60 protein-coding genes (2 of these 60 cut by a window edge) are annotated in these 53,933 nt (G+C 61.5%); 32 read left to right on the forward strand and 28 right to left on the reverse strand.

Annotated features, from left to right (window positions below; all coding sequences use genetic code 11):
* The 15 genes from urtC to ureG all read left to right on the forward strand — a co-directional run.
* Positions 1 to 931: the 3' portion of an urea ABC transporter permease subunit UrtC gene (urtC, locus tag ACM5SV_RS21710; protein WP_128406857.1), read on the forward strand. The gene continues 233 nt to the left of window position 1, outside the view; 931 of the gene's 1,164 nt are visible here — the last part of the coding sequence; its start codon lies off the left edge, out of view; it ends in the stop codon at positions 929 to 931.
* Between the two features lie 5 nt (positions 932 to 936).
* Positions 937 to 1,692 carry an urea ABC transporter ATP-binding protein UrtD gene (gene urtD / locus ACM5SV_RS21715; protein ID WP_003561960.1) on the forward strand — a complete coding sequence of 252 codons (756 nt, stop codon included), beginning with the start codon at positions 937 to 939 and terminating at the stop codon, positions 1,690 to 1,692.
* 198 nt (positions 1,693 to 1,890) lie between these two features.
* Positions 1,891 to 2,586, forward strand: coding sequence for an urea ABC transporter ATP-binding subunit UrtE (gene urtE, locus ACM5SV_RS21720; RefSeq protein WP_128406856.1), 696 nt, complete (start codon positions 1,891 to 1,893; stop codon positions 2,584 to 2,586).
* 151 nt (positions 2,587 to 2,737) lie between these two features.
* Entirely contained in the window at positions 2,738 to 3,559 is an 822-nt protein-coding gene (locus tag ACM5SV_RS21725) for an urease accessory protein UreD (RefSeq protein WP_128406864.1), read from the forward strand.
* Between the two features lie 33 nt (positions 3,560 to 3,592).
* Positions 3,593 to 3,895, forward strand: a complete 303-nt coding sequence (locus tag ACM5SV_RS21730) for an urease subunit gamma (RefSeq protein WP_003561955.1) — start codon at positions 3,593 to 3,595, stop codon at positions 3,893 to 3,895.
* Positions 3,896 to 3,905: 10 nt separating this feature from the next.
* Entirely contained in the window at positions 3,906 to 4,157 is a 252-nt protein-coding gene (locus tag ACM5SV_RS21735; protein WP_033179987.1) for a DUF1272 domain-containing protein, read from the forward strand.
* A gap of 10 nt (positions 4,158 to 4,167) precedes the next feature.
* A complete protein-coding gene (locus tag ACM5SV_RS21740) occupies positions 4,168 to 4,473 on the forward strand; it encodes an urease subunit beta (protein WP_003561953.1) in 306 nt (101 codons plus the stop codon).
* A 22-nt stretch (positions 4,474 to 4,495) separates the two neighbouring features.
* On the forward strand, positions 4,496 to 4,903 hold the full coding sequence (locus ACM5SV_RS21745; protein WP_128406855.1) for a lysozyme inhibitor LprI family protein: 408 nt from the start codon (positions 4,496 to 4,498) through the stop codon (positions 4,901 to 4,903).
* 16 nt (positions 4,904 to 4,919) lie between these two features.
* Positions 4,920 to 5,543, forward strand: a complete 624-nt coding sequence (locus tag ACM5SV_RS21750) for a Urease operon accessory protein (RefSeq protein WP_222015912.1) — start codon at positions 4,920 to 4,922, stop codon at positions 5,541 to 5,543.
* A 3-nt stretch (positions 5,544 to 5,546) separates the two neighbouring features.
* On the forward strand, positions 5,547 to 7,259 hold the full coding sequence (ureC, locus tag ACM5SV_RS21755; RefSeq protein WP_012758683.1) for an urease subunit alpha: 1,713 nt from the start codon (positions 5,547 to 5,549) through the stop codon (positions 7,257 to 7,259).
* A 31-nt stretch (positions 7,260 to 7,290) separates the two neighbouring features.
* Positions 7,291 to 7,962 (forward strand): TIGR02117 family protein, encoded by a 672-nt coding sequence (locus ACM5SV_RS21760; RefSeq protein ID WP_012758682.1) that lies wholly within the window; start codon positions 7,291 to 7,293, stop codon positions 7,960 to 7,962.
* A gap of 331 nt (positions 7,963 to 8,293) precedes the next feature.
* Complete coding sequence (locus tag ACM5SV_RS21765) at positions 8,294 to 9,154, forward strand: GGDEF domain-containing protein (RefSeq protein ID WP_012758681.1); 861 nt, start codon at positions 8,294 to 8,296, stop codon at positions 9,152 to 9,154.
* An 86-nt stretch (positions 9,155 to 9,240) separates the two neighbouring features.
* Complete coding sequence (gene ureE, locus ACM5SV_RS21770) at positions 9,241 to 9,837, forward strand: urease accessory protein UreE (protein WP_113546108.1); 597 nt, start codon at positions 9,241 to 9,243, stop codon at positions 9,835 to 9,837.
* A 6-nt stretch (positions 9,838 to 9,843) separates the two neighbouring features.
* Positions 9,844 to 10,515, forward strand: a complete 672-nt coding sequence (locus ACM5SV_RS21775; RefSeq protein ID WP_128438259.1) for an urease accessory protein UreF — start codon at positions 9,844 to 9,846, stop codon at positions 10,513 to 10,515.
* A 190-nt stretch (positions 10,516 to 10,705) separates the two neighbouring features.
* Positions 10,706 to 11,317, forward strand: coding sequence for an urease accessory protein UreG (ureG, locus tag ACM5SV_RS21780; protein ID WP_003542294.1), 612 nt, complete (start codon positions 10,706 to 10,708; stop codon positions 11,315 to 11,317).
* A 120-nt stretch (positions 11,318 to 11,437) separates the two neighbouring features.
* Here the strand turns inward: ureG and ACM5SV_RS21785 are convergent, their stop codons facing one another.
* From ACM5SV_RS21785 to ACM5SV_RS21815, 7 genes are all read right to left on the reverse strand, one after another.
* The gene (locus tag ACM5SV_RS21785; RefSeq protein ID WP_012758678.1) at positions 11,438 to 12,121 is read right to left on the reverse strand and encodes a Crp/Fnr family transcriptional regulator; all 684 of its coding nucleotides are present in this window, start codon (positions 12,119 to 12,121) and stop codon (positions 11,438 to 11,440) included.
* 165 nt (positions 12,122 to 12,286) lie between these two features.
* Complete coding sequence (locus ACM5SV_RS21790) at positions 12,287 to 15,613, reverse strand: efflux RND transporter permease subunit (RefSeq protein WP_222015850.1); 3,327 nt, start codon at positions 15,611 to 15,613, stop codon at positions 12,287 to 12,289.
* A 12-nt stretch (positions 15,614 to 15,625) separates the two neighbouring features.
* Complete coding sequence (locus ACM5SV_RS21795; protein WP_113546107.1) at positions 15,626 to 16,816, reverse strand: efflux RND transporter periplasmic adaptor subunit; 1,191 nt, start codon at positions 16,814 to 16,816, stop codon at positions 15,626 to 15,628.
* A 505-nt stretch (positions 16,817 to 17,321) separates the two neighbouring features.
* Positions 17,322 to 18,293, reverse strand: a complete 972-nt coding sequence (locus ACM5SV_RS21800) for an ABC transporter substrate-binding protein (RefSeq protein ID WP_222015851.1) — start codon at positions 18,291 to 18,293, stop codon at positions 17,322 to 17,324.
* A gap of 58 nt (positions 18,294 to 18,351) precedes the next feature.
* On the reverse strand, positions 18,352 to 19,479 hold the full coding sequence (locus tag ACM5SV_RS21805) for an ABC transporter permease (RefSeq protein WP_012758675.1): 1,128 nt from the start codon (positions 19,477 to 19,479) through the stop codon (positions 18,352 to 18,354).
* Positions 19,476 to 20,405, reverse strand: a complete 930-nt coding sequence (locus ACM5SV_RS21810; protein WP_222015852.1) for an ABC transporter permease — start codon at positions 20,403 to 20,405, stop codon at positions 19,476 to 19,478. Before ACM5SV_RS21810 ends, ACM5SV_RS21805 begins: the two co-directional genes overlap by 4 nt.
* Positions 20,406 to 20,646: 241 nt before the next feature.
* Positions 20,647 to 21,423 (reverse strand): ABC transporter ATP-binding protein, encoded by a 777-nt coding sequence (locus ACM5SV_RS21815; protein ID WP_020397631.1) that lies wholly within the window; start codon positions 21,421 to 21,423, stop codon positions 20,647 to 20,649.
* Between the two features lie 94 nt (positions 21,424 to 21,517).
* Between ACM5SV_RS21815 and ACM5SV_RS21820 the strand changes: the two genes are divergently transcribed.
* Positions 21,518 to 21,931: a cupin domain-containing protein gene (locus ACM5SV_RS21820; RefSeq protein WP_222015854.1), complete on the forward strand. Its 414-nt coding sequence runs from the start codon at positions 21,518 to 21,520 to the stop codon at positions 21,929 to 21,931.
* A gap of 58 nt (positions 21,932 to 21,989) precedes the next feature.
* On the opposite strand, the gene hydA is transcribed toward ACM5SV_RS21820, so the two are convergent.
* Genes hydA through ACM5SV_RS21835 form a run of 3 tightly spaced genes read right to left on the reverse strand, consistent with a single transcriptional unit; the run spans position 21,990 to position 25,049 of the window.
* Complete coding sequence (hydA, locus tag ACM5SV_RS21825) at positions 21,990 to 23,444, reverse strand: dihydropyrimidinase (RefSeq protein WP_222015856.1); 1,455 nt, start codon at positions 23,442 to 23,444, stop codon at positions 21,990 to 21,992.
* Between the two features lie 10 nt (positions 23,445 to 23,454).
* A complete protein-coding gene (locus tag ACM5SV_RS21830; RefSeq protein WP_222015857.1) occupies positions 23,455 to 23,799 on the reverse strand; it encodes a barstar family protein in 345 nt (114 codons plus the stop codon).
* Positions 23,796 to 25,049, reverse strand: coding sequence for a Zn-dependent hydrolase (locus tag ACM5SV_RS21835; protein WP_222015858.1), 1,254 nt, complete (start codon positions 25,047 to 25,049; stop codon positions 23,796 to 23,798). The genes ACM5SV_RS21830 and ACM5SV_RS21835 overlap by 4 nt, the downstream gene beginning before the upstream one ends.
* 301 nt (positions 25,050 to 25,350) lie before the next feature.
* Between ACM5SV_RS21835 and ACM5SV_RS21840 the strand changes: the two genes are divergently transcribed.
* Entirely contained in the window at positions 25,351 to 26,001 is a 651-nt protein-coding gene (locus ACM5SV_RS21840) for a TetR family transcriptional regulator C-terminal domain-containing protein (protein WP_222015859.1), read from the forward strand.
* A gap of 4 nt (positions 26,002 to 26,005) precedes the next feature.
* On the opposite strand, the gene ACM5SV_RS21845 is transcribed toward ACM5SV_RS21840, so the two are convergent.
* From ACM5SV_RS21845 to ACM5SV_RS21855, 3 genes are all read right to left on the reverse strand, one after another.
* On the reverse strand, positions 26,006 to 28,573 hold the full coding sequence (locus ACM5SV_RS21845; protein WP_222015860.1) for an HWE histidine kinase domain-containing protein: 2,568 nt from the start codon (positions 28,571 to 28,573) through the stop codon (positions 26,006 to 26,008).
* Complete coding sequence (locus ACM5SV_RS21850) at positions 28,570 to 29,106, reverse strand: biliverdin-producing heme oxygenase (protein WP_222015861.1); 537 nt, start codon at positions 29,104 to 29,106, stop codon at positions 28,570 to 28,572. The genes ACM5SV_RS21845 and ACM5SV_RS21850 overlap by 4 nt, the downstream gene beginning before the upstream one ends.
* A gap of 140 nt (positions 29,107 to 29,246) precedes the next feature.
* Entirely contained in the window at positions 29,247 to 30,146 is a 900-nt protein-coding gene (locus ACM5SV_RS21855) for a LysR family transcriptional regulator (protein ID WP_222015862.1), read from the reverse strand.
* A gap of 101 nt (positions 30,147 to 30,247) precedes the next feature.
* Here ACM5SV_RS21855 and ACM5SV_RS21860 point away from each other — a divergent pair, with 101 nt between their 5' ends.
* Positions 30,248 to 31,270 (forward strand): zinc-dependent alcohol dehydrogenase family protein, encoded by a 1,023-nt coding sequence (locus ACM5SV_RS21860; protein ID WP_222015863.1) that lies wholly within the window; start codon positions 30,248 to 30,250, stop codon positions 31,268 to 31,270.
* A 58-nt stretch (positions 31,271 to 31,328) separates the two neighbouring features.
* Here ACM5SV_RS21860 and ACM5SV_RS21865 read toward each other — a convergent pair whose 3' ends face one another.
* A complete protein-coding gene (locus ACM5SV_RS21865; protein ID WP_183636815.1) occupies positions 31,329 to 31,739 on the reverse strand; it encodes a rhodanese-like domain-containing protein in 411 nt (136 codons plus the stop codon).
* Between the two features lie 68 nt (positions 31,740 to 31,807).
* Between ACM5SV_RS21865 and ftrA the strand changes: the two genes are divergently transcribed.
* The 3 genes from ftrA (at position 31,808) to prfH (ending at position 34,831) form a co-directional block, all read left to right on the forward strand.
* The gene (ftrA, locus tag ACM5SV_RS21870; RefSeq protein ID WP_164053743.1) at positions 31,808 to 32,809 is read left to right on the forward strand and encodes a transcriptional regulator FtrA; all 1,002 of its coding nucleotides are present in this window, start codon (positions 31,808 to 31,810) and stop codon (positions 32,807 to 32,809) included.
* Between the two features lie 197 nt (positions 32,810 to 33,006).
* Entirely contained in the window at positions 33,007 to 34,230 is a 1,224-nt protein-coding gene (locus ACM5SV_RS21875; protein ID WP_222015864.1) for an RNA ligase RtcB family protein, read from the forward strand.
* Positions 34,217 to 34,831 carry a peptide chain release factor H gene (gene prfH / locus ACM5SV_RS21880; RefSeq protein ID WP_222015866.1) on the forward strand — a complete coding sequence of 205 codons (615 nt, stop codon included), beginning with the start codon at positions 34,217 to 34,219 and terminating at the stop codon, positions 34,829 to 34,831. Before ACM5SV_RS21875 ends, prfH begins: the two co-directional genes overlap by 14 nt.
* A gap of 105 nt (positions 34,832 to 34,936) precedes the next feature.
* Here prfH and preA read toward each other — a convergent pair whose 3' ends face one another.
* The 4 genes from preA to ACM5SV_RS21900 form a co-directional block, all read right to left on the reverse strand.
* A complete protein-coding gene (gene preA, locus ACM5SV_RS21885; RefSeq protein WP_222015868.1) occupies positions 34,937 to 36,250 on the reverse strand; it encodes an NAD-dependent dihydropyrimidine dehydrogenase subunit PreA in 1,314 nt (437 codons plus the stop codon).
* A gap of 15 nt (positions 36,251 to 36,265) precedes the next feature.
* The gene (locus tag ACM5SV_RS21890) at positions 36,266 to 37,627 is read right to left on the reverse strand and encodes an NAD(P)-dependent oxidoreductase (protein WP_222015870.1); all 1,362 of its coding nucleotides are present in this window, start codon (positions 37,625 to 37,627) and stop codon (positions 36,266 to 36,268) included.
* Between the two features lie 408 nt (positions 37,628 to 38,035).
* The gene (locus ACM5SV_RS21895; RefSeq protein WP_222015913.1) at positions 38,036 to 39,031 is read right to left on the reverse strand and encodes a sensor histidine kinase; all 996 of its coding nucleotides are present in this window, start codon (positions 39,029 to 39,031) and stop codon (positions 38,036 to 38,038) included.
* Between the two features lie 192 nt (positions 39,032 to 39,223).
* Complete coding sequence (locus tag ACM5SV_RS21900; protein ID WP_003542253.1) at positions 39,224 to 40,018, reverse strand: response regulator; 795 nt, start codon at positions 40,016 to 40,018, stop codon at positions 39,224 to 39,226.
* 257 nt (positions 40,019 to 40,275) lie between these two features.
* Between ACM5SV_RS21900 and ACM5SV_RS21905 the strand changes: the two genes are divergently transcribed.
* Both ACM5SV_RS21905 and ACM5SV_RS21910 read left to right on the forward strand, forming a co-directional pair.
* A complete protein-coding gene (locus tag ACM5SV_RS21905; protein ID WP_003542250.1) occupies positions 40,276 to 40,482 on the forward strand; it encodes a NepR family anti-sigma factor in 207 nt (68 codons plus the stop codon).
* Positions 40,483 to 40,491: 9 nt separating this feature from the next.
* Positions 40,492 to 41,049, forward strand: a complete 558-nt coding sequence (locus ACM5SV_RS21910) for an RNA polymerase sigma factor (protein WP_003542247.1) — start codon at positions 40,492 to 40,494, stop codon at positions 41,047 to 41,049.
* 271 nt (positions 41,050 to 41,320) lie between these two features.
* Here the strand turns inward: ACM5SV_RS21910 and ACM5SV_RS21915 are convergent, their stop codons facing one another.
* From ACM5SV_RS21915 to hemP, 7 genes are all read right to left on the reverse strand, one after another.
* Positions 41,321 to 41,722, reverse strand: coding sequence for a hypothetical protein (locus ACM5SV_RS21915; protein ID WP_011653160.1), 402 nt, complete (start codon positions 41,720 to 41,722; stop codon positions 41,321 to 41,323).
* Positions 41,723 to 41,731: 9 nt separating this feature from the next.
* Complete coding sequence (locus ACM5SV_RS21920) at positions 41,732 to 42,076, reverse strand: DUF883 family protein (RefSeq protein ID WP_012758654.1); 345 nt, start codon at positions 42,074 to 42,076, stop codon at positions 41,732 to 41,734.
* 148 nt (positions 42,077 to 42,224) lie between these two features.
* Positions 42,225 to 43,019: a heme ABC transporter ATP-binding protein gene (locus ACM5SV_RS21925; RefSeq protein ID WP_222015914.1), complete on the reverse strand. Its 795-nt coding sequence runs from the start codon at positions 43,017 to 43,019 to the stop codon at positions 42,225 to 42,227.
* A gap of 36 nt (positions 43,020 to 43,055) precedes the next feature.
* Positions 43,056 to 44,168 (reverse strand): FecCD family ABC transporter permease, encoded by a 1,113-nt coding sequence (locus tag ACM5SV_RS21930; RefSeq protein ID WP_222015872.1) that lies wholly within the window; start codon positions 44,166 to 44,168, stop codon positions 43,056 to 43,058.
* 2 nt (positions 44,169 to 44,170) lie between these two features.
* On the reverse strand, positions 44,171 to 45,100 hold the full coding sequence (locus ACM5SV_RS21935) for a heme/hemin ABC transporter substrate-binding protein (RefSeq protein WP_222015875.1): 930 nt from the start codon (positions 45,098 to 45,100) through the stop codon (positions 44,171 to 44,173).
* 11 nt (positions 45,101 to 45,111) lie between these two features.
* Positions 45,112 to 46,161, reverse strand: coding sequence for a hemin-degrading factor (locus tag ACM5SV_RS21940; RefSeq protein ID WP_419425395.1), 1,050 nt, complete (start codon positions 46,159 to 46,161; stop codon positions 45,112 to 45,114).
* Between the two features lie 8 nt (positions 46,162 to 46,169).
* Complete coding sequence (hemP, locus tag ACM5SV_RS21945) at positions 46,170 to 46,352, reverse strand: hemin uptake protein HemP (protein ID WP_012758649.1); 183 nt, start codon at positions 46,350 to 46,352, stop codon at positions 46,170 to 46,172.
* Positions 46,353 to 46,528: 176 nt separating this feature from the next.
* Between hemP and ACM5SV_RS21950 the strand changes: the two genes are divergently transcribed.
* The 5 genes from ACM5SV_RS21950 to ACM5SV_RS21970 all read left to right on the forward strand — a co-directional run bounded on the left by ACM5SV_RS21950 (position 46,529) and on the right by ACM5SV_RS21970 (position 49,549).
* Positions 46,529 to 46,951: a hypothetical protein gene (locus ACM5SV_RS21950; protein ID WP_113546093.1), complete on the forward strand. Its 423-nt coding sequence runs from the start codon at positions 46,529 to 46,531 to the stop codon at positions 46,949 to 46,951.
* A 157-nt stretch (positions 46,952 to 47,108) separates the two neighbouring features.
* A complete protein-coding gene (locus ACM5SV_RS21955) occupies positions 47,109 to 48,440 on the forward strand; it encodes a TonB family protein (RefSeq protein WP_222015878.1) in 1,332 nt (443 codons plus the stop codon).
* A 108-nt stretch (positions 48,441 to 48,548) separates the two neighbouring features.
* Entirely contained in the window at positions 48,549 to 48,956 is a 408-nt protein-coding gene (locus ACM5SV_RS21960) for a DUF2325 domain-containing protein (RefSeq protein WP_113546092.1), read from the forward strand.
* On the forward strand, positions 48,953 to 49,225 hold the full coding sequence (locus ACM5SV_RS21965) for a hypothetical protein (protein ID WP_222015880.1): 273 nt from the start codon (positions 48,953 to 48,955) through the stop codon (positions 49,223 to 49,225). The genes ACM5SV_RS21960 and ACM5SV_RS21965 overlap by 4 nt, the downstream gene beginning before the upstream one ends.
* 9 nt (positions 49,226 to 49,234) lie before the next feature.
* Complete coding sequence (locus ACM5SV_RS21970; protein WP_017994942.1) at positions 49,235 to 49,549, forward strand: antibiotic biosynthesis monooxygenase family protein; 315 nt, start codon at positions 49,235 to 49,237, stop codon at positions 49,547 to 49,549.
* A 338-nt stretch (positions 49,550 to 49,887) separates the two neighbouring features.
* Here the strand turns inward: ACM5SV_RS21970 and ACM5SV_RS21975 are convergent, their stop codons facing one another.
* Positions 49,888 to 50,259 carry a DUF423 domain-containing protein gene (locus ACM5SV_RS21975; RefSeq protein ID WP_012758644.1) on the reverse strand — a complete coding sequence of 124 codons (372 nt, stop codon included), beginning with the start codon at positions 50,257 to 50,259 and terminating at the stop codon, positions 49,888 to 49,890.
* Positions 50,256 to 50,666 carry a group II truncated hemoglobin gene (locus ACM5SV_RS21980; RefSeq protein ID WP_011653148.1) on the reverse strand — a complete coding sequence of 137 codons (411 nt, stop codon included), beginning with the start codon at positions 50,664 to 50,666 and terminating at the stop codon, positions 50,256 to 50,258. Before ACM5SV_RS21980 ends, ACM5SV_RS21975 begins: the two co-directional genes overlap by 4 nt.
* Before the next feature lie 168 nt (positions 50,667 to 50,834).
* Here ACM5SV_RS21980 and ACM5SV_RS21985 point away from each other — a divergent pair, with 168 nt between their 5' ends.
* The 4 genes from ACM5SV_RS21985 (at position 50,835) to ACM5SV_RS22000 (ending at position 53,788) form a co-directional block, all read left to right on the forward strand.
* A complete protein-coding gene (locus tag ACM5SV_RS21985) occupies positions 50,835 to 51,398 on the forward strand; it encodes a TetR/AcrR family transcriptional regulator (protein ID WP_012758642.1) in 564 nt (187 codons plus the stop codon).
* Between the two features lie 18 nt (positions 51,399 to 51,416).
* On the forward strand, positions 51,417 to 51,758 hold the full coding sequence (locus ACM5SV_RS21990; RefSeq protein ID WP_003542195.1) for an SMR family transporter: 342 nt from the start codon (positions 51,417 to 51,419) through the stop codon (positions 51,756 to 51,758).
* A 191-nt stretch (positions 51,759 to 51,949) separates the two neighbouring features.
* Positions 51,950 to 52,735 carry a ThuA domain-containing protein gene (locus tag ACM5SV_RS21995; RefSeq protein ID WP_222015882.1) on the forward strand — a complete coding sequence of 262 codons (786 nt, stop codon included), beginning with the start codon at positions 51,950 to 51,952 and terminating at the stop codon, positions 52,733 to 52,735.
* Positions 52,736 to 52,744: 9 nt separating this feature from the next.
* On the forward strand, positions 52,745 to 53,788 hold the full coding sequence (locus ACM5SV_RS22000) for a Gfo/Idh/MocA family protein (protein WP_222015884.1): 1,044 nt from the start codon (positions 52,745 to 52,747) through the stop codon (positions 53,786 to 53,788).
* A 93-nt stretch (positions 53,789 to 53,881) separates the two neighbouring features.
* On the opposite strand, the gene ACM5SV_RS22005 is transcribed toward ACM5SV_RS22000, so the two are convergent.
* On the reverse strand, positions 53,882 to 53,933 hold the 3' end of the coding sequence (locus ACM5SV_RS22005) for a DUF1236 domain-containing protein (RefSeq protein ID WP_113546088.1). The gene runs 344 nt beyond the window's last position; only the last 52 of its 396 coding nucleotides appear in the window; its start codon lies beyond the right edge, outside the window; it ends in the stop codon at positions 53,882 to 53,884.

Genomic DNA, 53,933 nt, shown 5'->3' on the forward strand with positions numbered 1-53,933 from the left:
CGGTGCCTTCTTTGCGCTCGGCGGTTATGCGATGGGCATGTATCTGATGCGCCAGATCGGCACGCGCGGCAGCTACGGAGATCCTGTTCTGCCCGACTTCATGGTGTTCCTGAACTGGAAGGATCTGCCCTGGTTCTGGTACGGCTTCAACCACTTCTGGTTTGCGGCGCTGATGGTGCTCGTCGTACCCGGCCTGCTCGCCTTCGTCTTCGGCTGGTTTGCCTTCCGCTCACGCGTCAACGGCGTCTATCTCTCGATCATCACCCAGGCGATGACCTATGCGCTGCTGCTGGCCTTCTTCCGCAACGACATGGGCTTCGGAGGCAATAACGGCCTTACCGATTTCAAGGACATTATCGGTTTCAACGTCCAGGCCGACGGCACGCGTGCAGCCCTCTTTGCAGCAACCGCGATCTTCCTGGCTCTATCGCTGCTGATCGCCTCGGCGATCGTGCGCTCGAAGTTCGGCAAGGTGCTGGTCGGCGTGCGCGATGCCGAAAGCCGCACGCGCTTCCTCGGCTACCGCGTCGAGCATTTCAAGCTCTTCACCTTCGTCGTTTCGGCGATGATGGCGGGCATTGCGGGCGCGCTTTACGTGCCGCAGGTGGGCATCATCAACCCGGGCGAGTTCGCCCCTGCCAATTCGATCGAAGTCGTCATCTGGACGGCGGTCGGCGGGCGGGCGACGCTGATCGGGCCGATCATCGGCGCGATCCTCGTCAACGGCGGCAAGACGATCTTCACCGGCCTCTTCCCGGAGTTCTGGCTGTTCGCGCTCGGTGGCCTCTTCGTTGCCGTCACGCTGTTCCTGCCGAAGGGCGTCGTCGGTACGATTTCGCAATATCTCGGCAAGCGGAAGCCTGTCTCCAAGGCGGGAACACCGGCGGCTGAGGAAGACGGTATCGAGCCGAAAATCCAGGCAGCGGAGTGAGCGCCATGATCCCCGACGTCAAACCCACCAGCGTGCTTTATCTCAATGGCGTGTCGGTTTCCTTCGACGGCTTCAAGGCGCTGAACTCGCTGTCGATCGTCATCGAGCCCGGTGAACTCCGCGCCATCATCGGCCCGAACGGCGCCGGCAAGACGACGATGATGGATATCATCACCGGCAAGACCCGGCCCGATGAGGGTGAGGTGTTCTTCAACGGCACGATCGATCTCACCAAGAAGGACGAAGCCGATATCGCTCAGCTCGGCATCGGCCGCAAGTTTCAGAAGCCGACCGTCTTCGAAAGCCATACGGTGTGGGACAATCTGGAGCTGGCGCTGAACCGACGTCGTGGTGTGTTCTCGACGCTGCTCTACCGGCTTTCCGGCGAGGACAAGGCGCGCATCGAGGAGATCCTCGGAACGGTGCGGCTGACGCATCGCCGCGACGAATTCGCCGCCAATCTCTCGCACGGGCAGAAGCAGTGGCTGGAGATCGGCATGCTGCTGGCGCAGGAGCCGAAGCTTCTGCTCGTCGATGAACCGGTGGCCGGCATGACCGATGCGGAGACGGCGGAAACCGCGATCCTGCTCAAGGATATCGCCAAAACCCGGTCGGTCGTCGTCGTCGAGCACGACATGGGCTTCATCCGTGACCTCGGCGTCAAGGTGACCTGCCTTGCTGAAGGATCGGTGCTGGCGGAGGGATCGATCGATTTTGTGAGTTCGGATCCGAAGGTCATCGAGAACTATTTGGGGCGGTGAGCGTCGTGTTTGCCGGATGCCCCTCACCCTAACCCTCTCCCCGTAGACGGGGCGAGGGGACGTGCCATGCGAGAGGTGGACGAGGGACGGACAGGTCGCGGTATATTCCCTTTTCCCCGCAAGCGGGGAGAAGGTGGCGGCAGCCGGATGAGGGGCAGCGGCCTGCTCCGACAGCAGTTTGAATGTAAAGGGAAACCGATGCTGACAGTCGAAAACGCAAACCTCCACTACGGCGCCGCTCAGGCGCTGCGCGGCATCTCGATCAAAGCGGAGATGGGCAAGATCACCTGCGTGCTGGGGCGTAACGGCGTGGGGAAGAGTTCTCTTCTGCGCGCCGTTACCGGCCAGCATCCGCTGTCGGCCGGCACCGTCACCTTCAATGAAACCAAGCTCAACGGCATGCCGCCCTTTGCCCGCGCCAAGCAGGGCATCGGCTATGTGCCGCAGGGGCGTGAAATCTTCCCGCTGCTGACAGTCAAGGAAAATCTCGAAACCGGCTTTGCTCCGCTTGGCCGCCGCGACCGCAACATCCCCGATGACATCTTCAGTCTTTTCCCGGTGCTGAAGTCGATGTTGTCACGTCGCGGCGGCGATCTTTCCGGCGGGCAGCAGCAGCAGCTGGCGATCGGGCGCGCCATGGTGACGCGGCCTCGGATTCTCGTGCTCGACGAGCCGACCGAGGGCATTCAGCCATCGATCATCAAGGATATCGGCCGGGCGATCCGCTACCTGCGCGACTCCACAGGCATGGCGATCCTGCTCGTCGAGCAGTATCTCGATTTCTGCCGCGAGCTTGCCGACTATGTCTACATCATGGACCGCGGCGAAATCGTGCATGAAGGGCTTGCCGAGACGCTGGATACGCCGGAGGCCCGCCGCCATCTGACTGTCTGACTGGCAGGTGCCGCATTTTGCAGCAGAGGGTGCGGTGCGTGGAAAACCTTCCGCCGCCGCCAAGGGTCTGCTCGGGACGGCATAGGAATTGCTTGCTTTCCGCTATCCGCGCGCTTGAATGAAAACCAGGGGCGCGACCGAAAGGGACGATATGACGATTGCGGCGGCAGGCACGAGACCGCAAAGAGCGGAAGGGCGCGGACATCTGGCGGCAAAGCTGTTCGATGGCCGCACGCGCATCCGTGAACTCTATCAGGAGGGGGCAGCGAAGATCCGCCTGCCCGATACCTTCGACGCCTCGATGGAAGCCGTCATCATCAATACCGCTGGCGGTTTGACAGGCGGCGATCGAATGGATTGGAGCGTGGATGCCGGCGCCGGCACGCGCATCGATGTCACCACTCAAGCTTGCGAGAAGATCTACAAGGCATCGGCCGGCATCGCCGAGGTGGCGACCAGCATCAAGGTCGGAGCCCAAGCCCGCGTCGACTGGCTGCCGCAGGAAACGATCCTCTTCGACCGGGCCGCACTTTTCCGCCGGTTGGATGTCGATCTTGACGAGAGCGCCGAATTTCTGGCTGTGGAGGCCGTGCTGCTCGGCCGCAAGGCGATGGGTGAGGCGGTGGTATCAGGGCTGTTCCGCGACCGCTGGCGCATCCGGCGTTCGAGCCAACTGATCCACGCCGAAGAACTCAGACTTTCCGAAGGTGTGGCGGCGCTGACGGCGCGACAGGCGGTCCTCGGCGGACAGGTGGCCTTTGCGACCCTGCTTTATGCCGGGCAGCTTTCAGAAGCCTATCTTGGGAAAGTCCGGCCGCTCGTCGAAGGATCGATGGGCGGTGCCAGCGCTTGGAATGGCAAGCTCGTCGTTCGCCTTGCCGCAGCCGACGGCTTCTCACTCAGAAAAATCCTGATCCCGGTCATTTCCGCCTTGCGCAATGGTGCGCCTGTGCCGAAAGTCTGGAATCTATGAACTTCAGCATTCGATCAAGCAGATGGACAAGCGATGAACCTCACTCCGAGAGAAAAAGACAAGCTGTTGATTTCGATGGCGGCGATGGTGGCGCGGAGGCGGCTGGAGCGCGGCGTCAAACTGAACTATCCCGAAGCGATCGCGCTGATCAGCGACTTCGTCGTCGAAGGCGCCCGCGACGGCCGTCCGGTTGCCGAGCTGATGGAAGCCGGTGCCCATGTGATCGGCCGCGACCAGGTGATGGAGGGGATTGCAGAGATGATCCATGACGTGCAGGTGGAGGCAACGTTTCCCGATGGCACCAAGCTTGTCACCGTGCACGAACCGATCCGGTGAGGAGATAGGAATGTTGGAGCTCAGGCCCAATTGCGAATGCTGCGACAAGGATCTGTCGCCTGACAGCGCTGAGGCACGGATTTGCACCTACGAATGCACCTTTTGCGCCGATTGCGTGGACGGCGTGCTGAAGGGTGTCTGCCCGAACTGCGGCGGCAATCTCGTCGCGAGGCCTATTCGGCCGGCGGCCATGCTCGCCAAAAATCCGGCATCGACGAAGCGCGTACTGAAGGCCGAGGGCTGCGCGCCCAAGGCGGCTTAAGGAGGACGAGATGATTCCAGGCGAGATCATTGCCGCAAGCGGCGACATCGAACTGAATGCCGGCGCGCCGACGGTGACGCTGGAGGTTTCCAATACCGGCGATCGGCCGGTGCAGGTCGGCAGCCACTATCATTTCGCCGAGACCAATGCCGGGCTTTCCTTCGATCGCGCGGTAGCACACGGCAAGCGGCTCGATATCCCGGCGGGGACGGCGGTGCGCTTCGAGCCGGGGCAGACGCGCTCGGTGACGCTGATCCCGCTTTCCGGCAAGCGCGAGGTTTACGGCTTCCGCCAGCTGGTGATGGGCAAGCTTTAAGAACAATAGTCTGGAGAAACGCATGCGCTTGAATATCTGCCTCGTCGGGGCGGCGATGCTGCTGACGGCAGGTGCTGCCGCAGCTGAGGATATCGATTGCAACAGTCCCAAGACGCAATCGGACATGACTTCTTGCGAAGCGGGGCGCCATGAGGCCGCCGACAAGGCGTTAAATGCGCAATACAAGAAGACCCGCGCCGTCCTGGCAGCGATCGACAAGGACCTGGATGGCGACAGGAAGGGTGCAGAGCAGGCGCTGGTCAAGGCGCAGCGCGCCTGGATCGATTATCGCGACGCCGAATGCGACGCCTTCGGCTTTCAGGCCCGCGGCGGCACGATGGAGCCGATGCTGGTCGCCGGGTGTCTCGCCAACATCACGGACAAACGCACGAAAGAGCTGAAAGAGCTCGAAGATACGATGAGCAACTAGGGTGATCAGGAAAATCATGATCGTCGGCAATGGCGACGTTGAGGAGGGCGGGGCTGGCATCATCGATGCCGCCGATTTAGTCATCCGCTTCAATGATTGCCGCTCCTATGGCGCCGGCGGCAGCCGCACGGATGCCGTCGCGGTCTGCAATACCGGCAGACCGGCAAAGGCGATGCTCGGCTCGCGTGAGTGGCGCACCCATCCGGGCGTGGTGTCGGCGGGCGAAATCTGGAGCGTGCGCGACCCGGAAAAATTCGCCGCGATGCGGGCACCGCTTGCCGTCTCGCATCAGGAACTCGACGATTTCTGCGACGACTATACGGATGAATTCAGTGTCTTCTGCGCCGATACCGGCAAGAAGCACGTCGTCATCGGCAAGGCGGTTCACGAGTCCGTGGATGCCTCGCTTTCGGCGTTTTCTCCGTCGCCCTATGTCGTGCCGAGCAGCGGTATGATCGTCATTGCCGAGGTGCTGAACACATATGCCGAGGCCGAGGTGACGCTTGCCGGCTTCGGCCACGTCGGCTGGGAATGGCACCCATTTGCGGCCGAACGACAGCTTGTCGATAGTTATATTGCCGCTGGCCGCCTCAAGCGGCTCGGCGGAAAAACACTCGTCTCTTCCTCCCAAGGAGCCTGATAGATGCCCTACAAGATCTCGCGCGCCGCCTATGCCGGCATGTTCGGACCGACCACCGGCGACAAGGTGCGCCTTGCCGATACGGAGCTCTTCATCGAGATCGAGAAGGATTTCACCACCTATGGTGAGGAGGTGAAGTTCGGCGGCGGCAAGGTGATCCGCGACGGCATGGGCCAGAGCCAGGTGACGCGGGCGGATGGCGCGGTCGATACGGTCATCACCAATGCGGTGATCGTCGATCATTCGGGTATCTACAAGGCCGATATCGGGCTCAAGGATGGGCGCATCGTCGCGATCGGCAAGGCCGGTAATCCCGACATGCAGCCGGGTGTCAACATCATCGTCGGCCCCGGCACGGAGGCGATCGCCGCCGAAGGCAAGATCGTCACCGCTGGCGGCATGGACAGCCATATCCATTTCATCGCGCCGCAGCAGATCGAGGAAGCGCTGATGAGCGGCATGACCTGCATGCTCGGCGGCGGCACCGGACCGGCACACGGCACGCTTGCCACCACCTGCACGCCCGGTCCCTGGCATCTGGCGCGCATGATTGAAGCCGCGGACGCCTTTCCGATGAACCTTGCCTTTGCCGGCAAGGGCAATGCCTCGCTGCCGGGGGCGCTGACCGAAATGGTGCTGGCCGGCGCCACCTCGCTGAAGCTGCACGAGGATTGGGGTACGACGCCAGGCGCCATCGACTGCTGCCTGTCGGTTGCCGACGAATACGACGTGCAGGTGATGATCCATACCGACACGCTGAACGAAAGCGGCTTCGTCGAGGATACGATTGGCGCCATCAAGGGCCGCACCATCCATGCCTTCCATACGGAAGGGGCGGGCGGCGGGCACGCGCCTGACATCATCAAGATCTGCGGCCAGCCGAATGTCATTCCGTCGTCGACCAATCCGACGCGTCCCTATACGGTCAATACCATTGCCGAGCATCTCGACATGCTGATGGTCTGCCATCACCTGTCGTCGTCGATCCCCGAAGATATCGCCTTTGCCGAAAGCCGGATCCGCAAGGAGACGATCGCCGCCGAAGACATCCTGCACGATATCGGCGCCTTCTCGATCATCTCGTCCGACAGCCAGGCCATGGGCCGCGTCGGCGAGGTGGCGATCCGCACCTGGCAGACGGCTGACAAGATGAAGCGTCAGCGCGGCCGGCTGAAGGAGGAAAAGGGCGACAACGACAATTTCCGCGTCCGCCGCTATATCGCCAAATATACGATCAACCCGGCGATCGCCCATGGTCTCAGCCGTGAGATCGGCTCGGTTGAAGTCGGCAAACGTGCCGACCTCGTGCTTTGGAACCCGGCCTTCTTCGGGGTGAAGCCCGATATGGTGCTGCTCGGTGGCTCGATTGCGGCCGCCCCGATGGGCGATCCGAATGCCTCGATCCCGACGCCGCAGCCGGTACACTACCGGCCGATGTTTGCCTCTTATGGCAAGAGCCTCACCAATTCCTCCGTCACCTTCGTCAGCCAGGCCTCGCTCGATGCCGGCCTGAAGGGCCGGCTCGGCGTCGCCAAGGAGCTGGTCGCGGTGAAAAACACGCGCGGCGGCATCTCCAAGGCATCGATGATCCACAACGACCTGACACCCGAGATCGAGGTCGATCCGGAGACCTATGAGGTCAGGGCGAACGGCGAGCTGCTGACTTGCGAGCCGGCGACGGTGCTGCCGATGGCGCAGCGCTACTTCCTGTTCTAGGCCCAGGTCGGATGTGTGATGGACGGCTCCGATGAGGACAGGCATCCGCTGGTTGTTGCGGATCGTATTCCTGCTCGTGTTTTCGGCGGCCTGCGGAATCTTCATTCCCCGGCCGCTGATTGCGCCGGTCAAGGCGTCGTCTGCGGCGGTGACGCATCGGATTCTGCTGCTGTCGGGCCCGATCCATACCGATATTGCCATTCCGCTCGACGCGGAAACGCGGGCTGCCTTTTCCTTCCTTGACGATACCGGTTTTCCGCTCGGCCATCCGAATGCGGAGTGGCTCATTATCGGCTGGGGCGGTCGGGCCTTCTATCTGGAAACTCCCACATGGGCGGAACTGAAGCCGCTGCCGGTGTTGCGCGCGCTGACAATCGACCGTTCAGTGCTGCATGTGGATCTTGCCGGTCACATCACCGAGCCGCAGCCGACTGTTGCGGCATTCAATGTCAGTGACGATCAATTGGCGCAGCTGCGCAATTTTATCTCGGACAGCTTCGTGCGCGACGCGGGCGCGGTGGTGCCGATCCCGGATGCCGGTTACGGCGAGATCGACCGTTTCTTCGAGGCCAGGGGATACTTCAACGCTCTCTTCGGCTGCAACACCTGGAGCGCCGCCGCCCTGCGTTCGGCTGGGCTTCGAACCGGCTTATGGAGCCCGATTCCACAAGCATTGCGATTGTCTGTTTCTGTCTACAATTGAAGCAGCCGTAGAGCCAGTCCGCTCTTAAAGTGAATTGTGAACAGCGCTCTCCATATGGTTGTAAAAATCAGTGGAAGAACCGATGTTTTCCCCAGCTAAACCATTCTGGAACATCTGCCCCGCAGTGATCAATAAATCTCTTTTATATCAGTAATTTAAGTGTCTCTCTGCGCTGTTCGATTCAGAGATTGGAAAACTGCACCCCCTGCTAGAAAAGTTCTATCCACCGATTCGTCCGAAACCGTTCGAATCTTAACGAGTCGATTAAGACACCCGCAGCAATTGGGCTCTTATCAATGCCTGGAAACGCCGAGCAGGAAGGTTGATTCTCATGAGAAACTGGATTTCGCTGCAGGCCGATTTCGGCGATCTTCAATACCGCAAGAACGTCTACGTCTTCGCCCTGAAGATGGCTTTTCTCGCCGTTATTCTCTCGGGAGTCATTATCGCATTGACGATGCCGTCGCTCGATCTTCTCGGGTTGCTGCCGGTGACACTCGCTCATGCAATTGGCTTCAGCGCGATCTTTTCCTGGCTGATCGGCGGTACGGTTTCCGGCATGCTGTCACTGTTCGCCGGCTTTGCCATGCGCGATCTCGCGCTCTCGCGGGCGGAATTCGAAAAGCTCAGCCGCACCGATACACTTTCCGGACTGCTCAACCGGCGGGCTTTTACCGAGGCGCTTGAGAATACTGATGGCGACGCGTCCCTGGTCATTTTTGACGTCGACCGTTTCAAGACGATCAATGACCGCTTCGGCCATGGCTGCGGCGATGCCGTTATCATTGCCGTTTCGGCCATGCTCACCTCCGCCTTCGATGAGATGTCCGTCGTCGCACGGCTGGGTGGGGAGGAGTTTGGCGTCATCGTCTCCGGGGAACCGCTGGAGGCGCGGATGGAGCGCGTCGAAGGTGTCCGAGCCCGGATCGCCGGCGGCGCCATCAAAGCCGAGGGGCACGATATCCGCATCACCGTTTCCGGCGGCGTAGCCGATCTCGTCGCCGGGCGCAACAAGCAGGCGGTCTATGCCTCCGCCGACCGGGCGCTCTATCTCGCCAAGGCGCTCGGGCGCAATCGCGTCGTACACGAGCGGGAAGGTCTGCATCACGCCTGGCACGGGCTCGTCGATAAGGGCGTCGATGGCGAGGGCGGACCGGAGAGCGACAATGTGATGCAGGCTTACGGAATATAAAAACCGGACCCGAACGAAAGACCATTGGTGCTTGCATCGGGAAGAGCTATTTTGCATGGTCGTCCTCTCAGCAAAACGGACATATCATGCAGCGCGTCACCTCCTATCTTCCTGCCGGAACCCCTTCCTCCCATCCGATCGCCCAGGTCAAGCTGCCGCATGATCTACGCCATCTGCGCCGCAAGCTGCTGCATCTGGAAAATGGCGAGATGGTCATGCTCGATCTCAAGGATCCGGTGCTTTTTGCCAATGGCGATCTGCTGGTGCGCGACGACGGCGAACTGATCGAGATCCTCGCTGCCGACGAGAAGCTCTTCGAGGTTCGCGGCCGCGACCGCACGCATCTGGTCGAGCTCGCCTGGCATCTCGGCAACCGGCATCTTGCCGCGCAGATCGAGGAAGACCGCATCGTCATCCTCCGCGATCATGTCATCCGCACCATGCTGCAGGGCCTCGGCGCCGTCGTCCTCGAGATCGACGAACCATTCCAGCCGGCGCGCGGGGCCTATCATTCCCAAGGCGGGCATTCGCATGGGCATGATCACGATCACGATCACAATCATGACCACGGGCATGACCACGGGCATGATCACGGCCATGACCATGATCACGAACATGGCTACGAGCACGAGCATGAACACCGCCACGATCGCGGTCATGATCATGACCACAAGCACGACTGAGCCTTGATGACCGGGGATCGCGAGCTGCAGGCATTGCTGCGCCTGACCGCATGGCTGTCACCGGCCTTTCCGATCGGCAGCTTTGCCTATTCGGGCGGGCTGGAGCGGGCGGTTGCCGACGGGCTCGTCACGGATGCTGCCTCGCTTGCGGCCTGGACCGCCACGCTGATCGGCAATGGTTCGGTCTGGAACGATGCGGTGCTTCTGGCTGAAAGCCACAGGCACCAAGTGGAAGCCGTACGCCTTGCCGAGATCGCCGTGCTTGCCGAGGCGCTTGCGGGATCACGCGAGCGCCATCAGGAAACGATGTTGCTCGGCGAGGCTTTTCTCGCAGCGGCGCGGGCCTGGCCGGACGGGGTGTTCGATCGGCTACCCGGCAAGGTCGCTTATCCCATTGCGGTCGGGGCGGTAACGGGCGCCCATGGCATAGAGCCCGAGAAGGCGCTTGCCGCCTTCCTGCATGCCTATGCCTCACAAGCGGTTTCATCAGGCATCCGCCTCGGTGTCGCGGGGCAAAGGGATGGTGTCGCCGTGCTTGCCGGTCTCGAAGACCATATCACGGAGGTCGCCCGGCGGGCGGCAGCCTCGACGCTTGACGATCTGGGTTCGGCGACGGTGCAGGCCGATATTGCCAGCCTGCGCCACGAGACGCAGGCGACGCGGCTGTTCCGTTCGTGATTGTCCGAAATTATCGCTGCGGTGAGAGCAATTCCAGCAAAAGTGCGCAGCGGTTTTGCGTCCGGAATTGCGTGAAAACCAAGAGATAGAGCGCTTCCGTGATTCGAAGAAAAACAGGCGCTCTAAGTCATTTGACGGTGGCGCGGGTGGGCGGCTTCGTTATCATCGGGGTTCGATTGGAGTAAGGCATATGAAATCAAGAAACGGACCTTTGCGTGTCGGCATCGGCGGGCCGGTCGGCTCGGGCAAGACGGCGCTGACCGAAAAGCTCTGCAAGGCGATGCGCGACGACTATTCCGTCGCCGTTGTCACCAACGATATCTACACGACAGAGGATGCCGAGGCGCTGGTGCGGATGCAAGCATTGACGTCGGACCGCATCGTCGGCGTCGAGACGGGCGGCTGCCCGCATACCGCCATCCGCGAGGATGCGACGATCAATTTGCAGGCGATCGCCGGCCTCAACCAGCGAATCCCCGATCTCGACGTTGTCTTCATCGAATCCGGTGGCGACAATCTGGCGGCGACCTTTTCGCCCGATCTTGCCGATATCACCATCTATGTCATCTCGGTTTGCCAGGGCGAGGAAATCCCGCGCAAGGGAGGCCCCGGCATCACCCGATCGGACCTGCTTGTCATCAACAAGAAGGATCTGGCGCCCTATGTCGGCGCCGATCTCGAGGTCATGGACCGGGATGCGACGCGCATGCGTGCGAGCCGCCCCTTCGTCTTCTCCGACATGAAGCGCGGCGACGGCGTCAGTTCGATCGTCAGCTTCCTCAGGGAGCAGGGCGGGCTCTAGAGCATTCCGTTTTTCTCCGAATCACGGAAATGCTCTATCTCTTTGTTTTCACGCAATTCCGGACGCAAAACCGCTACGCACTTTTGCTGGAATTGCTCTAAAGCGGGATGATTTTGGCGGTCAGACCTGCCGCAGCAGGTTGACGTCGCTGATGGCGATCGCCCGGCCGCGCACCGTGACACCTTTCGTTTTCAGCGTCGAGAAGGCGCGTGAGAGCGCCTCCGGTGCGAGGCCAAGCTTGCGGGCAAGCAGGTTTTTCGGAAAGGGCAACCGCAGCGAACCGGCCGCACCGTTCCCGGCACAGTGGGTCAGCAGATAATGCGCAACGCGCTGCGGCGCGGTCTGCATCCGGTCGCTTGCCAGGCATTCCATCGTCGAGATCAGATGCAGTGACAGGCTGCGCATGATCGCCTTGCCGATCCGCGGCCGCTCCTCCAGCAACAGCCGGACCTTGGGAATGCGGAAGCATGCCAGCACGGCATGATCCATCGCCTGCGCGCCGGTGCGATAGGTTTCGTCGGCGTGGATCAGGCATTCCGCGAAGCCGTCGCCGGGCTCGCAGATGCGGATATCGGCCTGCCTGCCGTCGCCGTTGTGGCGATAGAGCCTGACATAACCGCTGAGTACGCAATAGAAATAGGCCGCCTTGTCGCCCTCCTCGAAGAGAACGTCGTGCGGGTCGCAGAGGCGAACGGTGGCGCAGGCGCGCAGGGCTTCAGCCTCGTTGTGGTCGAGCCCGGCCATGAAGGCGGCCTTGGCGAGCACAGCGGCCTCATGGCCGTTGAATGTCAGCGTCCTGTTCATCTCCCGGTCTCCTGATATGGCCGGTCTTTCCAATTCCACGTGCATGCCAGGCAAAATACGGGAGGGAGATGGCGGTGGATTTGATTTCGGTCAATCGTCAGACATGACCAAAAAACGAAACGGGCCGGGAGATCGCTCCCGGCCCGTTCCTTTCCTGGGTCTTGCTTATTCCGCCGCGAAGGGCGGCAGGCGCAGCACGTTGGTGTCGTTGCCCTTGGCGCTCTTGCGTTTGCCTTCCGGCTTTTCGATTGCGGTCAGGCGCTCCTCCAGCGAGTCGATCTCGCTTCGGTTCTCCCGAGTGACACGGGTGAGATCCTCGCGCGACAGCGGCAGCTCCTCCTCGTCCTTCCTGCCGACCAGGCGGCCGAAAGCCCAGCCGAGCAGGCGGGACAGGTCGTCCATGATCAAGAAGAAGGAGGGCACGACGACGAGCGAGAGCACAGTCGAGACGATGATGCCGCCGATCACCGCGATCGCCATCGGCGCGCGGAACGAGCCGCCTTCGCCGACACCAAGCGCGGAAGGCAGCATGCCCGCCGACATGGCGATCGAGGTCATGATGATCGGCCGGGCGCGCTTGCGGCCGGCTTCGACCATGGCCTCGACGCGCGGCATGCCCTGATGGCGCATCTCGATTGCGAAATCGACGAGCAGGATCGCGTTCTTGGTGACGACACCCATCAGCATCAGGATGCCGATCATGACAGGCATCGACAGCGGATTGCTGGTGAGGATCAGGCCGGCTGCGACGCCGCCAATGGCGAGCGGCAGTGAGAACAGGATGGTGAAGGGCTGGATCACGTCCTTGAAGAGCAGGATCAGCACCGTCAGCACCAACAGCAGGCCCATCAACATGGCGTTGACGAAACTCTGCTGCATCTCGCTTTGCACCTTGGTGTCGCCGCTTTCGGCAAGGTGCACCGTGGCCGGGATATTGGCGTCGTTGACGATCTGACGGAAGCGGGCCGAAGCCGTGTCGAGTGCTACACCCTGCGGCAGGTCGGAACCGATCGAGACGACGCGGTAGCGGTTGTTGCGCTTGATCGAGCTTACGCCTTCCGAATAGTCGATATTGGCGACGCTCGCGAGCGGAACGGTGCCGCCGCTGGCGGTCTGGATCTTCAATGTCCGGATGGCCGCGAGATCGCGACGCATGTCGAGTGCGGCCTGGACGCGGATCGGGATCTGGCGATCGTCGAGCGAGATCTTGGCAAGGGCGGCATCGACATCGCCGATGGTGGCGACGCGGATCGTCTCGGAGATCTGCTGCGGCGTAATGCCGAGGCGGGCCGCCTCATCCATGCGCGGGTGAACCTGCAGTTCCGGACGGGGCAGGGAGCCGTCGGCGCTGACATTGGCAAGCAGCGGATCGGCGCGCAGCTTGGATTCCAGAATACCGACGGCGTCGTTCAGGTCCTTGTCGTTCTTGGAAAGGAAGTTGAAGGAGAGGTCGCGTTCGCCGCGGTCATTGAGCTTCAGGATCCGTACGTCGGGAATATCACGCAGCTTGGCGAAGACTTCCTTTTCGATATCCCACTGCGGGCGTTCACGGCCGTGGACCTCCACCTTCGGCAGTTTCGGGCCAATGACGGGGATACGGCCGATCACGTCGTTGACCATCTTCTTGACCAGCGATTGGTCGAGCTTGTCGAGTGCCAGCGTGATGGTCGCACGGCGCAGTTCGAGATCGCCCTTCGGCGATGCGCCACCGAGGACGAAGACGCTATCGACGCCGTTGATGTCCTTGACCCTGTCATAGATCGCATCCGTCGTCTTCTCGGTGTCGTCAAGGCGTGCATTGGGCGGCAGCTCGACGGAGAGAACGATGCGTGAGGCATCTTCCGGCGGCAGGAAGCTGCCGGGAACCTGCATCAGCAACAAAACGGAGCCGACCAGGAAAGCGAACGCGACAATCAGCGTCGCATAACGCGTGTACCAGCGTCCGGTGGTGCCACGTATGAGACGGGTGTATCCCCGCATCAGCAGGCCATCATTGTCGTGATGGTCTTCCATGGCGTCTTCGGCGCGCATCAGATAAGCGGCCATCATCGGGGTGATCAGTCGCGCGACCATCAGCGAGAAGAAGACGGAGAAGGCGACGGTCAGACCGAACTGGATGAAGTACTGGCCCGGGATGCCCGGCATGAAGGAAACGGGCACGAAAACGGCGATGATGGTGAAAGTGGTGGCGATGACGGCAAGGCCGATTTCATCAGCCGCCTCGATCGCCGCTCGATAGGGCGTCTTGCCCATCTTGATGTGGCGGGCGATGTTTTCGATTTCGACGATCGCATCGTCGACAAGGATACCGGTGGCGAGCGTCAGAGCGAGGAAGCTGACGAGGTTCAGGGAGAAGCCCATCATGTCCATGATCCAGAAGGTCGGGATCGCGGACAAGGGTAGGGCGATTGCCGAAATCAGCGTCGCGCGCCAGTTCCTCAGGAACAGGAAGACGACGATGACGGCGAGCAGCGCGCCTTCGAGGAGCGTATGGATGGCGGCCTCGTAGTTGCCGTAGGTGAAATAGACCGAATCGTCGATCAGTTCGATCTTCACATTCGGATTTTCGGTCCGCACCTTGTCGAGGTTCTGCGCCACGGTTTCGGCGACACTGACCTCGCTGGCGCCCTTGGAGCGGAAAACGCCGAAGGTAACGACTGGCGTATCGTTGAAGCGCGAGAAGGATTTCGGCTCCTCATAGGTGTCCTTGATGACGCCGAGATCGGATAGCTTGACGAAGCGGCCGTTCGGCAGGCCGATCGTCGTGTTGGCGAGGTCGGCGACGTTGCGGGCGTCGCCGAGAACACGGATCGCCTGTTCGCTTCCCGCCACCTGGCCGCGGCCTGAGCCGAGGTCGATGTTGGTGCCGCGCAGCTGCTGGTTCACGCTCGCGGCGGTGATGCCGTAGGCATTGAGCTTGTCAGGGATAAGTTCGATGCGCACTTCGCGCTCGGCGCCGCCGTAACGGTCGACACGGCCGATGCCGGCCTGTCCCTGCAGCGAACGCTTGATCGTATCGTCGACGAACCACGAAAGTTCTTCCAGCGACATGGCAGGCGAGGAAACGGCGAAAGTCTGGATCGCCTGTCCCTCGACATCGACCTTGGAGACGATTGGTGCTTCGGCCGTCGTCGGCAGATCGCTGCGGATGCGGTCGATCGCATCCTTGGTGTCCTGCACGGCTTGTTCGGTCGGCACTTCCATCCGGAACATGACGACGGTCTGCGAGCTGCCGTCGGTCACCGTCGACTGGATTTCGTCGATGCCGGTGATGGAGGCCACCGCGTCTTCGATCTCCTTCGTCACCTGCATTTCGAGCTCGGCCGGCGAAGCGCCGCTCTGCGTCACGTTGATCGAAACGAGCGGCACGTCGATGTTCGGAAAACGCGTGATCGGCAGCGCGTTGAAGGACTGCATGCCGATGAACACCAACAGGCAGAAGGCCAGCAGTGGTGCAATGGGATTTCGGATGGACCAGGCTGAAAAATTCATCGGATGGTCTCTTTAGTTGGAAGCCGGGGGCTGTTCACGCACCGGCGTGATGTGGTCGCCGTCGCGGACGTAAGCGCCCGCCTTGGCCACGACCTCGTCGCCGGTCTTCAATCCATCGATGACCTCGACATAGGCGCCGTCCTGAATGCCGGTCTCGATCTTGGCGAATTTCACCACGCCGTCCTCGACCTTGCGGGCGGAGGAGCCTTCGTTCCCGGTGAGTACAGCGGTCAGGGGAAGCGCTACGCCTTCAGTCTCGCGCACGATGATCTCGGCGCTGCCATACATGCCTGAACGCGCCTTGCTGTCATCATCGATGGAGATATGGACGAGGCCAAGGCGGGTGACCGGATCGACGGTCGGCGAAACCAGGCGTACGGCGCCGGAAAGCTTCTCACGGCTGCCGGAAAGCGAAATCGTCGCCTTTTGGCCGGCCATGATCCTGACGACATCGCTTTCAGCGACCTCAGCGACAAGCTCGATATCACCGTCGCGGATGATGGTGAACAGCGGATCGCCGTTGCCGGCGGCAATGGCGCCGACCTTGGCGTTCTTCGCCGAGACCGTGCCGGCGACCGGCGTCTTCACGTCGGTGCGCGCCAGCTTCAAATCCGCATCGGCGATCTGGCTGTCGAAGACCTTGAGATCCGCTTCGGAGACCTCGATCGCCTGTTCGGCGGAGACGACGCGGGCATTGGCTGCGGCGGCGGTCGCATCGGCCTGTTCGACCTGGGCGGTGGAAACCGTGCCCTTCTTGACCATTTCCTGGGCGCGGGCCTGCTGCTGCCTTGCCTGTTCGGCATTGGCCTGCGCCTCGATGAGCTGGGCGCGCAGCTGGGCGAGGCTTGCCTCGCCCTTGGCCTTCGTCGCCATCATCTGGCTCTTTTCCAGGACCACTGCGTCATCGTTGAGCGTCGCCAACGTGCTTTCGGCCTGAACCTTGTCGCCGATATCGGCTTTCAGCGTGCGGATCGAGAGGCCTTCGACCTGCGGCTGGATATAGACTTCTTCGACGGGCTTGACCGTTCCGGTGCCGATGACACGGTCGACGAGGGTGCGGTTCACCGCAGTGGTGACGACGATCGCCGGCAGGTTCTGCTGCGGTTTTGCGACCGGCGCTTCCTGCGAAAATGCGGTGGATGCAGCAAGTGCCGCTGCAAAAAGAGTAGAGGCGCCTAGAATTCCAGTCGGCTTGCGTACCATGCGTCTTCGTCCAATCTTATGATAAGGTTGGCCGAACTCGAGCGTCTGCCACTCAGCGCGCGATCAGGCCACTGCCCTTCCTGCATTCTCAGAGGTATCCGCCGATCCTTTGCCGCCTTCATCCCTCGCCGGCAAATTCGGCTTGTAGGTGGTATCGATTTGCTCGATCTACAAGTCCGGCAGAAAACAATTCCCCATTAGGCAATAATAATTACCATTCCGACGTCAATCAATCACCGCAAGGTTATGTCAACATTACGAAGATTGATCGCGCCTCATCCCTAAGACGTTTGACGCCCGAAAAATGCGACAGTTGCAAGGCATTTTTTTCGGTTGCTGGATGCAGATGATGTAGGCCGACTGACCGGAAATCTGAATCAGCATCCAAATCAAATAGATAGAGAATGTCGTCCGAATACCGCGGACAGTTTTTGCCATCATGCTCCAGAAAATGACGAAACGCGCGGAAATCTCCCGCGCGTTTCGCTTCGCAATCCTGCCGAAACTACTTGGAAGCGGCGTCGGTGATATCGTGCGTCCAGGCGCCCGACGGCTCCTTGCTTATGATCTTCTGGTCGAGCAGCGCCTTTGCCGTGCGGGCATAGAGCGCCTCGTCCAGCTTGCCGGAGCTGTCGCCGACCAGCTTGGCGACTTCGCCCATCATGCGCTTCTGATGGTTGTCGTCCTGGCCGCCATTATCCATGACGATCTCGGCGGCTTCGTCGGGATTCTTGGTGGCATATTTCCAGCCCTTCATCGATGCGCGGACGAACTTGACCATCTTCTCCTTGAAGGCCGGATCTTTCAGCTTGTCTTCCATCGCATAGAGGCCGTCTTCAAGAAGGTCGTTGCCCATTTCCGTGTAGTTGAAGACCGTCAGTTCTTCCGGCTTGAAGCCGGCATCGATAGCCTGCCAATATTCGTTATAGGTCATGACAGAGATGCAGTCGGCCTGCTTCTGGACAAGCGGCTGCACATCGAAGCTCTGCTTCAACACGGTGACGCCGTTCGGACCGCCTTCTGTGGACAGGCCGAGCTTGTTCATCCAGGCGAAGAAGGGATACTCGTTGCCGAAGAACCAGACGCCGAGCGTGTGGCCCTTGAAGTCGGCTTCGGTCTTGATCGGGCCGTCCTTGCGGCAGACCATTTCCAGGCCCGCCTTCTGATAGGGCTGGGCGATGTTGACCAGCGGAACGCCCTTTTCGCGGGCAACCAGGGCACCGCCCATCCAGTCTACGATGACATCGGCGCCGCCGCCGGCAATCACCTGCTCGGGGGCGATATCAGGGCCGCCCGGCTTGATGTCGACGTCGAGGCCTTCCTCCTTATAGAAGCCCTTTTCCTTGGCGACGTAATAACCGCCGAACTGGCTCTGCGTGACCCATTTCAGCTGCAGCACCACCTTGTCGGCGGCCATCGCATGGGCCGATGCAAGCGACATCGCGCTCGCCATCATTGCAACCATCAACTTTCTCATTTTCTTATCCTTACCCTCTGAAGTTATGCCCGGACCCGTTTCTGGAGCCCGTGCGCGCCTAGCCACCACGGATAGACGGATGCCAGAACGTCACCGCCCGTTCGGTCAGGGCGATGATGCCATAGAAGATCGAGCCGGCCAGCGCCGCGACGGCGATTTCCGCCCAGACCATGTCGACATTCATGCGGCCGATCTCGGTGGAGATACGGAAGCCCATGCCGACGATCGGCGTCCCGAAGAATTCCGCAACGATGGCACCAATCAGCGCCAGCGTCGAGTTGATCTTCAGTGCGTTGAATATGAAGGGCATTGCCGCCGGAAGCCTGAGCTTCAGCAGCGTCTGCCAATAGCCGGAGGCATAGGTGCGCATCAGGTCACGCTCCATGCTGCCGGAGGCGGCAAGGCCGGCTACGGTATTCACCAGCATCGGGAAGAAGGTCATGATGATGACGACGGCGGCCTTCGACGGCCAGTCGAAGCCGAACCACATGACCATGACAGGGGCGACGCCGATGATCGGCAGGGCCGAAACCATGTTGCCGATCGGCAGAAGGCCGCGGCGCAGGAAGGCGATGCGGTCGGCCAGCACCGCTACGACGAAGCCACTGAGGCAGCCGGCGATATAACCGATCAGCACTGCCTTGAAGATCGTCTGCCTGACGTCCGCGCCGAGGATCGGTAGCGATGCCATGAACCGCGCGCCGATGGCGCTCGGCGGCGGCAGCAGGATGAAGGGAACGCCGGCGCCACGCGTGACCGCCTCCCAGAGAATGAGGATCCAGGCGCCGAAAATCGCCGGAATCAGAAGTTGGAGCGCCGACTTGCCGGAAGTAGTGACGGGCTGCAGTTTCGACAGCTCGGTGACGCATCGCCAGGCAAGCAGCCAGCAGGCGAAGAGCAGCAAGAAGAAAGCCCGCGTCGCCGTGCCCTCGTTGCCGGAAAGAGCGGAAAGCAGCATCCAGGCGGCGCCATGCGCGCCGATAAACAGCACGGTGGCACGATAGGCCGGCGGCTGCGGTGCTAGAGACAGCAGGGCAGCCGCGATGACGATGATGAAAATGAGGCTTGCCGTGCCGTCAGTGAGGGGGCGCGCCGCGCCCTCGCCCAGAAGCGGCAAGGCCGTCAGTGCCCCGATGCAGAGGAGGAGGGCGACCATGGCTTGCCAGGAGAAGGTCAGATGTCTCATGCCGGCCTCCCGCCCATGGCGCGGTCGACGATCTTCGCCGCGACGCCGACAATCGCAACCAGGATGCCCGCCAGCAGCGATCCGGCGACGAGGGCGGCCCAGATATCGATGGTCTGGCTGTAATAGGAGCCGGCGAGCAGCTTCGAGCCGATACCGGCGACGGCACCCGTCGGCAGCTCGCCGACGATGGCGCCGACGAGGCTGGCGGCGATCGCGACCTTCATCGAGGTGAAGAGGAAAGGGATCGAGGCTGGAACACGCAGCTTCCAGAAAGTCTGCATCGGGCTGGCATAATAGGTGCGCATCAGGTCGAGATGCATGATCTCAGGTGAACGCAACCCTTTCACCATGCCGACGGCGACCGGAAAGAAGGAGAGGTAGGTGGAGATCAGCGCCTTCGACACGAGCCGGGAGGCGTCGGAATCGAGATTCAGGAGATGTGCAACGGCATTGTCGCCGGTCAGCACGTTATAGGAGATGATCACGATCATCGGCGCGATGGCGAGGATCGGTATGGTCTGGCTCGCCACCAGCCACGGCATCAGCGAGCGGTCCATGGCGCGGTTATGGACGATCAGCACGGCGAGAAGGATGCCGAGCAGCATGCCGAAGCCGAAGCCGAGCAGGGTGGAGGAGAGCGTTACCCAGCTGTGATAGACGAGGCTGCGATTGCTCGAAAGGCTGCGCAGGAAGGTGTTCTCGTAGACGTTCTGCGCCACCTGATGCGGCGCCGGCAGGATCGGCTTCGGCTGCGCCAGAGTCTTGCCGATGAACTCGAGGGTCGTAGGTGCAACGCCGGCGCGGCCGTCCATGTCGCGCTGGAACGGCGCGTTCATGAGGATGGCGGCGATATACCAGATGACGACGAGCGCCAGCAGGATTGTGGTGACGGGGACGATCTTGTCCTTGAAGGTGTCGGGTTTCATAGCGACTGCCCCCATTGGTTGGCGTCGAACGCGCAGCCACCCCCCTCTGCCCTGCCGGGCATCTCCCCCACAAGGGGGGAGATCGGCAGGAGGGTAGGGCCTCGCTCCGTGTTAGCTCTGCAGCGAACGGAACGGCGATCCTTGTTTGGGGAAGCCGGTGCAGCATATCGATCTCCCCCCTTGTGGGGGAGATGCCCGGTAGGGCAGAGGGGGGTGGCCCCAGGGCGCACGCTCCCGCTCCTCATGCGTGCCCCGTCCTCAACCCTTCGCGGACGCGGTGGGCAATCTCTAGGAACTCGGGGGTTTCGCGGATGTCGAGCGGGCGTTCGGCCGGCAGGGTCGAGTCGATCACATCGGTCACGCGGCCCGGGCGTGGAGACATGACCACGATCTTGGTCGAGAGGTAGACCGCCTCGGGGATGGAATGAGTGACGAAGCAGATCGTCTTGTTGGTGCGGGTCCAGAGTTTCAGCAGCTCTTCGTTCAGATGGTCGCGGACGATCTCGTCCAGGGCGCCGAAGGGCTCGTCCATCAGCAGCAGGTCGGCGTCGAAGGCGAGCGCTCGGGCGATCGAGGCGCGCTGCTGCATGCCGCCGGATAGCTGCCAGGGGAATTTCTTCTCGAAGCCCGAAAGACTGACGAGATCGAGCGCTTCGGCGATGCGCCGCGTCCGGTCAGCGCCGGAATACCCCATGATCTCCAAGGGCAGGGCGATGTTGTTTTCGATGGTGCGCCAGGGATAGAGCGCCGGCGCCTGGAAGACATAGCCGTAGGCGCGGGCCTTGCGCGCCTCCTCCGGTGTCATGCCGTTAATCGAGATCTCGCCCGAGGTGCTCTTCTCGAGATCGGCGATGACACGCAGGAAGGTGGTCTTGCCGCAGCCCGACGGGCCGATGAAAGAGACGAAATCGCCCTTGCGGACATCGAGATTGACATTGCTCAGTGCGCTCACCGGGCCATCGTTGGCCTGGTAGGTGAGACAGAGATCCTTGGCGGATACGACGGAGGGTGCTTGCATCAATGCGACCAGTCTTGTTTTCGCCGCGGGAACGCGGTTTGCGTGCTATTATTACCGCCGGTTTTATCGACGACACACTCCATGGAGGATGAGGATGGACGTGACATCAAAGCCCACCTGCCATATCGTTCGCCCCAATCATGCCTATGACGGCAAGCAGGGGCTGAGCTATTTCGCAGGCATCGCCGCCGAAACGGTCGGCGCCAAGGGCATCTGCATGCATCTGTTGACGATCCCGCCCGGCGTGCGCGCCAAGGCGCATCTGCACGAGGCGCACGAGACGGCGATCTACATGCTCTCCGGCGAGGCGCATACCTGGTACGGAGACGAACTGGAACATCACGTCATCGTCCATGCCGGCGAGTTGTTCTATATCCCAGCGGGTGTGCCACACCTGCCGGCGAACCTCAGCAGCACGCCGTGCACGGCGATCATCGCGCGCACCGATCCGAACGAGCAGGAAAGCGTCGTGCTTCTGCCGGAGTTGGACGTTTTGGTGCCGGCGTGAGGTCATTGGCATAGAGGCAGCGGTCCTCGGTTGATGGCCGTATCGTCATACGCCATCGTCATACGCCGCTTGCCGGAATGCCGCTACGCGTCACCTTGCGCGGTGCAGTGATATCCTTCCACTGGGAAAGCGCCTTGCTGACAGCCGTGACCGGCTCGCGCCTGACGAATTCGCCGTGACCCTCGCGGGTCTTGATCGCACCTTCCTCGATCGCGACGACGCCGCGCGTCAGCGTATAGCGCGGCAGGCCGGTCACTTCCTTGCCTTCGAAGACGTTGTAGTCGATCGCCGACTGCTGGGCCTTGGACGAAATGGTCTTGGAACGTTTGGGGTCCCAGACGACGATGTCGGCATCGGCGCCGACAAGGATAGCGCCCTTCTTCGGATAGATGTTGAGGATCTTGGCGATGTTGGTCGAGGTGACGGCGACGAATTCGTTCATCGTCAGCCGGCCGGTGTTGACGCCATGCGTCCACAGCATCGGCATGCGGTCTTCGAGGCCGCCGGTGCCGTTCGGGATCTTGGTGAAATCACCGACGCCGAAACGCTTCTGCGCCGTGGTGAAGGCGCAATGGTCGGTGGCGACCACCTGCAGCGAGCCGGAGGCAAGGCCTGCCCAGAGTGAATCCTGATGCTGCTTGTTGCGGAAGGGCGGCGACATCACCCGGCGGGCGGCATGATCCCAGTCGGGATTTGAATATTCGCTCTCGTCGAGCGTCAGGTGCTGGATCAGTGGTTCGCCATAGACACGCATGCCTTTGGCGCGGGCGCGGCGGATCGCCTCGTGCGCCTGTTCGCAGGAGGTATGGACGATATAGACCGGGCAGCCGGCCATGTCGGCGATCATGATGGCGCGGTTGGTGGCCTCACCTTCCACTTCGGCGGGCCGGGAATAGGCATGCGCCTCGGGGCCGTTATTGCCCTCGGCCAGCAGCTTTGACGACATCGAGGCGACGACGTCGCCGTTTTCAGCGTGCACCAGCGGCAGGGCGCCGAGTTCGGCGCAGCGCTGGAACGAGGCGAACATCTCGTCATCGTCGACCATCAGCGCGCCCTTGTAGGCCATGAAGTGCTTGAAGGTGTTGATGCCCTTGTCGCGGACGATTGTCTCCATCTCCTTGAAGACCTGCTCGCTCCACCAGGTGACCGCCATGTGGAAGGAATAATCGCAGTTGGCGCGAGTCGATTTGTTGTCCCACATGGTCAGCGCCTCGAGCAGCGACTGGCCGGGGGCGGGCAGGGCGAAATCGACCACCATGGTCGTGCCGCCGGAAAGGGCGGCGCGCGTGCCGCTCTCGAAATCGTCGGAGGAGTAAGTGCCCATGAAGGGCATTTCGAGATGGGTGTGGGGATCGATGCCGCCGGGCATGATATAACAGCCGGAGGCGTCGAGTGTTTCGTCGCCGGAGAGGTTCGGACCAATCTCTACGATCTTGCCGCCGTCGATTTTGACATCCGCCTTATAGGTCAGGTCGGCGGTGACGATGGTGCCGTTCTTGATGACTGTGGTCATGATCATATCCTCAATCGTAAAACGCTAAAGCCAGGACTGCGCCGCGGCCCTTTTCAGTGCGGCGCCAATTCACGAACGCTGCGCATTCCATCAGGTCTACCCACTGTTGCGGCGCTGCATCCTTGAAATGCAGATAATTGTTGATCCGAACGGTCAGAGCTTTTCCTGGCTCGATGGTCAGTTTCGACATCCCAGCATCGGGGTCGTCGAGACAGCTCATACAGTCGATCCAGGCGTCCATGTTGCGACCGTAGAAGTCAGGAAAGCCGAACGTCTCGGCGAAGCCGTCATGAAATTTATCATGCCCGATCAGTCGAGTGCCATCCATGACGACCACCGCTTCGGTTGCGCTCACACCACAATCTCCGCCGTTTCCACCACGGCATGAAACAGCACATCGGCTCCCGCCATCGCCCATTCCTTGGAGATCTCTTCCGCCTCATTGTGCGAGAGCCCGCCGACGCAGGGGCACATGACCATCGTTGCAGGCGCGACCTTGGCAGCCCAGCAAGCGTCGTGGCCGGCGCCGGAAATGATGTTCATGTGGCTGTAGCCGAGCCGCTCGGCGGCGTCGCGCACCGACGTGACCAGTTTCGGATCGAAGGTGATCGGCTCGAAGTGGCCGATCGCCTCGATGGAACAGCCGACGCCGAGTGCATCGGTAATCTCGGGCGCCTTCGCTTCGATCTTTGCCCGCATGCGATCAAGCTTCTCCTTGTCGGGCGAGCGGATGTCGACGGTGAAGACCACCTTGCCGGGCAGCACATTGCGGGAGTTCGGCGAGAAGAACACCTGGCCGACGCCGCCGACGGCGCCCGGCTGTTCGCCCATCGCCACGCCCTGGACCATCTCCAGGATGCGGGCCATGGCGAGGCCGGCATTGACGCGCAGGTTCATCGGCGTCGAACCGGTATGGGCTTCCTTGCCGGTCAGCGTGAATTCCAGCCACCAAAGGCCCTGGCAATGGGTGACGACGCCGATCTGCTTTTCCTCGGCTTCGAGGATCGGTCCCTGCTCGATGTGATATTCGAAATAGGCGTGCATCTTGCGGGCGCCAACCTCTTCGTCGCCGACCCAGCCGATGCGCTTCAGTTCGTCGCCGAACAGATTGCCCTCGGGGTCCCTGCGATTATAGGCAAAGTCCAGGCTGTGCACCCCGGCGAAGACGCCTGACGCCAGCATGGCAGGCGCAAAACGCGCGCCTTCCTCATTCGTCCAATTGGTAACGACGATTGGATGTTTGGTCTTGATGCCGAGATCGTTCATCGTGCGCACGACTTCGAGAGCTGCAAGGACGCCGAGCACCCCGTCATATTTGCCGCCGGTCGGCTGGGTGTCGAGATGCGAGCCGACATAGACGGGCAGGGCATCGGGATCGGTGCCGGGGCGGGTGGCGAACATCGTGCCCATGCGGTCGACACCCATGGTCAATCCGGCATCGTCACACCATTTTTTGAAAAGGCTGCGGCCCTGCGCATCGGCATCCGTCAGTGTCTGGCGATTGTTGCCGCCCGCGATGCCGGGGCCGATCTTCGCCATGTCCATGAGGCTGTCCCAGAGACGGTCGCCATTGACGCGCATGTTCTCGCCTGGTGCTGCCACCATTTTGTATGCCCTCACCTGTTTGCGGCAGTCATGCAAAGGGCATGCCCGCCTGTTCCCGTGGTCCTTTCCTGCGCTCCCTTATTGGTTTTGTCGAGCGCCGGAAAATCGTCAGTTGCCTTTGTTTTACATCTGACGGATAATTTGACCGATTGGTAAACATTACAACTTCCACCGCCGGGCTCAAGACGAAAATCACGAAAATTGCCGATAAAAATACGGGCAGTTGCTCAAGAAAGCGGCGGGGGGCATTTCCGGTCTAAACTTGAGCGAAGAAGTTGAATTTCAAGGGAAATAACAGCCTGTGACCATACCGAGAGCAGCGAAAACCCTGAGGCGGACGCGAATCCAGGAGGAGAAGGAAGAGCAGATCCTGGAAGCCGCGCTCGATGTGTTTTCGGCAAGCGGCTTTCGTGGCTCGACCATCGACCAGATCGCCGAAGTGGCCGGCATGTCGAAACCCAACCTGCTCTATTATTTCCGCACCAAGGAGGCCATGCACCGGGCGCTGATCGACCGGGTGCTCTACACCTGGCTGGAGCCGCTGCGGGCCTTTAACGCCGAGGGCAATCCGGAGTCGGAAATCCGCAGCTACATCCGCCGCAAGCTGGAGATGGCCCGCGATTTTCCCCGCGAGAGCCGGCTCTTCGCCAACGAGGTGCTGCAGGGTGCGCCGCATATCGAGGACGAGCTGAAGGGGCCGCTGAAGGAACTGGTCGACGAGAAGGCGGAGGTCATCCGCGCCTGGGCGAAGTCAGGTAAGATCGTCAAATGCGATCCCTACCACCTGATCTTCTCCATCTGGTCGTCGACGCAGCACTACGCCGATTTCGACGTCCAGGTGCGTGCCGTGCTGGGGCAGGAACATTCGGGCGAAGGGCGCTTCGAGGATGCGGCGCGGTTTCTGGAACAGCTCTTCATCGGCGGACTGCGACCGGATCCCCTTGAGGCGTGAGGGTTTACCCTCTTCTTGGAAGCGGCACCCGGGCAAGAATATCCGTCATGCCTTCCATCGTATAAGGCTTCTGTAGCACAGGCGCGTCCGAGTGGCTGTTCGCCTGGGCGATGCCTTCCCCATAGCCCGTGGCAAAAACGAAGGGCACGCCATCGGCTGCCAGCCGGTCGGCAATCCCGAAACTCGTCTCCTCGCCAAGATTGACATCGAGAAGCGCCAGATCGAAGGACTGGCCTGCCAGAATTTCCATCGCCTCAGTGACACTTGGCGCCGTAGCGACGTCGGCGCCCAGGCGGCGCAGGATGTCCTCGCCATCCATGGCGATGATCAGATTGTTTTCCACCAGCAGCACGCTCAGGCCGGAGAGCGGCTGATCGTCGGGAATCGTCTTGCGTCCGGTTGCTCCGACCGGAGGCGGATTTGACCGTTCGCTCGTCGGGCCGACGACATGTCGCGCCGGAATGCAGAAATCGGCCTCGAGCCCATCCCTGACGTAGCGGACCTCCGCCTTGCCGCCGAGGTCATAGGGGATCGAGCGGCGGATGATGGTCGAACCGAAGCCGTGGCGTTTGGGTTCGACGACGGGCGGACCATCCTTTTCGCGCCAGCCGATGCGCAGATTGCCCTCGTCGTCGCGGTGCCAGCCAAGTTGGACCGTGCCGCCGCCGGTGCCGGAAAGGCTGCCATATTTGGCGCTATTGGTCATCAGTTCGTGGAAGACAAGGGCGGCGGTGGAAAAGGCCTGCGGTTCCAGCAGCACGTCCTCGCCGCCCATCTGGATGCGTTGCGCATTTTTCCCGAGATAGGCGGCGGTCTCTGCCAGCAGCAATTGCCGGAGCGAAGCGGGCGCCCAGTGATCGCGGGTGATCTGGTCATGGGCGCGGGCGAGCGACTGGATGCGGCCCTCGAGCTGGCGGATGTAGTCGCCAAGGCCGACCGACGTTGCCTGCGACTGCCGGATGATACCGGTGATAAGGCTCAATATGTTGCGGACGCGGTGGTTCAGCTCGGCGATCAGTAGTTCCTGGCGCTCGTTTGCCGTCTGGCGCGCCATGCTGACCTCGTCGGTGAGGCGCAACACCACCTCGATCAATGTGACGCGGATCGTTTCGGCGACACGGCGCTCGGCCTCGGTGAAGGGGAGGGAGCGGCCGCGCACCAGTTCCGACCAGGCTTCGAAACTCTTGCGCGGCGTCAGCCGCGGGCCATTCGGACCGTATTCCACCGGCTTGTGCGGATCGCCGCCCCAGCGAACTGTTCGCACCAATTCCTGACGGAAAAGCACGACATAATCGCGCGGCGAACGCGAGATCGGGATGGCGAGCATGCCTGCCACCGCATCGTCGACCTCAAGATCCGGATAGGCTTCCGCGAGCCTGTCCACGGCATAGATGCGGCCGGTGGCGTTGCGGTTGAGGTGACGGACGAGGGCTGCGAAACTTCTCTCATCCGGCCCGATGCCGGCAAGTGCCAGCCGGCCGTTGATCCAGACGCCGATCCCGTCGGCAGGAATGGCGTCGGCGAGCGCCTCGATCAGCCAGGCCGGATCGTCGAGCAGGCTCGCATTGTCTGCGACGGAGGTGAGAAGCCGGTCGGCAATGCGGCGCGCCTTGGTCTCGTAGTCGAGAGCCAGTCGCCGTTCGCGGCTTTCAAGGCGCGACGCAAACATCTGGCCGAAGAGTTCGGCAGTAGAGCGGCTTTGGGCCGAAGGCAGACGCGGGCCGTAATGATGGCAGGCAAACAGGCCCCAGAGCCTACCGTCGACAACGATCGATATGGAGAGCGAAGCGCCAACGCCCATGTTTTTCAAATATTCGATATGTATCGGCGAGACCGAACGCAAGACCGACATGGAGAGGTCAAGCGGCTGACCGTGCTCATCGAGCGGCGGCAGGATCGGGACCGGGACGGCGTCGACATCGGCAATGATACGGAACAGGTTGCGCAGATAAAGGGCGCGAGCCTGTACCGGAATGTCGGAAGCCGGATAGTGCAGCCCGAGGAACAATCCGATGCCGGCCCGGGCAGCTTCCGCCACGACTTCGCCGGAACCGCTTTCGTCGAAACGATAGACCATGACCCGATCGAAACCGGTGAGCGCGCGCGCCTGTCTTGCACCCTCACGGAAGAAAGCTTCCAGTGTTTCCGTGTGGTCGAGGCGGGACATCATGCTGCGCATCGAGAGTGACGCGGCGTCGTGCCTGTCTTCCTGGCAGCGCTCGCCCTCGATGATGACCTGACCTCCGTTCAGGTGTACGGCAAGGTCGAACCTGTCTTGATCGGACGTCAGAGCAATGCCGAAAATGCGCTCGACGACGTCCGAACCGCGCAACGTGGTAAGCTTGTTGCGGATTGTGTGGAGTGCTTCGGGTGTAATCAGAGAGAGAACAGGACGGCCGATCGCGTTGACCTCTGTCACTCCGAGAAACTCCGCCAGATTTGCGGAGGCGCGCATGACGATCCAGTCTGAGGATACCGCCAACAGAAAGCCAAAGGGCTGGACCGAGCCGAGCTGGTGGATCGGCTCACGGTCGCAATTGGTAAGATCGACGGGTTTGTGCGTGCCGCTCATGGGACGGCTTCCAGTTCGACTTGCCCGGCTTTGAGGAAGAGATCGAAAATATCGCGGGCGGCGGCGCCCGCCGCATCGGGATCCTCCACCTTGCTCGCGTCAAGACGATCCATGAAAAGCCGCATGGCGCCCTTCGGGCCTTGCGGCTTCAGATAGCTGTTGGGCAAGTGGTCGGGCACAGCCTTGGCGAGCAGCGCGCCGCCGAGCTTGGAGCCTTCAAGAACATAGGCGGCACCCCAGACCGCTGCTTCGCAGCGCAATACCGGTTGCGGAAGCAGCACAGGCAATCGATCATCGAGTTCCCTTATGTCGGCAGCCAATAGATGCGCGCGCCTTCGGTCCGGCCAGTCCGGCAGCAGACGGCCGATTCCTCCATTCTCAAGCGCATGTTCGACTGATGGTACGACCCGGGCATGCGCGCGCAAGAAAGCCTTATAATCGTGGGTGCGTGAGAGGTTGAAACTGCCGAAGAGGGTGTCCACCGCGGCGTGGCAATCTGCAGTTTGTGCGCGGAGGGCGCTGCGAAGTGACATGCTGGCGTTTTTCCGAGTGATATGGCGGCCGCCCACAACGGACGGTGACTTGGCCGATATACTGCGGTATCGCGTTATTTCCAGAGAAAGCCGAAGAATAACATGGGTTTCTCGTCGCTCGCAGACGCGCGGCGAGCGCTTCAGCCCATCATTGCCGGCAGTCCTGCGGCGAGCGTATCGATCGCGAGCCGCACCTTCGGTAGCATGACCGGAGAGCGCAGCCAAACGGCATGGGCATCGAAGACATTGGCCGGTTCCTGCTTCAACACCTGAGTGAGCCGGCCTGCCAGCACCTCCTCGCGGACCAGCCAGCAGGGCAGCCAGGCAAGACCGCGCCCGGCGACGGCCGCATCGGAAATCGAAGCGAGGTCGTCGAGCCGCAGGCGCGCCTTTGGCACCAGCCGCCGCCCGGGATCGGCTGCGGTCGGAAATATCCAACCCTTGTCGTCATCGCCCCGCCTGTAGACGATGCCTTCATGCTGGGGAATATCGAAGACCGTCTGCGGCGCGCCATGTTTTTCCAGATAGGCGAGCGATGCGCAGACGGTCATCCGCTGCCGGGCGATCGCCCGGGCCATCAGATCCGGATTGTCCTTCAACGGCCCGTTGCGAATGACAAGATCGAAGCCGTCCTCAAGCAGGTCGACGATACGGTCGTTGAAGGAAAGGTCGAGTTCGAGGTTCGGATGTTCATCGAGCAGGCGTGCGAGGGTCGGCGCGATGCAATGGCGGCCGAAAAGCACGGGCATCGAGATGCGCAGGCGGCCGCGCACATCCCGTCGGCCGGATTCCAGCATGGCTTCCCCGAGGCGGATTTCCTCGACCGCCCGCAGGCAGCGCTCGTAGAAGAAGCGGCCTTCCTCGGTGAGGCTCTGCATGCGTGTCGTACGGTTGAAGAGGCGCACGCCGAGACGCTGTTCCAGACGTGCGATCGTCTTGCCGACCGCCGAACGCGTGAGATGGAGCCGCTCGGCGGCAGCCGAAAAACCACCTGCCTCGACGGCTTCGACAAAGATCGAGATACCCTTCAGCTGTTCCATTTGTTTCCTCTCTGGAACCATTCTGTTGAATTAATATCGCAACTGGTGCGAAATATTCAACGATATGTTTGCGCTCCCTGCAATGGACAAGGAGCAAGACAATGCAGACAACACGGCAATGGCAGATCGACGCGGTTGGGCCGGAGCGCCAGCTGACGATCGGCGAGCGGAAGCTCGAACCGGTTTCGGGAAACAGGGTTCTGGTCCGGACGGAAGCCGTCTCGCTCAATTTCCGCGATCGGTTGGTGATGGAGAGCGGCATGGGGTTGCCGCTGCAATTTCCCTTCGTGCCGGCTTCCGACATGGCGGGGGTCGTCGAGGCGGTCGGACCCGATGTCAGCCGTTTCAAGCCGGGCGATCGGGTCATCTCGACCTTTTCTCCCGACTGGATCGACGGACGCGGCTTGGGCGATGCGCGCACACCACCTTACAAGACGCGCGGCGGCTTTTATCCCGGCGTCCTCTCCCAATACACTGTGCTGTCCGAGGAATGGTATTCACGCGCGCCTGATACGCTCGATGCGGCGCAGGCGAGCACCTTGCCCTGCGCCGGGCTGACTGCCTGGTTCGCCCTGATCGAATGCGGCGGTCTGAAAGCCGGCGACAAGGTGCTGGTGCAAGGCACCGGCGGTGTAGCGCTCTTCGGTCTGCAGATCGCCAAGGCGCATGGCGCGGAGGTCTTCATCACATCAGGCAGCGCCGAGAAGCTCGAACGCGCCATTGCTCTCGGGGCCGATCACGCGATCAACCGCCATCAGGGCGACTGGGTTGAGCAACTCTATCAGTTGACCGGCGGCTATGGCGCCGATCACGTGCTCGAGATCGTCGGCGGCCCGCATCTCGGCCAGGCGCTGAAGGCGGTGGCGATCAATGGCCGCATTTCCGTCATCGGCGTGTTCGAGGGGTTCGAGGTTTCCGGCCCGGCCGGCCCGCTGCTGCTCAAGGCGCCGGTTGTGCAGGGCATTTCCGTCGGCCATCGCCGCGCGCTTGAAGATCTGGTGCGGGCAATCGACCAGACCGGGCTGAAGCCTGTGGTCGACAAGCGTTATGCCTTCGACGAATTCCCTGAGGCGCTCGATCATCTCTATCGCGGGCCTTTCGGCAAGGTGGTCGTCGAGTTCTGACGGCGGCGAATTTCCCTTCTCCTCGCTGCAATAATTGTCGGGAAGAGAAGGGAGGCCATCAGGCGGCAGCGGGAACGCCCTGTTCGAAGGTGAAGCCTTCATCGGCCCAGCCGGTCATGCCGCCGATCATCAGCTTGGCCTGGAGGCCGAGATTGGCGAGGCGGAAGGCAGCCTTGTCGGCGCCGTTGCAGTGCGGGCCGGCGCAATAGACGACGAAGAGTGCATCGCTTGCCCATGTCGACATGCGGTGCGCCGTCATCTTGCCGTGCGGCAGGTTGATCGCTCCGGGAATGTGGGACTCTGCGAAGAGCTGCGGCGAGCGCACGTCGAGGAGAACGAAATCGACTTTCCCGGCCGCAAAGGTGGCATGCACGTCCGAGCAATCGGTTTCGAAAGCGAGCTTGGCGGCAAAGTGAGCGACAGCGGCATCCGGAGCTGCAGCAGGTATTTGGGAAACGGGGCTTGGCATCGGTTTTTCCTTTTTCTGAAGTTGCCGCCTGGTATCGCCGATGCTAGAGCTTTGCGAAATTGGCCATCATGACCGACAGCGTAAAGATCATGCCAAATTCATCGCCGCAGCAGACCAAAGGACCGCTGGTCGCAGCACTTGCCTATGACGGGCTCTGCACCTTCGAATTCGGAATCGCCTACGAGGTCTTCGGCCTGCCACGCCCGGAGATGGGCGAAGGCTGGTATCGCTTCTCGGTCTGCGGCATCGAACCGGGTCCGCTTCGCGCTGCGGGAGGGCTGACGGTCGCAGTCGACGAGGGACTGGAGGTGCTTGACGAAGCGGACCTGATCGTCGTGCCGGGTTGGCGGTCGATCGATGCCGCCGTTCCCGAGCCGCTGGTTTCAGCGCTCAAGGCAGCGCATGAACGCGGCGCACGGATCATGTCGCTCTGCTCGGGCGTTGCGGTTCTTGCCGGATCGGGGCTGCTTGCCAACCGCAGGGCGACGACACATTGGCGCTATGTCGCCTCGATCGCCGCGCGTTATCCCGATATCGCACTCGATGCCGACGTTCTCTACATGGACGAGGGCAGCCTGCTGACGGCGGCGGGGAGTGCCGCCGGTATCGATCTCTGCCTGCATGTGGTGCGCGGCGATTTCGGTTCGGAGGCCGCAAACAGCGTCGCCCGCCGCCTCGTCGTTCCGCCGCACCGCGAAGGCGGACAGGCGCAGTTCATTCACGCGCCGGTTCCCGAGGAACGCGAGGGCATCCGCTTGGGGCCGCTGATCGAATGGATGCGCGAAAGCCTTTCCGACGACCAGCCGATCAGCCTGCTTGCCAAAAGAGCGGGCATGAGCATGCGCACCTTCCAGCGGCGCTTCGAAGCGACGACGGGCCTCAGCGTCGGCGAATGGCTGTTGAAGGAGCGGCTGCGGCATGCCCGCGACCTGCTGGAGAAGGAACTTGCTGTTTCGCTTGATGACATCGCCGCCGCCAGCGGCTTTGGAACGCTGGCGACGATGCGGCATCATTTCCGCAGGCGACTGGGGACGAGCCCCAATGCCTACCGGAAGTCATTCGGCGGTTAGAGCACCCCGCTTGCATTTCTTTGCCATTTCACCTAAACGGGCGCTCTCGATGTTTCTGGAAAGGGAGCGCCACGATGACGAATATCTCAGCACGCCCCGAGAGGGTTTCGGCTTAACTCGGCCAACGGGTCGATGAATGCCGGTTGAACATCGCCGTTTTGGCGATGAAAGACCACTCATATCCAGAGTGCATTATCATGGGCAATTCCATTGGGAGCGAAAGCTCCTCGATGACGTCGTCGGCACATCCGGCACTCATCAATCGTTTCTTTTCCGATAGCGCCTGGATCGAAGGCGCCGCTTTAGATCAACTCGACGAAATGTCCCGCCTGCCGGGCGTTCTGGAGATCGCCGCCTTTCCGGATCTGCACCCCGGCAAATATGGTGCGACCGGCGTGGCACTGTTGTCCTCTCAGCTGCACCCGCTGCTGATCGGCAACGATATCGGCTGCGGCATGTCGCTCTTCGGCCTGGATCTTCCGTTGCGCAAACTGAAGATCGACAGGGCGGCGGAGCGGCTTCGCTGGTTTGAAGCGCAGGCGATCGGAAATGCGGCGGAACTTCTCGCGGAGGCAGGCCTGTCGACCGATCTCACACCCGGTGCTCTCGGCACGATCGGCGGCGGCAATCATTTCTGCGAGTTGCAGGCTGTGGAGGATCTCGCCGAAGGCGGATCTGCCGACGGTCTCGATGATCAGGAGCTCTATCTGCTGGTTCATTCCGGTTCGCGCTCTCTTGGCGCCACCATATTCTCGGAGATGGTGGCCGCTCATTCGGGGCTCGCAGCCGGTCTTGATCCCGGTTCGGAGGCCGGCGCCGCCTGGCTTATGCGGCATGACCAGTGCGTTGCCTGGGCATCGTTGAACCGACGACTGATCGCAGAACGGGCGGCCGCAGCGCTTCATGCCGATCTGCGTCTCATCGCCGACGTGCCGCACAATCTCGTTCGCCCGTCCGATCGTGGGTTTGTGCACTACAAGGGTGCGGCAGCGGTCGTAGCCGGCGAACTTGCGCCGATTGCGGGATCTCGAGCGAGCCTCAGTTATGTGGTTCGTCCGACCGCTGGCGTTGCCCGTTCGCTGGACGGCATCTCTCACGGGGCCGGTCGCAAATATGACCGCGCCACCATGCACGGGCGTGTCGGCCGCAATCGCTCCGAACGAGAACAGCTCTTGCGCAATTCCTGGGGCGGTATCGCCATCTGCGACGATCGCTCCCTTGTCGTCGAGGAGGCGGCGTCCGCATACAAGGATGCCGGGCAGGTGGTGACCGATCTGGAAAATGAGAGCCTGGTCGTGAGGCTTGCCAGCTTTCGGCCGCTTGTCACCTTCAAGAAGGCGGTTGATGAAGCGGAGGTTGAGCAGCGCCGGCGAAAACCTGAATATCGCAGGGAAGGAGGACGTGGCCATGAGCGCTATTGATCTTCTCATTACCGCAGGCAACGGCCCGGTAGAATGCCGCATGGCGCTGTCAGCGCTTCTCCGCATCCTCGAACAGGAGGCTGTTCGGCTCCGCTGCTCTTTCGAGACCAGCCTTGGCCCGATGCCGGATCAGCACGGTGCGAAGTCAGCGATCGTCAGCCTCAATGGTTTCGAGGCGGAGCAGATTGCCAGTGATTATTGCGGCACGATCCGCTTCACCTTCCGGAGCCAGGTGCGTCCGGGTCACAAACGGCAGAACTGGTACGTCTCGGTTCAACGTATCGATACCAAACCGGAAGGCGGCGAGGTGACGATCGATCCGGCCGATCTGCGTTTCGAGACACTGAGGGCCGGCGGACCGGGCGGGCAGCATCAGAATACGACCGACAGTGCGGTTCGTGTCCTGCATCGGCCGACCGGTCTCGTCGCGACGGCGCGCGACGAGCGTTCCCAGCACCGCAACAAAGCCCTAGCGCTCCGGCGCCTTGAGGCGATGCTGCGCCATATCGAGGCGGAGAAGCAGGAGGCTGCCAAATCCGGGCGCTTCCTCGCCAACCGGACCATCGAGCGCGGCAACGAGGTCAAAACCTTCAAGCTGTAGTCGGGAATAGCGTGGCCCGACCACAAACAACAACGGCGCCCTTCATGAAGGGCGCCGATTTCGCTGGTCATGATCCGCCGAGGATTGCGGCGGTGTCGCGAATTCTTATTCTGCCGCCTGGCGGGCCATCGGGTTGTTCGGGTGTGTGGTCCAGTTGGCATAGTTCGGGTCGACGACGCGGCCGGTGCGTTTGTCGAGGGTGCCGGCAGGAAGCTGCTCCATGGTGATGCAGTTCTCGACCGGGCAGACGCTGACGCAGAGATTGCAGCCGACGCATTCCTCGTCCATCACCTCGAAATGGCGAGTGCCGTCGACGAAGTTGGTGATCGCCTGGTGCGAGGTATCCTCGCAGGCGATGTAGCAACGGCCGCATTTAATGCAGGCGTCCTGATCGATCTTGGCCTTGGCGATATAGTTGAGGTTCAGATATTGCCAGTCGGTGACGTTGGGCACGGCGCGGCCGGTAATGTCGTCGAGGCTGCGATGGCCCTTTTCGTCCATCCAGTCGGAGAGGCCAGTGATCATCTCCTGGACGATCTTGAAGCCGTAGGTCATCGCCGCCGTGCAGACCTGGACGTTGCCGGCGCCGAGGACAAGGAATTCGGCAGCGTCGCGCCAAGTGGTGATGCCGCCGATGCCCGAGATCGGCAGGCCGTAGGTTTCGGGATCGCGGGCGATCTCGGCCACCATGTTGAGTGCGATCGGCTTTACCGCCGGGCCACAATAACCACCGTGGCTGCCCTTGCCACCGACCGTCGGGTTGGGGGCGAAGTTATCGAGATCGACGGAGACGATCGAATTGATCGTGTTGATCAGTGAAACGGCATCGGTACCGCCGGCCTTGGCGGCGCGGGCCGGGCGGCGGATATCGCTAATGTTGGGCGTCAGCTTGGTGATGACGGGCATGCGGGTGTACTGCTTGCACCAGCGCACCACCATCTCGATATACTCAGGCACCTGGCCGACGGCCGAGCCCATGCCGCGCTCGGACATGCCGTGCGGACAGCCGAAGTTGAGCTCGATGCCGTCGGCGCCGGTCTCTTCCACCAACGGCAGGATCGCCTTCCAGGCCTCTTCCTCGCAGGGAACCATGATCGAGGCGATCAGTGCCCGGTCCGGCCAGTTCATCTTGACCTGCTTCATTTCGCGCAGGTTGGTCTGCAGGTCACGGTCGGTGATGAGCTCGATATTGTTCAGGCCGAGCAGGCGGCGGTCGGCGCCCCAGATCGCGCCATAGCGCGGGCCGTTGACGTTGACGACGGGCGGGCCTTCCTCGCCCAGTGTCTTCCAGACCACGCCGCCCCAGCCGGCCTTGAAGGCGCGCTCGACATTGTAGGCCTTGTCGGTCGGCGGCGCAGACGCCAGCCAGAACGGGTTGGGGGACTTGATGCCGACGAAATTATTACGGAGATCAGCCATTGTTCATTCTCCCCTTCAAGCAACCGCGACAGCCGGAGCGGCTGCTGCGGTGAGGGCACGATGGATGGATTCAGCCGCGTCGCGACCGTGGGCGACGGCCGAAACCGTGAGATCGTCACCGCCGAAGACGCAGTCGCCGCCGGCCCAGACGCCGTCGAGCGAGGTATGGCCTTCGCCATCGACAGCGATGCGGCCGGATTCCATGCGCAGCGAACCGAGACCAGAGGCGTCAAAGCTCTGGCCGATCGCCTTGAAGATCTGGTCGGCGGCAATCACCCCGGTTTCGCCGGTGCCGACGAGGCGGCCATCGAGGATTTTGGTATATTCCACTTCGATCGCGGCGACCTTGCCGTCCTGCGCCAGGATCGATTTCGGCCCCAGCCAGTGGCGGATGATGACGCCCTTGGAGCTCGCCAGATCTTGCTCGAATTCCGATGCGTTCATGTGTTCCTTGCCACGGCGATAACAGATCGTCACCTCCTCGGCGCCGAGCAGCTTTGCCTGCACGGCAGCGTCGATCGCCGTCATGCCGCCGCCAAGGACGACGACGCGGCGGCCGATGGCGATGTCGCTTTTGTCTTCGGCCTGGCGGAGTGCGGCGATGAAATCGACGGCGTCGTCGACGCCTGCAAGGTTTTCGCCCTCGATGCGCAGCGCGTTGACGCCGGCAAGGCCGATACCGAGGAAGACGCCGTCATATTGCGCCTGCAGATCGGAAAGCGAGAAGTCGCGGCCGAGATGCTGCCCATGCCGAACCTCGATGCCGCCGATCGAGAGGACGTAATCGACTTCCTTCTGGGCGAAGTCGTCGACTGTCTTGTAAGTGGCGATACCGTATTCGTTAAGGCCGCCGGACTTTCCCCTGGCATCATAGATGACGACGGAATGGCCGTTCACGGCCAGGCGATGGGCGGCGGCAAGGCCGGCCGGGCCTGCGCCGACAACGGCGATCGTCTTTCCGCTCGGTTCGGCCCGGGCATAGAACTGCTTGCCGGCCTGCATGGCTGCATCGGTCGCATAACGCTGCAGGCGGCCGATCTCGACCGGCCGCTCTTCAGCCGTGTTGCGCACACAGGCCTGTTCGCAGAGTTCTTCGGTGGGACAGACGCGGGCGCACATGCCGCCGAGGATGTTCTGGTCGAAGATCGTCTTTGCCGAGCCGATCGGATTACCGGTCGAAATCTGGCGGATGAACAGCGGAATGTCGATCGAGGTGGGACAGGCCGTCATGCATGGCGCGTCATAACAGAAATAACAGCGGTCAGCGGCGACCAGCGCCTCATGATTATCGAGGCGCGGATGAAGATCGGAAAAATTAGCGTCATACTCGGCGGGCGAAAGCCGGCCGGCATGAATCCCGGTTTCCAGTCGTTCCATTGAAGTTCCCTCATTATTGGTAAACGGCCTGTGAGGGAAAGCGTAACTCAGGTTTAAAAATTTATCAAACGGTAAAATTTTGAAGATTTTTGCGTGTGGTCCCGCAAGTAATCAATTGTTTTTGCTGGAAGAATTTAATCGACCTGCATCGTTGAAACGGCTGAGCGCGCGACGAGGGAAGGGCATCCGAAAAAAGATGTAAAAAAGCCGAATTTTTTTCGGATGGCAGGGAACCAAAGTTTGATGTCGTCGTTATTGCGATATCCGGATGGTGATCGCATCGACCCAACATGCGCGCCCCCAACCCACTATCCGGACGTACTCACGGTCCCCTCCCGGTGAGTGAAGACAGCCGGTGCGCCGCCCTCGCACCGGCTGTTTTTCCGTCTTCGGCTGTCTCCAGGGCTTTCACACTCGTTTGAAGATCTCGAATTCGGTTTCCGGAATGGTCAGACGGTACTCGATGCGGCCGGGAACGAGGTTCAACTCCGCCTTGCCGTTGACCGACGAAGGCACGACACGCTCCAGCACGGTGCGGCCGAAGCTGTTGTCGCTGAATTCGTGGACTTCTGCCTGATCATGCAGAACTTCCGCCCAGGCGACTTCGATCGCCTTTCTGTCGTTGATCATGGCTTCGCGGCAATTCAGCGTGATAGAGGCGGCACCGCCAGCAATCGCGCCGAAGGAGGCGGAGTTGACGATGAGTTCATGGAGGGCGAGCCCGAGATGCACGGCGGCATTGGGTGTCAGGTGAGCGTTGATGCCATAGATCGGCATGGAGCCGGCCGTCTCCGGCCAATAGGGAGCAAACTGCTTTTCGGCGAGTTCGAAGAGATAGGCGCCGCGCCAGCTCGAATCCGTGATCAGGTCCTGCGAGTTGGAAAGCGATTGCAGCCGTCCGCGGAATTTGAGGAGGAAGCTGTCGAGAGAGAGCGTGTTGCGGGCCGTCTGGGTGGCAATGCCTTGAATTATGGCGAGAAGGTTCTTCGAGCGGTGTGAGAGTTCGCGCAGCAGCGATTTCAGAACTTTTTCGCGATGCCGGCTTTCGGTGACTTCAGCCATGACGGACAGAAGTCCATATGCGCCGCGTTCGCCGGTGCGCTGGATCTTCAGTTCATAAGTGCGCCGTTCGCCGTCGACGTCGATCTCGACTTCGGCATTGTTGGGGATGCCGGTTTCCAGCACCTTGTGCTTCAGCGCCGTCAGATATCGGCCGTGCGCATCGCCAAAGAGGACAGCGTCGCTGCTGCCGGGCGCAAAGAGTACTGCAAAATGCGGCGGCAGATTTTCGGCGTAGAAAATCAGCAGTCGGGCGTCCTGGCAGAGGATCGAAATCCCGGCGCTGCCGAGCGCGCGTTCCATCATTGCGGCTTTGCCTTCGAAGGTAAAAGGCATGCCGGACAATGGTTCAGTCGTATTCACTCGGCCGCCTTTCCTTGTGACATCTTGAACGTCGCTGAAGGGAGCGCCCTTCCAGACACCGCCTGCCAACTCTAGAACAAAGCGCTGCAAAAACCGTTAAAGCCACCGGAGCGTCCCGGTAGCACCGGAACGCCTGCTTTGGCGATTTGGTTCCGAAGGCCGGAAAATTGCGTCTCAGGCGGCTACTCTGGTCGATTCATTGAAGAAAAGAGCTTGGCTGATCAATGCCTTGACCATGTCGGGATTGAACGGCTTGGTGACAAGGAAAGTCGGTTCCGGGCGCTCGCCGGTCAGAAGCCGTTCCGGGAAGGCAGTGATGAAGATCACCGGTACGCTCGACGTCTTGAGAATGTCGTTGACTGCGTCGATACCGGAGCTGCCATCGGCAAGCTGGATGTCGGCCAGCACCATGCTCGGCTTGGTCTTATTGTAGAGCGCCACGGCCTCCGCATGCGTACGGGCAATGCCGGTGACGCGATGGCCGAGGCTCTCGACCATCTGCTCGATATCCATGGCGATCAGCGGTTCGTCCTCGATGATCATGATATCGGTTGCGACCTGACGGGAAATCTCCTGCGACGCGACGTCGAGCAGATGCATGACATCCTGTTCTTCGGTTTCCAGGATTTCGGCGATTTCGGCGACGCGGAAATTCTCCACGGAGGCGAGCAGGAAGGCCTGACGGGCGCGCGGCGAAACCTTGGAAAGGTTCAGCGTGGCACGCTGCTCCCAGGCATAGGGCGAGGTCGGCTCTGGAATCTGGACTGCGGTGGAACCAAACAGTTGCGTGAACAGTTTGTAGAGTGCGACCCGGTCATTCGCCGTATCCGGGAAAATCGAGAGATCGGCGATGATGGCTTCGAGAACGGCGGCGACATAAGCGTCGCCCGAAGTCTGAGTGCCGGTAAGGGCGCGGGAATAGCGGCGCAGATAAGGAAGGTGCGGCGCAATCCGAGTAGAAAGTGTCATTAATGGGCTCCTGCATACAGGCCGGCATTGGCTTCAATGAGCGGTTAACGTCGCCTTGATAAAAAAGTTCCGGAACGGCAGGAACTTTTTTCGTCGCGCCGCATTATTCCAGCCGACGAAGAAAGGGCGTAGCGTTTTGACCCATGCAACGGCAAATGCCAGCGACATCGACAATGGAACGTTCGATGTCGATGGTTGAAATCGTTTTTGATCCCATCCACGCCCCTCGAACAGACAACCGGCGAGAAGACGAATTGATGACTACACGCAAGAAAGAAGCAGCCGATCAGCGAAAGCTGGAGCTGCGGGCAAGCGACATCCTGGACCCGAACAACCAGATCGGCGTCAGGCTCCGGTCGCTTTATTCGGCCGCACAGGATGAGGCGATTCCCGATCGTTTTCTCGACCTTCTCGAAAAGCTCGACCATGCTGAAATGATGGCTTCTGCCAAGATGGCCGAATAGGATCGCCGCATGGAAGACAAATCGCAACCCAGCTTCAAGCGGGAACTGCTGGCGGCACTCCCAAGCCTTCGCGCTTTCGCAATCTCGCTCATCGGGCGGCACGACCGTGCCGACGATCTCGTCCAGGACACCATCATGAAAGCCTGGGCCAAGCAGGATCATTTCGAGATGGGCACCAATATGAAGGCCTGGCTCTTTACGATCCTGCGCAACGAACTCTACAGCCAGATGCGCAAGAGCGGCCGCGAAGTGCAGGACAGCGACGGGCTGTTCACCGAATCTATGGCGATGCACCCCTCGCAATATGGCGCGCTCGATCTGCAGGACTTCAAGAAGGCGCTCGACCAGCTGCCGCCGGATCAACGCGAGGCGATCATCCTCGTCGGCGCCTCGGGTTTTTCCTATGAGGAGGCGGCCGAAATCTGTGGCTGCGCCGTGGGCACCATCAAGAGCCGCGTCAACCGGGCTCGTCAGCGGCTGCAGGAGTTGCTGCAGATCTCAGGCGAGGCTGATTTCGGCCCCGACGCCACCTCGGCGCCGCTGACATCGAAGGCTTTCGCGTTCTGACAAGAGTCATATTTGGGAGGAAAGCCGGCCGCCCCTCGGGGCGCCGGCTTTTTGCGTTTTTCGGTTATGCCATTGATATGATTTGGTGTATTCGCCCCTCATCCGGCTGCCGCCACCTTCTCCCCGCAAGCGGGGCGAAGGGACATGTGTCGCACCCTCACCGTTCCTCGCCAGCCTCTCGCGGGGCACGTCCCCTCTCCCCGTTTTTACGGGGAGAGGGTTAGGGTTAGGGTTAGGGTGAGGGGCAGCCGTTTGCTGCACGTCTCCTCAATCAATCCTCGCGCTTTGACCCTACCAGATTGGCCGCGACGATTGCTGCCAGAACACCGGCAGTCAGGAGCGGCTGGGCGCGGATAAGACCGAGCCCCACCGTTGCCAGCGATTCGAGCGACGCACGGCGTTCACGGGCGCGGCGTGCTTCCCGGGCGTTGATGATCGACATCGCCACCAGGGCGATGATGGCGATCAGCAGCGCGCAGGCGGCCAGGAAGAGAGCAGCGCCGACCGGGCCGTAGATGCCGGCGAGCCAGATGGCGCCGGCGGTGACGGCCAGCGCGTAGGCGGTAAGAAGGAAGAGCACGGCAAGCGCAATGAAGATGCCGTTGCGCTTGGCGCGCGCAACGGTCCGGTGCACGCTTGCGCCCGTCAGCAGGCTGAGGATCGGTAAGATCATCGCGCTTCCTCAGCGCCGGGCGAGGAAGGCGATGGCAAGGCCGAAAGCGGCCGCGGCGCCGATGGTTGCCAGTGGGTGCTTGCGCACGGTCTCGCGCATTTCCGTCGTTCCACGCTCATAGCCGTGCTGCAATTCGCGCAGCAGATCCTCACTGCGGCCAAGCAGTTCCTCATAGCCGGCACCGGCCTGGCTACGGATTTTCTCGCCCTGATGGCGTGAGCTCTTGCCGACGAGGCGCGTCAGTTCGGCGAGTTCGCCGCGCAGCGCCTCGATCTGCTCCTCGATCCCGGATTCCAAATTGTGGAAGGTGCCGTTGCGGCGGCTGCGGCCGGACTGGAAGATAGAATAGCTCATGGCTGTCTCCATTGGCTGGGGCGCGCGCAAGCCCGCCTATTTCGCACGAGGGTCACCACCGTCCGTTGCATGAATGATATCGCCCGGCATTGACCCAGATCACTGCCGACAACGTGCCGGGCGATCAAAAGTTCCGCTCGCGCAGTGCTCAGGGGCGGGAAATGGCGCTGTGGGCGAGCACAAAGGGCGTGCCGTCGGCCGGCACCTGGTTGATGCGCAGCGCGCAGCCGAACACCGAGAGCATCGTTTCGTTCGTCAGCACTTCGCCGATGCTGCCGGCGGCGGCGAGGCGGCCGGATTTCATCAGCACGATGCGGTCGGCAAAGAGCGCCGTTAGGTTGAGATCGTGCATGACGGCGATGACACCGCCGCCGCGTTGGCAGAAATTGCGGGCGAGCGTCATGATGGTCAACTGGTGGCTGATGTCGAGGCTCGAGACCGGCTCGTCGAGCAGCAGCCAGCAGGGCTTGCCGTCGACGACAGGCTCGGCGATCTGGCAGAGCACGCGGGCAAGCTGCACGCGCTGCTGCTCGCCTCCGGAGAGTTCCTGATAGAAACGGCCTTCGAAGCCGGTCAAATCGACGGAGGAAAGCGCTGCCGCCGCCGTCTGCTCGGCCTTGTCGGGATGCAGGTTGAGGCCTGATGTCAGGCCCATGCGGACGATCTCGCGCACGGTGAAGGGAAAGGAGATGGTGCTTGCCTGCGGCAGTACCCCACGAATGGCGGCAAGCTGCCAGGGTTTCAGCGCCTGTACTTCGTCGTCGCCGATGCGCACCGAGCCGCCAAAGGCAAGTTCGCCGGAGATGGCTTTCATCGTCGTCGTCTTGCCGGAGCCGTTCGGCCCGGCAATCGCCGTCAGTTCGCCGGCCTTTGCCGCAAAAGTCACGTCGCTGATGATGGTTTTGCCGGAAAGGCGCACGGAGACGCCGGAAACTTCGATCATCTCAATGTCACTCACGGGGGTCACTCACGACATCACTCACAGGGCAAGGCGCGAACGCTGCCTCAGCAGTATCCACAGGAAGAACGGCCCGCCGACCGCCGCCGTGATGATGCCGATCGGCAGCTCGGCCGGGGCGACCAGGGTGCGCGCCAAGACATCTGCGAAGATCAGCAGGGAGCCGCCGAGAAGAGCTGCGGCCGGCAGCAGGAAACGATGGTCGGGGCCGATCGCCATGCGCAGGATATGCGGCACGACGATCCCGACGAAACCGATGCCGCCGCTGACGGCGACGGACGCGCCGGTCGCCGCAGCGACACCGACGATCGCGACATTCTTCAGCCGCTGCACCGGCACGCCCATATGAAAGGCGGCCGCCTCACCGAGCGTGATGGCATTGAGGCCGCGGGCCATGAAGGGCAGGGCGGTAAAGGACAACAGGATGATCGGGCTGGCGGCGGCGATCTTCGTCCACGTGGCGCCGGCAAGCGAGCCCATGCTCCAGAAGGTCAGGTCGCGCAGCTGCTGGTCGTTGGCCATGTAGATCAGCAGTCCCGTGATGGCGAGGGCGAGCGCGCCGAGCGCGATGCCGGCAAGCAGCATCGTCGCCACCGAGGTCTGTCCGTGACGGGTGGCGAACCTGTAGAGCAGCAGCGTCGTGACGAGGCCGCCGCCGAAAGCGGCTGTCGGCAGAGCGTAGATGCCGAGAAGCGCCTCGACCGGCGCTGCGAGACCGCCACCGAGGACGATCATGGCAACCGCGCCAAAACTTGCGCCGGAGGAGACGCCGACGAGGCCGGGATCGGCCAGCGGATTGCGGAACAGGCCTTGCATCACCGTGCCGGAAACGGCCAGCGACGCGCCGATCAGGAAACCGAGGATCGCCCTTGGCAGGCGGATATCGAAGATGATGATCCGGTCACGCGTGCTGAGCGCCGTCTCGGAACCGGCCATGTTGCTGATGACGTCGAGGATCGAGGCATCCGAGGCGCCTGTCGTCACCGAAAACAGCATCGAGAAGACCGAGCCGATGACGAGCAACGCGATCGCCAGCAAGGCGAGCCGCGTCCTGTCGCCCGCCTGCCTGATGTCGCGGATGTTCGCCATCGGGAATCGTCGCCTTCGGTCCATCATGGCTTGCGGCAGGGCCATGATCAGCCCCCGTAGATCGCCGTGTTGAGCTCACGCGCGGCGGCCGCGGTGCGCGGGCCGAAGCCGAGCAGGTAGCCGCCATCCATTCGGATGATCGCTTTTTTCTCACCTGCCGGCGTCAGTGCGATCGCCGGCTGAGCCAGCAGGTCCTCGTTCTTGGTGCCGGCGCCATCGCCGCGATTCATCATCAAGATGATGTCGGGCTTGGCTTCGATAATCGCCTCGTCCGTCAGCGGCTTGTAGCCCGGGAATGCGCCGACGGCATTGATGGCGCCGGCGAGCTTGACGATGCCATCGGCGGCCGTGCCGGTGCCCGATGCCATAATCCGGCCGTTCTGGGCGCTGAGGATGAAGAGAACGCGCTTGCGCTCGGCCTCCGGGCGCTTTTCGGCATCGGCGATCGCCGCGTCGAGATCGGCCGCGACCTTTTCTTCAAGCGCCTTCGCCTTGTCGGGCACGCCCAGCAGCGTGCCGACACGGTCGATCTTGGCGATGATGCCGTCGCGGGTAAAGGCGCTCGGCACGGACTCGAAGGGCACGCTGGCATTTTTCAGCACGGAGAGCGCCTCCTGCGGGCCCGAACCTTCGACGGCGATGATCGCCGTCGGGTTCATGGCGAGGATGCCTTCCGGCGAGAGCGCGCGCATGTAACCGACATTGGGCAGCTTCAGCGCCGCCTCCGGATAGATGCTCGTCGTGTCGCGGGCGATCAGCCGGTTTTCTTCGCCGAGCGCATAGACGATCTCGGTGATGTCGCCACCGACAGAAACCAGGCGCGACGTGTCGAGCTTCTTTTCTTCGGCGTGGGCGGCGCGGACGAAGGCAAAGCCGTCGACCGCCCGCGCCGTCGGGATCAGCGGCAGCGCCATGACGGCCGCCGTCAGGGCCAGTTCCCAAGGGCGGATCCGGCGCAGATTGTTACGCGTCGTCATCGTTGCGATCCTTATGCGGCCACGCTTGCTGCCCGCGGCAGGTTTTCGATGATCTCGCGCCACTCCGCGCGTTCGTCGGAACCTTCCTGCCGCTTGCCGAAGAACTGGATGATCATCTCGCCTTCGGCATTGTAAGCTTCCAACGAGGTGATGTGGCCGTCGGTGGTCGGCTTGCGCACGGCCCAGGTCTCGGCGATGTGATCCTGGCGCAGATGCAGGTGGAAGGTCGGATCCATGATATTGATCCACGGTCCCATCGGCTGCACATTGAAGATCGGGCCGGAATGGATCTGGACGATGCCGTCATTGGCGACGAAGCACATGATCGGCAGGCCGGATTTCACCGAGGCATGCATCATCTCTGCCGTCGCGCTGTTGTCGAGCTTCCAGGCATAGTCGTCGCCGACGGTGCGCACGGCCGCCTGGCGGCCGATCTTCAGGCGCTTCAGCATGCCGAAGAACTGATGCGTATCGGTGAGCTTGCTCCAGTTGTCGCGCAACTCGTCACGGCTGACGTCAGTGGTCTCATCGGCGGCGTTCGAGGTTTCAGCTTCGACAAATTCCTGCGACTGGTCTTCCAGCTTCAGCTCGGCGACGATCGCGTGATAGGCCTCGATATTCGAGCTCGGGCGCAGGTGCACCTTGTGCACTGCGTTGCCGGCCTTGTCGAAATATTGGAGGCTGAGGCGCTCGTGATCGCCATCCTTCTTGGATACGGCGAAACCATGCTCCCAGCGGCTTGGGAAGATGCGCAGGTCGATATTCTCGCCGAGAACGATCGCGGCCTGCGCGCCGCTCTTGATGTTTTCGTAGACGCCGATCTTCTCGTGCACGGCGCTTTCGTTGCGCGACAGCGCCATGACTTCGCCGAGGCCGGCCACGCGCTCGAGAAGCTTCAGCGCACTGCCATCGATGCGGGTCACGCTGATGCCGGTTTCGGCGGCGACGAGGGCTGCCTCGGAAATCTTCAGCTGGGCGGCGATATCACGCTCGCGCATCTTCGGATTGTCAGCGCGAAACGCGCGGATTTCGGCTGGCGCCGGTCTTGTCTGTTCGGTCATATCCTACCCTACTTATTGAGAATGAGCTTGCCCTGACGGGTGATCTTCAGGCGATAGACCAAGCCGTCGTGTCTAATCATGATCTCGTTCGTGCCGCGGAAAAGATCCGCGCTTTCGACGATCCGGTGCTGCGCCGCAGGCTCGCTCTGCAGCGGCACGTGCTTAAAGTTATCTGGCTTTTCAACCATCATTTCGGTTGGCAATTCCATGAGGCCGGTGATCAGGGTCCCCGGTTGTGATGACAATTATCTTGACTTTCTTACTCATAGTTTTTTAAAGACGCAATAGGAGACTATTGTAGTCAAGTTTTTGAGATTGCTGATATGAGGCCGCCTGGCGGCGGTTCGCGACAATGGCGGAGAAGATGATGACGGTTAGGTTTGCGGCTGTTGCAGCCGGCATGGTGATGGCGGTTTCAAGCATGTGCCAGGCGCAGGATGCGGCAACCACCAAGCTGGATGTCGAGCTCAACGCTCTGGCGCCATCGCAAAAGGGCTGCATGATGACTTTCGTCGCCGAGAACAATCTCCAGACCCCGATCAACAAGATCTCCTTCGAACTCGCTTTTTTCAACGATAAAAATGCCGTCGATCGCATCACCGTGCTCGACTTCCGTGATCTGCCGCAGGGCAAGAAGCGCGTGCGCCAGTTCGATATGCCGAATGTGAAGTGCGAGACGGTCACGCGCATCATCATCAACGACACGCCGGTCTGTGACGGCCCGGCGGCGGGCGAATGCATGAAGGGTCTCGTCACCCGCTCGCAGATTTCCGTTCCCTTCGAGGGCTAGAGCGGTTCAGCTTTTCACGAAAGCGCAGAACCGCTCTAACCTTTTGTTTTTACGCAGTTCCGGACGGAAAACCGCTTCGCACTTTTCCTGGAATTGCTTTGAGAATACGCCGGGAATGAATCCCGGCGGGCATGGTCAGACTGTCCGAGGCATACAAATGGCAATTTCAGCGAAGACCAGATCGAGACAGGTGCTCATCGGGGAGCCGGACGCTGACGGCGGTCTGAACGACAACAACATGCATCCCGGCCACGAGCTTTCCGACCTGCGCAATGTGCAGCGGCAGCCGGCTGGCGAGGCGGTGGTCCATTATGCGCGTTTCGCGCAGATACCCTCCTTTCCCGATCATCCGGAGGCCGAACCGACAGCCTCTGTTCCTGCGCCGCCGATGGATGCAGCGGTAGAAAAGCAGGGAGACGAGAAGGCACCGGTGCGGAGACGGGTGGCGCTGACTTGTGTCGGATCGTTTTTTTTTCATACTGCACTGGCCGTCACGCTGTTCCTGGTCATACCCAAGCCTTCGGATGAAACACTGATGGAGGCGGGCGAAGCGATCAGCGTCGTCATGCTCGGCAGTTCTGACGCCGATCAGAGCGCCGCTGGCGAGACCGAGGTGACCATCCAGCAAGAAATTGTTCCGGAAGCTGTCGAACCCGACACGGTCAAGCCAGTAGAAACAACGGAAATGCAGCCGGAGGCCGTCCAAGCGGAAACTGTCCAGCCGACCGATGCAGAGCCGGTCGAAGCCGTTCAGCCCACGCAGGAAGTCACGCGTCAGTCAGCGGAGACAGTGAGGACAGCGGAACCAGAGGTGCTGGTATCGGAAACTCCTGCGGAAACTTCAGTTGCGCAGCCAATGTCGACAGTGGTGCCGGAGCAATCCCCGGAGATGCCGATAACATCCACCGAGCCACCCGTCGCAACCGCGATGCAATCCGAACCGGAAGAGATCAAGCCTGTCGAGACGGCCGCGATTTCTCCCGAGCCGGAACCGCCGACAGAGATCGTCACGCCGCAGCCGAAACCGAAGTTGGAAAAGCCGGTAGAAAAGAAGCCGATCGAAAGAAAGCAGCCCCCGAAGAAGGCACAGGGTTCAGAGGGAGAGGCCAAACAGGAGTCACGTAGGGGCGCCGCGGACGGGCAGGCAGACGCCAGTTCAGACAATAATTCACGCACGTCGGGCGGACGGAGTGGATCGGGCGGTGCATCCGAAGCCAATTACAAGGGCAAGATCGTCTCGCGACTGTTCCGTTGCGTTGACCGGATTGAATCGCGATATCGTCGCAATTCTGCATCCTTGAATGTCCGCATTACGATCAATCGCAACGGAGATGTCACCGCATCAGGCCTTGTCCGAGGTTCGGGCTTGGCCGAGGTGGATAGCGCCGTTTTGTCCCGGATCGCTTCCTGTAATCTTCCTGCTATGCCGGATGACTGGGCCGGATCCTCGCGCTCGTACAGTTTTCCTGTCCAAGTCACCGCTCGATAAAATATGATAAAAATAATCAACTTTATACTTTACTCTAAAAATCAAGTTTAATAAGGTCCACCCGCACACGCAGGAATCGTGTGACGATCAACGAGCGACGGGTGGAATATGGCTCGCAAGGGCAAGAAAGGTTCGAACCGAGAGGTCCGCGATAGCGTGGGCGAGGACGCTGGTCAGGCATCCCTCGGACGGTCCAAACTGGATGGCCGCAGTTTCCTCTATGTCGGTGGCCGTGACTGCCAGGTGGCGCATCTTCGCCAGATCTGCAGCAATTTCGGCGCTGAGCTCATCCACCATGATGGCGGGCTGCGCGAAGCGGTTTCCCGCATCGATACTCTGCTTCCCTCGGTCGACTGCGTCTTCTGCCCCATCGACTGTATCAGCCACGATGCCTGCCTGCGTGTGAAGACCGGCTGCAAGAAGTTCAGCAAGACCTTCATCCCGCTGCGCAACGGCAGCAAGTCCAGCCTGGAGCGTGCGCTGCAGACGATGAACGAACGAGACAATTCCCGATGAACGACCAGCGCCCCGACGGCTTCACCATGATCGGCCTGCATAAGCTCGCCGCGCAGACAGGCGAGGGCCTCGTGCCCGAACTTTACGAACTTTTCCAGCAGCATGCCGAACGCCAGCAGATCTACCAGAATGTGACGCTGTTCCCGACCTGGGAAGCGCGCATGCCCGGGGAAGCGACAACAAGACCGCTTGGCCCAGCAGCGGCAAACGGCGATAATGTTCTCGCCTTTCCCTTGCGTTCTGCAAAGGCGGGCAAGAGGAAGGCGTAGGGAGATTCCATGTATATCGCAATGAACCGCTTCAAGGTTGCGACCGGGAGCGAAGGCGATTTCGAGACGGTCTGGCGCAACCGCGATTCCAGCCTGCCCGAGGTGCCCGGTTTCGTCGAATTCCGCCTGTTGCGCGGCAAGGTCAACGACGAGGAAGGCTATACGCTCTATTCCTCGCACACGGTCTGGAAGAGCGAAGCTGATTTTCAGAACTGGACGAAGTCCGAGAGCTTTCGCGCGGCGCACCGCAATGCCGGCGATCACAAGGCGATCTACAAGGGGCCGCCGGTCTTCGAGGGCTTCAATGTGGTCGATGGGATTTGAGTTCTGTTGATGCGTTTTTCGCCCTCCTGTTTGGTGTGAAGGACAGGTGAGGCTTGCTCCCTCTTCTCCCCAGCGGGGAGAAGGTGGCCCGAAGGGCCGGATGAGGGGGCCACACGGCACAACATTCATGTTGCCCTTCACTCGCGGTCCGTGCATTCGCGGCTTTGCCGCTCACTCCCTCATCGCCTGCCGGCACCGACCGGGGTCGAGCCACGGGTCTCGACCCGTCCTTCGGACCCCCGCTGGGGAGAAGAGATGCGTGGTAACGTCTTCGCCCTCCTTCTCCGTCGAGTGAGAAGATCGGAGCTGTTCGTTGAGCAACGCTCCGAACCGTCGTCTCAAGTCCTGACGCGGAAGACAGCGCCTGCCGCAACGGCCAGCCAGCCAAGCATCATCGCCCAGCCGCCGGTCGGCGCGGCATAGGGGAAGAGGCCGGAGCCGGAAAAGCGCAGGGTGACGAGATCGCCCGCAAAAAGCAGCGTTCCGACAATCATCAGCAAACCGGCCAGCCAGGCGGTTCTGAGCCTGACGTTGCCGAGAGCCAATGCCAGCAGGGCAGGGGCGTGGGCAAGGCACATGGCAGATGCGGATGCCGCAAGATTGGCCTCGCCGCCGCCATGGGCAGCAAGGGCGGCAAGCGCCACGCCGGCTACGCCAAACAGGCCGGCAAAGAGATAGAGCACCGGCTCCAGACGCGCGTTCAAGCTCATGGTTGTTCCTTGTCGTCAGGGGCCTTGTTCTGCATGTGATAGGCGAGCCGTTCGACCGGCGCCCAGATGAGATCGCGCAGCTCCTGGCTCGATATCGTCTCGTCCAGGGCGCGGCGAAAACAGAGCAGCCACTCGTTGCGCTCGACAGGGCCGATCTCGGCGACGAAATGGCGGCTGCGCAGACGCGGATGGCCGCGCTTGTCGGTATAGAGCGGCGGGCCGCCGAGATAACCGGTCATATATTCGTAGAATTTCTCTTCGCTGCCCTCAAGGCTCGGCGGGTGCACGGCCCGCACGTTGCTCGCCTCCGGCAGCCTGTCCATCAGTTCGTAGAAGCGGTGCGTCAGTGCCCGCACGACAGGATCGCCGCCGATCGCCTGATATAAGGTGGTGACCTTCTCCGTCACGAAACCATCCCCATTGCCTCAACCATTCCCCGGCCTCTTCATGCACCGGTCGGCAAATGATCGCAACTGTCATCAAGTTGCCGCGGCATTTCGCGCATAATGCCGGCACGGCAGGGGTTGCGGCCGATTCTCCTTGACAAAACCGTCCGGACGGTATCTTTTATCTGCATGTCGAACGCTCATCATCGCAAGAAACAGCCCGTGCTCGTGCGCCAGCAGTTGCTGGAGGTCGCCGCGCGCCTTGCTGCCAGCGACGGCATGGCCGCCGTCACGCTCGATGCGGTTTCCGCTGCGTCCAGCGTCAGCAAGGGCGGGCTGCTGCATCACTTCCCGACGAAGAATGCGCTGCTCGATGCGCTGTTCGAGAGCCTGCTCGAAAAGTTCGACGCCGATATAGAGGAACTGATGCGCGGCGATCCGCTGCCGCAGGGGCGCTTCACCCGCGCTTATCTGAGGGCGGTATCCGGTCTCAAGGAGCGTCCCGACGATTCCAGGAGTTGGACGCAGGTGACGATCGCGCTTCTTGCCGAACCCCGGCTGCGTCTTCGTTGGCGCCAATGGGTGCAGGCGCGGGCGGAGGAATATATCGGCACAGACTCCTCCCTCGACGCGCAAGTCGTGCGTTTCGCCGCCGACGGTCTTTGGTTCGCAGATACGTTGGAAAGCCATGATATCAACGGCGTTGTGAGGCGGGATCTTATCGATCGCCTTGTCGAACTGACCGGCAAGTAATTCGAAAAGGAATTCGCCATGAGCCAGGCCGCCGTCTACGGGCTGCTGTTTGCAGCCATCGTGCTCGAGGTCATCGGCACGACCGCACTGCAGCTGTCGCAGCAGTTTACCCGCATCGGGCCGACGGCACTCGTCGTCGCCTGTTATGCGGCCGCCTTCTATTGCCTGTCGCTGACTCTGAAAAGCATCCCGGTCGGTATCGCCTATGCGATTTGGAGCGCTTTGGGAATCGTGCTGATTTCCTCGGTCGGCCTGGTGTTCTTCAAGCAGCGCCTCGACCTGCCGGCGATCGTCGGCCTTGGGCTGATCATATCGGGCGTTATGGTCGTCAATCTGTTCTCGAAGTCCGTTTCGCATTGATATTGCTGTGATATTGGCAGGCGGCTTCTCCGCCTTCGGCCGATAAATTTTCCCCTTTGTCAAAATACTGACAAAGGTCTATGTGTTCCTTGGACGTGGAGGAGACGAGGCGCAGCCAGCGCCGTTTTCCAAAGCGCTTTGAATCCTGCCTTCCCGCCTATCGATATTTCCAGGTTCTACAGGAGCACATCATGGCCGTTCGCACCGTCGTCTGGGGAGAGAATATTCACGAGACTACCAATGAGATCGTCCGGGGGATCTATCCCGAGGGCATGCACACTACGATCGCCAATGCGCTGAACACCGATCCAAGTATCTCGGCGACGACAGCGACGCTGCAGGAGCCGGAGCACGGCCTCAGCGAAGCACGTCTTACTGAGACCGACGTCTTGACCTGGTGGGGCCACAAGGATCACGGCGCGGTCTCCGATGTGGTTGTCGAGCGTGTCGCCAAGCGCGTCTGGGAAGGCATGGGCCTGCTTGTGCTGCATTCCGGCCATTTCTCCAAGATCTTCAAGCGGCTGATGGGCACGCCCTGCGCGCTGAAGTGGCGCGAGGCGGGTGAGCGCGAGCGACTGTGGACGATCAACCAGCGCCATCCGATCGCCGCCGGTATCGGCGAGCATTTCGAGCTTGAGAACGAGGAAATGTATGGCGAGCAGTTCTCTGTGCCGGAACCGCTCGAAACGGTGTTCATCTCCTGGTTCCAGGGCGGCGAAGTGTTCCGCTCAGGCCTGACCTGGCGCCGCGGCGCCGGCAACATCTTCTATTTCCGCCCCGGCCACGAGACCTATCCGACCTATCATGACGTCAATGTCCAGAAGGTGCTGATCAACGGCGTGAAGTGGGCCTATAATCCCGAGGGTGCATTGAAGAGCATTACCGATGCTCCAAATGTGCCGGTAGAAAAAGCACTGGAGCCGATCGTCGAACGCGGCCCAAGACTGCACCAGGCCGGCGAAGCCGGTTACCGCTGAGGAGCATCCATGCGACTACTCGTTCTTGGCACGGGGGTGATGGCGAAAAACCAGCTCGCCCGCTTCCCCCTCATCGACGGCGTGACGGTGGTCGGCGCCGTCGACACCGATCCCGAGCGGCTTTCGGCCTTTGCCGACAAGTTCAACATCGAAAAGCAATTTCTTTCGCTGGAGGAGGCGATCGCCTGGGGTGAATTCGATGCGGCGACAAATGTCACGCCCGACCGCATCCATCACCCGACGACGATGGCGCTGATTGCTGCGGGCAAGCATGTGTTCTGCGAAAAGCCGCTGGCGGAGAACTATGCGAAGGCGCTGGAGATGACGGAGGCGGCCGAAAAGGCCGGCGTCATCAACATGGTCAACCTCACCTATCGCAACGTCGCGCCGCTGCAGCGCGCCCGCGAGATGGTGCTCGCCGGCGAGCTCGGCACGATCAGACACGTGGAAGCCTCCTATCTCCAGAGCTGGCTGGTGTCGCGCGCCTGGGGTGACTGGCGCACGGAATCGACCTGGCTGTGGCGGCTTTCCACCGGCCACGGTTCGAACGGCGTGCTTGGCGACGTCGGCATCCATATTCTCGATTTCGCCGCCTATGGCGCGGCGACCGACATCGATCACGTCTTTGCCCGGTTGAAGACGTTCAACAAGGCGCCGGGCGGCCAGATCGGCGAATATCTGCTCGATGCCAATGACAGCTTCACCATGTCCGTCGATTTTGCCAACGGTGCGCTCGGCGTCATCCATGCCAGCCGCTGGGCGACAGGGCATCTGAACGAGTTGAAGCTGCGCATTTATGGCGAGAGGGGCAGCCTTGAGGTCATCCATCGTCCCAGCGGTTCCGAGCTGCATGGCTGCCTCGGCGAGGATGTCGAAACCGCCACCTGGACGAAGATCGAGGTTGAACCGGTGGCGACCAACTACCAGCGTTTTGCCGAGGCCGTGGCAAGCGGCATCCAGCCGGACCCGAACTTCCGCCACGCCGCCAACCTGCAGAAGGTGCTCGACCTCGCGATGGTGACCGAACGCGAGCGCCGCGAGCTGAAGGTCTGATCCGCCCGATCAGACAGCACGACCGCCGTCCTTTCCGGGCGGCGGTTTTCGCTTAGAGAAGAAAGGGTCCGGAAGCGGACCCTTTCTTCCTGTTTATTCAATCACCTGCACCACGCGGTGGGTGCGCGGTTCGACAATCACGTGT

It is taken from the genome of Rhizobium sp. CRRU65 (assembly GCF_048551595.1).
GTDB classification, from domain to species: Bacteria; Pseudomonadota; Alphaproteobacteria; order Rhizobiales; family Rhizobiaceae; genus Rhizobium; species Rhizobium leguminosarum_J.

What these genes read in the sequence shown, in the direction of transcription:
- ACM5SV_RS22000 (WP_222015884.1), top strand. Translation starts at nt 52,745, where the DNA reads ATGCGACTACTCGTTCTTGGCACGGGGGTGATGGCGAAAAACCAGCTC.
- prfH (WP_222015866.1), top strand. Translation starts at nt 34,217, where the DNA reads ATGAGCGCTATTGATCTTCTCATTACCGCAGGCAACGGCCCGGTAGAA.
- ACM5SV_RS21800 (WP_222015851.1), bottom strand. Translation starts at nt 18,293, where the DNA reads ATGAGAAAGTTGATGGTTGCAATGATGGCGAGCGCGATGTCGCTTGCA.
- ACM5SV_RS21925 (WP_222015914.1), bottom strand. Translation starts at nt 43,019, where the DNA reads ATGATCGAAGTTTCCGGCGTCTCCGTGCGCCTTTCCGGCAAAACCATC.
- ACM5SV_RS21950 (WP_113546093.1), top strand. Translation starts at nt 46,529, where the DNA reads ATGACGGTTAGGTTTGCGGCTGTTGCAGCCGGCATGGTGATGGCGGTT.
- ACM5SV_RS21995 (WP_222015882.1), top strand. Translation starts at nt 51,950, where the DNA reads ATGGCCGTTCGCACCGTCGTCTGGGGAGAGAATATTCACGAGACTACC.
- ACM5SV_RS21845 (WP_222015860.1), bottom strand. Translation starts at nt 28,573, where the DNA reads ATGAGCGGCACGCACAAACCCGTCGATCTTACCAATTGCGACCGTGAG.
- ACM5SV_RS21960 (WP_113546092.1), top strand. Translation starts at nt 48,549, where the DNA reads ATGGCTCGCAAGGGCAAGAAAGGTTCGAACCGAGAGGTCCGCGATAGC.
- preA (WP_222015868.1), bottom strand. Translation starts at nt 36,250, where the DNA reads ATGGCTGATCTCCGTAATAATTTCGTCGGCATCAAGTCCCCCAACCCG.
- ACM5SV_RS21785 (WP_012758678.1), bottom strand. Translation starts at nt 12,121, where the DNA reads ATGAACAGGACGCTGACATTCAACGGCCATGAGGCCGCTGTGCTCGCC.
- ACM5SV_RS21865 (WP_183636815.1), bottom strand. Translation starts at nt 31,739, where the DNA reads ATGCCAAGCCCCGTTTCCCAAATACCTGCTGCAGCTCCGGATGCCGCT.
- ACM5SV_RS21835 (WP_222015858.1), bottom strand. Translation starts at nt 25,049, where the DNA reads ATGGTGGCAGCACCAGGCGAGAACATGCGCGTCAATGGCGACCGTCTC.
- ACM5SV_RS21910 (WP_003542247.1), top strand. Translation starts at nt 40,492, where the DNA reads ATGGAAGACAAATCGCAACCCAGCTTCAAGCGGGAACTGCTGGCGGCA.
- ACM5SV_RS21935 (WP_222015875.1), bottom strand. Translation starts at nt 45,100, where the DNA reads ATGACGACGCGTAACAATCTGCGCCGGATCCGCCCTTGGGAACTGGCC.
- ACM5SV_RS21965 (WP_222015880.1), top strand. Translation starts at nt 48,953, where the DNA reads ATGAACGACCAGCGCCCCGACGGCTTCACCATGATCGGCCTGCATAAG.
- ACM5SV_RS21920 (WP_012758654.1), bottom strand. Translation starts at nt 42,076, where the DNA reads ATGAGCTATTCTATCTTCCAGTCCGGCCGCAGCCGCCGCAACGGCACC.
- ACM5SV_RS21805 (WP_012758675.1), bottom strand. Translation starts at nt 19,479, where the DNA reads ATGAGACATCTGACCTTCTCCTGGCAAGCCATGGTCGCCCTCCTCCTC.
- ACM5SV_RS21820 (WP_222015854.1), top strand. Translation starts at nt 21,518, where the DNA reads ATGGACGTGACATCAAAGCCCACCTGCCATATCGTTCGCCCCAATCAT.
- ACM5SV_RS21760 (WP_012758682.1), top strand. Translation starts at nt 7,291, where the DNA reads ATGAGGACAGGCATCCGCTGGTTGTTGCGGATCGTATTCCTGCTCGTG.
- ureE (WP_113546108.1), top strand. Translation starts at nt 9,241, where the DNA reads ATGCAGCGCGTCACCTCCTATCTTCCTGCCGGAACCCCTTCCTCCCAT.
- ACM5SV_RS21970 (WP_017994942.1), top strand. Translation starts at nt 49,235, where the DNA reads ATGTATATCGCAATGAACCGCTTCAAGGTTGCGACCGGGAGCGAAGGC.
- ACM5SV_RS21860 (WP_222015863.1), top strand. Translation starts at nt 30,248, where the DNA reads ATGCAGACAACACGGCAATGGCAGATCGACGCGGTTGGGCCGGAGCGC.
- ACM5SV_RS21890 (WP_222015870.1), bottom strand. Translation starts at nt 37,627, where the DNA reads ATGGAACGACTGGAAACCGGGATTCATGCCGGCCGGCTTTCGCCCGCC.
- ACM5SV_RS21900 (WP_003542253.1), bottom strand. Translation starts at nt 40,018, where the DNA reads ATGACACTTTCTACTCGGATTGCGCCGCACCTTCCTTATCTGCGCCGC.
- ACM5SV_RS21750 (WP_222015912.1), top strand. Translation starts at nt 4,920, where the DNA reads ATGATCGTCGGCAATGGCGACGTTGAGGAGGGCGGGGCTGGCATCATC.
- ACM5SV_RS21990 (WP_003542195.1), top strand. Translation starts at nt 51,417, where the DNA reads ATGAGCCAGGCCGCCGTCTACGGGCTGCTGTTTGCAGCCATCGTGCTC.
- ACM5SV_RS21940 (WP_419425395.1), bottom strand. Translation starts at nt 46,161, where the DNA reads ATGACCGAACAGACAAGACCGGCGCCAGCCGAAATCCGCGCGTTTCGC.
- ACM5SV_RS21745 (WP_128406855.1), top strand. Translation starts at nt 4,496, where the DNA reads ATGCGCTTGAATATCTGCCTCGTCGGGGCGGCGATGCTGCTGACGGCA.
- ACM5SV_RS21985 (WP_012758642.1), top strand. Translation starts at nt 50,835, where the DNA reads ATGTCGAACGCTCATCATCGCAAGAAACAGCCCGTGCTCGTGCGCCAG.
- hydA (WP_222015856.1), bottom strand. Translation starts at nt 23,444, where the DNA reads ATGACCACAGTCATCAAGAACGGCACCATCGTCACCGCCGACCTGACC.
- ACM5SV_RS21815 (WP_020397631.1), bottom strand. Translation starts at nt 21,423, where the DNA reads ATGCAAGCACCCTCCGTCGTATCCGCCAAGGATCTCTGTCTCACCTAC.
- ureC (WP_012758683.1), top strand. Translation starts at nt 5,547, where the DNA reads ATGCCCTACAAGATCTCGCGCGCCGCCTATGCCGGCATGTTCGGACCG.
- ACM5SV_RS21915 (WP_011653160.1), bottom strand. Translation starts at nt 41,722, where the DNA reads ATGATCTTACCGATCCTCAGCCTGCTGACGGGCGCAAGCGTGCACCGG.
- ureG (WP_003542294.1), top strand. Translation starts at nt 10,706, where the DNA reads ATGAAATCAAGAAACGGACCTTTGCGTGTCGGCATCGGCGGGCCGGTC.
- ftrA (WP_164053743.1), top strand. Translation starts at nt 31,808, where the DNA reads ATGACCGACAGCGTAAAGATCATGCCAAATTCATCGCCGCAGCAGACC.
- urtE (WP_128406856.1), top strand. Translation starts at nt 1,891, where the DNA reads ATGCTGACAGTCGAAAACGCAAACCTCCACTACGGCGCCGCTCAGGCG.
- ACM5SV_RS21790 (WP_222015850.1), bottom strand. Translation starts at nt 15,613, where the DNA reads ATGAATTTTTCAGCCTGGTCCATCCGAAATCCCATTGCACCACTGCTG.
- ACM5SV_RS21765 (WP_012758681.1), top strand. Translation starts at nt 8,294, where the DNA reads ATGAGAAACTGGATTTCGCTGCAGGCCGATTTCGGCGATCTTCAATAC.
- ACM5SV_RS21905 (WP_003542250.1), top strand. Translation starts at nt 40,276, where the DNA reads ATGACTACACGCAAGAAAGAAGCAGCCGATCAGCGAAAGCTGGAGCTG.
- ACM5SV_RS21955 (WP_222015878.1), top strand. Translation starts at nt 47,109, where the DNA reads ATGGCAATTTCAGCGAAGACCAGATCGAGACAGGTGCTCATCGGGGAG.
- urtD (WP_003561960.1), top strand. Translation starts at nt 937, where the DNA reads ATGATCCCCGACGTCAAACCCACCAGCGTGCTTTATCTCAATGGCGTG.
- ACM5SV_RS21975 (WP_012758644.1), bottom strand. Translation starts at nt 50,259, where the DNA reads ATGAGCTTGAACGCGCGTCTGGAGCCGGTGCTCTATCTCTTTGCCGGC.
- ACM5SV_RS21725 (WP_128406864.1), top strand. Translation starts at nt 2,738, where the DNA reads ATGACGATTGCGGCGGCAGGCACGAGACCGCAAAGAGCGGAAGGGCGC.
- ACM5SV_RS21875 (WP_222015864.1), top strand. Translation starts at nt 33,007, where the DNA reads ATGGGCAATTCCATTGGGAGCGAAAGCTCCTCGATGACGTCGTCGGCA.
- ACM5SV_RS21735 (WP_033179987.1), top strand. Translation starts at nt 3,906, where the DNA reads ATGTTGGAGCTCAGGCCCAATTGCGAATGCTGCGACAAGGATCTGTCG.
- hemP (WP_012758649.1), bottom strand. Translation starts at nt 46,352, where the DNA reads ATGATGGTTGAAAAGCCAGATAACTTTAAGCACGTGCCGCTGCAGAGC.
- ACM5SV_RS21850 (WP_222015861.1), bottom strand. Translation starts at nt 29,106, where the DNA reads ATGTCACTTCGCAGCGCCCTCCGCGCACAAACTGCAGATTGCCACGCC.
- ACM5SV_RS21810 (WP_222015852.1), bottom strand. Translation starts at nt 20,405, where the DNA reads ATGAAACCCGACACCTTCAAGGACAAGATCGTCCCCGTCACCACAATC.
- ACM5SV_RS21795 (WP_113546107.1), bottom strand. Translation starts at nt 16,816, where the DNA reads ATGGTACGCAAGCCGACTGGAATTCTAGGCGCCTCTACTCTTTTTGCA.
- ACM5SV_RS21740 (WP_003561953.1), top strand. Translation starts at nt 4,168, where the DNA reads ATGATTCCAGGCGAGATCATTGCCGCAAGCGGCGACATCGAACTGAAT.
- ACM5SV_RS21855 (WP_222015862.1), bottom strand. Translation starts at nt 30,146, where the DNA reads ATGGAACAGCTGAAGGGTATCTCGATCTTTGTCGAAGCCGTCGAGGCA.
- ACM5SV_RS21930 (WP_222015872.1), bottom strand. Translation starts at nt 44,168, where the DNA reads ATGGCCCTGCCGCAAGCCATGATGGACCGAAGGCGACGATTCCCGATG.
- ACM5SV_RS21730 (WP_003561955.1), top strand. Translation starts at nt 3,593, where the DNA reads ATGAACCTCACTCCGAGAGAAAAAGACAAGCTGTTGATTTCGATGGCG.
- ACM5SV_RS21775 (WP_128438259.1), top strand. Translation starts at nt 9,844, where the DNA reads ATGACCGGGGATCGCGAGCTGCAGGCATTGCTGCGCCTGACCGCATGG.